Source organism: Paracoccus pacificus, assembly GCF_042680785.1.
Taxonomy (GTDB): Bacteria; Pseudomonadota; Alphaproteobacteria; order Rhodobacterales; family Rhodobacteraceae; genus Paracoccus; species Paracoccus pacificus.
On the sequence record NZ_JBHUEN010000043.1, the window covers coordinates 55300 to 111007 of the forward strand.

The 55708-nt window shown below is 65.9% G+C and carries 56 protein-coding genes (2 of these 56 running past the window's edge); 35 read left to right on the plus strand and 21 right to left on the minus strand.

All coding sequences use genetic code 11. The features are described 5' to 3' along the window. The 3 genes from ACFSCT_RS12720 to ACFSCT_RS12730 all read left to right on the plus strand — a co-directional run. Positions 1-781 carry the 3' portion of a FliI/YscN family ATPase gene (locus tag ACFSCT_RS12720; RefSeq protein WP_379143295.1) on the plus strand. It extends 572 nt beyond the left edge of the window, so the window shows 781 of its 1353 coding nt (coding positions 573-1353); its start codon lies off the left edge, out of view; its stop codon occupies positions 779-781. Positions 782-870: 89 nt separating this feature from the next. Further along, complete coding sequence (locus ACFSCT_RS12725) at positions 871-1398, plus strand: hypothetical protein (protein ID WP_379143296.1); 528 nt, start codon at positions 871-873, stop codon at positions 1396-1398. Positions 1399-1527: 129 nt separating this feature from the next. Beyond that, positions 1528-2313 carry a Crp/Fnr family transcriptional regulator gene (locus tag ACFSCT_RS12730; RefSeq protein WP_379143297.1) on the plus strand — a complete coding sequence of 262 codons (786 nt, stop codon included), beginning with the start codon at positions 1528-1530 and terminating at the stop codon, positions 2311-2313. Between the two features lie 13 nt (positions 2314-2326). Here the strand turns inward: ACFSCT_RS12730 and ACFSCT_RS12735 are convergent, their stop codons facing one another. From ACFSCT_RS12735 to ACFSCT_RS12745, 3 genes are all read right to left on the minus strand, one after another. After that, positions 2327-3130 carry an extensin-like domain-containing protein gene (locus tag ACFSCT_RS12735; protein WP_379143299.1) on the minus strand — a complete coding sequence of 268 codons (804 nt, stop codon included), beginning with the start codon at positions 3128-3130 and terminating at the stop codon, positions 2327-2329. Between the two features lie 289 nt (positions 3131-3419). Beyond that, complete coding sequence (locus ACFSCT_RS12740; protein ID WP_379143301.1) at positions 3420-4883, minus strand: L,D-transpeptidase family protein; 1464 nt, start codon at positions 4881-4883, stop codon at positions 3420-3422. A 189-nt stretch (positions 4884-5072) separates the two neighbouring features. After that, positions 5073-5819 (minus strand): GntR family transcriptional regulator, encoded by a 747-nt coding sequence (locus tag ACFSCT_RS12745; protein ID WP_379143302.1) that lies wholly within the window; start codon positions 5817-5819, stop codon positions 5073-5075. Between the two features lie 262 nt (positions 5820-6081). Here ACFSCT_RS12745 and ACFSCT_RS12750 point away from each other — a divergent pair, with 262 nt between their 5' ends. The 6 genes from ACFSCT_RS12750 (at position 6082) to ACFSCT_RS12775 (ending at position 11612) form a co-directional block, all read left to right on the plus strand. After that, the gene (locus ACFSCT_RS12750; protein WP_379143303.1) at positions 6082-7206 is read left to right on the plus strand and encodes an MFS transporter; all 1125 of its coding nucleotides are present in this window, start codon (positions 6082-6084) and stop codon (positions 7204-7206) included. 55 nt (positions 7207-7261) lie between these two features. Further along, positions 7262-7807: a type 1 glutamine amidotransferase domain-containing protein gene (locus ACFSCT_RS12755; RefSeq protein WP_379143304.1), complete on the plus strand. Its 546-nt coding sequence runs from the start codon at positions 7262-7264 to the stop codon at positions 7805-7807. A 112-nt stretch (positions 7808-7919) separates the two neighbouring features. Beyond that, positions 7920-9326 (plus strand): allantoinase PuuE, encoded by a 1407-nt coding sequence (gene puuE / locus ACFSCT_RS12760; protein WP_379143306.1) that lies wholly within the window; start codon positions 7920-7922, stop codon positions 9324-9326. Continuing rightward, positions 9323-10240: a bifunctional allantoicase/(S)-ureidoglycine aminohydrolase gene (locus tag ACFSCT_RS12765; RefSeq protein ID WP_379143307.1), complete on the plus strand. Its 918-nt coding sequence runs from the start codon at positions 9323-9325 to the stop codon at positions 10238-10240. Before puuE ends, ACFSCT_RS12765 begins: the two co-directional genes overlap by 4 nt. Positions 10241-10292: 52 nt before the next feature. Continuing rightward, entirely contained in the window at positions 10293-10772 is a 480-nt protein-coding gene (locus ACFSCT_RS12770; protein WP_379143309.1) for an ureidoglycolate lyase, read from the plus strand. A 3-nt stretch (positions 10773-10775) separates the two neighbouring features. Then, positions 10776-11612 carry a glucosamine kinase nucleotide-binding domain-containing protein gene (locus ACFSCT_RS12775; protein WP_379143311.1) on the plus strand — a complete coding sequence of 279 codons (837 nt, stop codon included), beginning with the start codon at positions 10776-10778 and terminating at the stop codon, positions 11610-11612. A gap of 3 nt (positions 11613-11615) precedes the next feature. Here the strand turns inward: ACFSCT_RS12775 and ACFSCT_RS12780 are convergent, their stop codons facing one another. From ACFSCT_RS12780 to ACFSCT_RS12795, 4 genes are all read right to left on the minus strand, one after another. Continuing rightward, positions 11616-12311: a CbiX/SirB N-terminal domain-containing protein gene (locus ACFSCT_RS12780; protein ID WP_379143312.1), complete on the minus strand. Its 696-nt coding sequence runs from the start codon at positions 12309-12311 to the stop codon at positions 11616-11618. Beyond that, a complete protein-coding gene (gene cobA / locus ACFSCT_RS12785) occupies positions 12308-13045 on the minus strand; it encodes a uroporphyrinogen-III C-methyltransferase (RefSeq protein ID WP_379144369.1) in 738 nt (245 codons plus the stop codon). Before cobA ends, ACFSCT_RS12780 begins: the two co-directional genes overlap by 4 nt. Positions 13046-13150: 105 nt before the next feature. Beyond that, complete coding sequence (locus tag ACFSCT_RS12790; RefSeq protein WP_379143313.1) at positions 13151-13711, minus strand: DUF4202 domain-containing protein; 561 nt, start codon at positions 13709-13711, stop codon at positions 13151-13153. Positions 13712-13804: 93 nt separating this feature from the next. Then, positions 13805-14842 (minus strand): NAD(P)/FAD-dependent oxidoreductase, encoded by a 1038-nt coding sequence (locus ACFSCT_RS12795; protein WP_379143315.1) that lies wholly within the window; start codon positions 14840-14842, stop codon positions 13805-13807. Between the two features lie 31 nt (positions 14843-14873). Here ACFSCT_RS12795 and mnmC2 point away from each other — a divergent pair, with 31 nt between their 5' ends. After that, a complete protein-coding gene (gene mnmC2 / locus ACFSCT_RS12800) occupies positions 14874-15593 on the plus strand; it encodes a tRNA (5-methylaminomethyl-2-thiouridine)(34)-methyltransferase MnmC2 (protein ID WP_379143316.1) in 720 nt (239 codons plus the stop codon). Next, complete coding sequence (locus ACFSCT_RS12805; RefSeq protein ID WP_379143318.1) at positions 15590-16543, plus strand: DMT family transporter; 954 nt, start codon at positions 15590-15592, stop codon at positions 16541-16543. Before mnmC2 ends, ACFSCT_RS12805 begins: the two co-directional genes overlap by 4 nt. Here ACFSCT_RS12805 and ACFSCT_RS12810 read toward each other — a convergent pair. Next, on the minus strand, positions 16503-18812 hold the full coding sequence (locus tag ACFSCT_RS12810; protein ID WP_379143320.1) for a lytic transglycosylase domain-containing protein: 2310 nt from the start codon (positions 18810-18812) through the stop codon (positions 16503-16505). The two genes, ACFSCT_RS12805 and ACFSCT_RS12810, sit on opposite strands and share 41 nt — an antisense overlap. 132 nt (positions 18813-18944) lie before the next feature. On the opposite strand from ACFSCT_RS12810, the gene dapA reads away from it, so the two are divergent. Further along, on the plus strand, positions 18945-19820 hold the full coding sequence (gene dapA / locus ACFSCT_RS12815) for a 4-hydroxy-tetrahydrodipicolinate synthase (RefSeq protein WP_379143322.1): 876 nt from the start codon (positions 18945-18947) through the stop codon (positions 19818-19820). Between the two features lie 121 nt (positions 19821-19941). Here dapA and ACFSCT_RS12820 read toward each other — a convergent pair whose 3' ends face one another. The 7 genes from ACFSCT_RS12820 to ACFSCT_RS12850 all read right to left on the minus strand — a co-directional run bounded on the left by ACFSCT_RS12820 (position 19942) and on the right by ACFSCT_RS12850 (position 26781). Continuing rightward, complete coding sequence (locus ACFSCT_RS12820) at positions 19942-20352, minus strand: Na+/H+ antiporter subunit G (RefSeq protein WP_379143323.1); 411 nt, start codon at positions 20350-20352, stop codon at positions 19942-19944. Beyond that, positions 20353-20622, minus strand: a complete 270-nt coding sequence (locus tag ACFSCT_RS12825) for a K+/H+ antiporter subunit F (protein ID WP_379143325.1) — start codon at positions 20620-20622, stop codon at positions 20353-20355. Then, positions 20619-21110 carry a Na+/H+ antiporter subunit E gene (locus ACFSCT_RS12830; RefSeq protein WP_379143326.1) on the minus strand — a complete coding sequence of 164 codons (492 nt, stop codon included), beginning with the start codon at positions 21108-21110 and terminating at the stop codon, positions 20619-20621. Before ACFSCT_RS12830 ends, ACFSCT_RS12825 begins: the two co-directional genes overlap by 4 nt. Further along, a complete protein-coding gene (locus tag ACFSCT_RS12835) occupies positions 21107-22705 on the minus strand; it encodes a monovalent cation/H+ antiporter subunit D (protein ID WP_379143328.1) in 1599 nt (532 codons plus the stop codon). The genes ACFSCT_RS12830 and ACFSCT_RS12835 overlap by 4 nt, the downstream gene beginning before the upstream one ends. Beyond that, complete coding sequence (locus ACFSCT_RS12840) at positions 22702-23088, minus strand: Na+/H+ antiporter subunit C (protein ID WP_379143329.1); 387 nt, start codon at positions 23086-23088, stop codon at positions 22702-22704. The genes ACFSCT_RS12835 and ACFSCT_RS12840 overlap by 4 nt, the downstream gene beginning before the upstream one ends. Continuing rightward, entirely contained in the window at positions 23088-25943 is a 2856-nt protein-coding gene (locus tag ACFSCT_RS12845) for a monovalent cation/H+ antiporter subunit A (RefSeq protein WP_379143331.1), read from the minus strand. The genes ACFSCT_RS12840 and ACFSCT_RS12845 overlap by 1 nt, the downstream gene beginning before the upstream one ends. A gap of 100 nt (positions 25944-26043) precedes the next feature. Then, positions 26044-26781, minus strand: coding sequence for a 16S rRNA (uracil(1498)-N(3))-methyltransferase (locus ACFSCT_RS12850; protein WP_379143332.1), 738 nt, complete (start codon positions 26779-26781; stop codon positions 26044-26046). 21 nt (positions 26782-26802) lie between these two features. Between ACFSCT_RS12850 and ubiA the strand changes: the two genes are divergently transcribed. The 11 genes from ubiA (at position 26803) to ACFSCT_RS12905 (ending at position 38585) form a co-directional block, all read left to right on the plus strand. Further along, positions 26803-27759, plus strand: a complete 957-nt coding sequence (ubiA, locus tag ACFSCT_RS12855; protein ID WP_379143334.1) for a 4-hydroxybenzoate octaprenyltransferase — start codon at positions 26803-26805, stop codon at positions 27757-27759. A 62-nt stretch (positions 27760-27821) separates the two neighbouring features. Then, the gene (locus ACFSCT_RS12860; protein ID WP_379143336.1) at positions 27822-30047 is read left to right on the plus strand and encodes an OmpA family protein; all 2226 of its coding nucleotides are present in this window, start codon (positions 27822-27824) and stop codon (positions 30045-30047) included. Positions 30048-30064: 17 nt separating this feature from the next. Continuing rightward, positions 30065-30415, plus strand: a complete 351-nt coding sequence (locus ACFSCT_RS12865) for a hypothetical protein (protein ID WP_379143338.1) — start codon at positions 30065-30067, stop codon at positions 30413-30415. 105 nt (positions 30416-30520) lie between these two features. Next, positions 30521-31393 carry a LysR family transcriptional regulator gene (locus ACFSCT_RS12870; protein WP_379143339.1) on the plus strand — a complete coding sequence of 291 codons (873 nt, stop codon included), beginning with the start codon at positions 30521-30523 and terminating at the stop codon, positions 31391-31393. Positions 31394-31538: 145 nt separating this feature from the next. Further along, complete coding sequence (locus tag ACFSCT_RS12875) at positions 31539-32009, plus strand: formate dehydrogenase subunit gamma (RefSeq protein ID WP_379144371.1); 471 nt, start codon at positions 31539-31541, stop codon at positions 32007-32009. Next, positions 32009-33547 (plus strand): NADH-ubiquinone oxidoreductase-F iron-sulfur binding region domain-containing protein, encoded by a 1539-nt coding sequence (locus ACFSCT_RS12880; RefSeq protein ID WP_379143341.1) that lies wholly within the window; start codon positions 32009-32011, stop codon positions 33545-33547. The genes ACFSCT_RS12875 and ACFSCT_RS12880 overlap by 1 nt, the downstream gene beginning before the upstream one ends. Then, positions 33544-36420 carry a formate dehydrogenase subunit alpha gene (fdhF, locus tag ACFSCT_RS12885; protein WP_379143342.1) on the plus strand — a complete coding sequence of 959 codons (2877 nt, stop codon included), beginning with the start codon at positions 33544-33546 and terminating at the stop codon, positions 36418-36420. Before ACFSCT_RS12880 ends, fdhF begins: the two co-directional genes overlap by 4 nt. 45 nt (positions 36421-36465) lie before the next feature. Then, the gene (fdhD, locus tag ACFSCT_RS12890) at positions 36466-37281 is read left to right on the plus strand and encodes a formate dehydrogenase accessory sulfurtransferase FdhD (RefSeq protein WP_379143344.1); all 816 of its coding nucleotides are present in this window, start codon (positions 36466-36468) and stop codon (positions 37279-37281) included. An 11-nt stretch (positions 37282-37292) separates the two neighbouring features. Continuing rightward, a complete protein-coding gene (locus tag ACFSCT_RS12895; RefSeq protein ID WP_379143346.1) occupies positions 37293-37574 on the plus strand; it encodes a formate dehydrogenase subunit delta in 282 nt (93 codons plus the stop codon). Between the two features lie 46 nt (positions 37575-37620). Further along, positions 37621-38424 (plus strand): S49 family peptidase, encoded by an 804-nt coding sequence (locus ACFSCT_RS12900; RefSeq protein ID WP_379143348.1) that lies wholly within the window; start codon positions 37621-37623, stop codon positions 38422-38424. Next, positions 38424-38585, plus strand: a complete 162-nt coding sequence (locus tag ACFSCT_RS12905; protein WP_379143350.1) for a hypothetical protein — start codon at positions 38424-38426, stop codon at positions 38583-38585. Before ACFSCT_RS12900 ends, ACFSCT_RS12905 begins: the two co-directional genes overlap by 1 nt. Before the next feature lie 314 nt (positions 38586-38899). Here the strand turns inward: ACFSCT_RS12905 and ACFSCT_RS12910 are convergent, their stop codons facing one another. Continuing rightward, a complete protein-coding gene (locus ACFSCT_RS12910) occupies positions 38900-39229 on the minus strand; it encodes a hypothetical protein (protein WP_379144415.1) in 330 nt (109 codons plus the stop codon). Between ACFSCT_RS12910 and uvrC the strand changes: the two genes are divergently transcribed. Beyond that, on the plus strand, positions 39131-40990 hold the full coding sequence (gene uvrC, locus ACFSCT_RS12915) for an excinuclease ABC subunit UvrC (protein WP_379143352.1): 1860 nt from the start codon (positions 39131-39133) through the stop codon (positions 40988-40990). The genes ACFSCT_RS12910 and uvrC overlap by 99 nt on opposite strands. A 92-nt stretch (positions 40991-41082) precedes the next feature. Here the strand turns inward: uvrC and dprA are convergent, their stop codons facing one another. Both dprA and tldD read right to left on the minus strand, forming a co-directional pair. Continuing rightward, positions 41083-42222 carry a DNA-processing protein DprA gene (gene dprA, locus ACFSCT_RS12920; protein WP_379143353.1) on the minus strand — a complete coding sequence of 380 codons (1140 nt, stop codon included), beginning with the start codon at positions 42220-42222 and terminating at the stop codon, positions 41083-41085. A 93-nt stretch (positions 42223-42315) separates the two neighbouring features. After that, on the minus strand, positions 42316-43785 hold the full coding sequence (tldD, locus tag ACFSCT_RS12925) for a metalloprotease TldD (protein ID WP_379143354.1): 1470 nt from the start codon (positions 43783-43785) through the stop codon (positions 42316-42318). Between the two features lie 208 nt (positions 43786-43993). Between tldD and coxB the strand changes: the two genes are divergently transcribed. The 10 genes from coxB to ACFSCT_RS12975 all read left to right on the plus strand — a co-directional run bounded on the left by coxB (position 43994) and on the right by ACFSCT_RS12975 (position 53094). Continuing rightward, on the plus strand, positions 43994-44833 hold the full coding sequence (coxB, locus tag ACFSCT_RS12930; RefSeq protein ID WP_379144373.1) for a cytochrome c oxidase subunit II: 840 nt from the start codon (positions 43994-43996) through the stop codon (positions 44831-44833). Positions 44834-44842: 9 nt separating this feature from the next. Further along, a complete protein-coding gene (gene cyoE / locus ACFSCT_RS12935) occupies positions 44843-45781 on the plus strand; it encodes a heme o synthase (protein WP_379143356.1) in 939 nt (312 codons plus the stop codon). Further along, positions 45778-46083, plus strand: a complete 306-nt coding sequence (locus ACFSCT_RS12940) for a hypothetical protein (RefSeq protein WP_379143358.1) — start codon at positions 45778-45780, stop codon at positions 46081-46083. Before cyoE ends, ACFSCT_RS12940 begins: the two co-directional genes overlap by 4 nt. Next, on the plus strand, positions 46080-46664 hold the full coding sequence (locus tag ACFSCT_RS12945; RefSeq protein ID WP_379143360.1) for a cytochrome c oxidase assembly protein: 585 nt from the start codon (positions 46080-46082) through the stop codon (positions 46662-46664). Before ACFSCT_RS12940 ends, ACFSCT_RS12945 begins: the two co-directional genes overlap by 4 nt. 32 nt (positions 46665-46696) lie before the next feature. Then, positions 46697-47530: a cytochrome c oxidase subunit 3 gene (locus tag ACFSCT_RS12950; RefSeq protein ID WP_379143362.1), complete on the plus strand. Its 834-nt coding sequence runs from the start codon at positions 46697-46699 to the stop codon at positions 47528-47530. A 189-nt stretch (positions 47531-47719) separates the two neighbouring features. Beyond that, complete coding sequence (locus ACFSCT_RS12955; protein ID WP_379143363.1) at positions 47720-48391, plus strand: SURF1 family protein; 672 nt, start codon at positions 47720-47722, stop codon at positions 48389-48391. 9 nt (positions 48392-48400) lie between these two features. Beyond that, the gene (thrC, locus tag ACFSCT_RS12960) at positions 48401-49792 is read left to right on the plus strand and encodes a threonine synthase (protein ID WP_379143364.1); all 1392 of its coding nucleotides are present in this window, start codon (positions 48401-48403) and stop codon (positions 49790-49792) included. Continuing rightward, the gene (locus tag ACFSCT_RS12965) at positions 49789-51051 is read left to right on the plus strand and encodes a M16 family metallopeptidase (protein ID WP_379143365.1); all 1263 of its coding nucleotides are present in this window, start codon (positions 49789-49791) and stop codon (positions 51049-51051) included. The genes thrC and ACFSCT_RS12965 overlap by 4 nt, the downstream gene beginning before the upstream one ends. Further along, positions 51051-51635, plus strand: a complete 585-nt coding sequence (locus tag ACFSCT_RS12970; RefSeq protein WP_379143367.1) for a GNAT family N-acetyltransferase — start codon at positions 51051-51053, stop codon at positions 51633-51635. The genes ACFSCT_RS12965 and ACFSCT_RS12970 overlap by 1 nt, the downstream gene beginning before the upstream one ends. A 61-nt stretch (positions 51636-51696) precedes the next feature. Then, entirely contained in the window at positions 51697-53094 is a 1398-nt protein-coding gene (locus ACFSCT_RS12975; RefSeq protein ID WP_379144374.1) for an FAD-binding oxidoreductase, read from the plus strand. A gap of 42 nt (positions 53095-53136) precedes the next feature. Here ACFSCT_RS12975 and ACFSCT_RS12980 read toward each other — a convergent pair whose 3' ends face one another. The 3 genes from ACFSCT_RS12980 to ACFSCT_RS12990 form a co-directional block, all read right to left on the minus strand. Further along, positions 53137-53814, minus strand: a complete 678-nt coding sequence (locus ACFSCT_RS12980; RefSeq protein WP_379143369.1) for a DUF2270 domain-containing protein — start codon at positions 53812-53814, stop codon at positions 53137-53139. Positions 53815-53904: 90 nt separating this feature from the next. Further along, positions 53905-54441 (minus strand): adenine phosphoribosyltransferase, encoded by a 537-nt coding sequence (locus tag ACFSCT_RS12985; protein WP_379143370.1) that lies wholly within the window; start codon positions 54439-54441, stop codon positions 53905-53907. Continuing rightward, a complete protein-coding gene (locus ACFSCT_RS12990; protein ID WP_379143372.1) occupies positions 54438-55034 on the minus strand; it encodes a flavin reductase family protein in 597 nt (198 codons plus the stop codon). Before ACFSCT_RS12990 ends, ACFSCT_RS12985 begins: the two co-directional genes overlap by 4 nt. A 98-nt stretch (positions 55035-55132) precedes the next feature. Here ACFSCT_RS12990 and ACFSCT_RS12995 point away from each other — a divergent pair, with 98 nt between their 5' ends. Beyond that, positions 55133-55708 carry the 5' portion of a GNAT family N-acetyltransferase gene (locus ACFSCT_RS12995; RefSeq protein ID WP_379143373.1) on the plus strand. It continues 9 nt past the right edge of the window, so the window shows 576 of its 585 coding nt (coding positions 1-576); the start codon lies at positions 55133-55135; its stop codon lies beyond the right edge, outside the window.

Here is a 55708-nt window from a genome sequence, read left to right on the forward strand (position 1 = left end):
GATCGGTGAGCGGGGGCGCGAGCTGCGCGAGTTCATCGAGACGGTGCTCGGCCCCGAAGGCATGGCGCGGGCGGTCATCATCGCCGCGACCTCGGACCAGTCGCCCCTGATGCGCCGCCGCTGTGGCTGGGCCGGCATGGCGGTGGCCGAGCATTTCCGCGATCAGGGCAAGCATGTCCTGTTTCTGACCGATTCGATCACCCGCTTCGCCGAGGCGCATCGCGAGATCGCCCTGGCCGGCGGCGAGGCGCCCAGCTATCGCGGATTTCCGCCCTCGACCGCGAACCTGATCATGGCGCTTGCCGAACGGTCGGGGCCGGGGCTTCCGGGCGCGGGCGACATTACCGTGATATTTTCCGTCCTCGTCGCCGGATCGGACATGGAGGAGCCGGTCGCCGACATCCTGCGCGGCGTGCTTGACGGCCATGTCGTGCTGGACCGCACGATTGCCGAGCGTGGCAGGTTCCCCGCGATCGACGTCCTGCGCTCGGTCTCGCGTTCGCTGCCCCATGCGGCAAGTGACGCGGAAAACGCGCTGATCGCCCGTGCGCGCAAGACGCTTGGTGCCTATGCGGGGTCCGAGTTGATGATCAAGGCCGGGCTATATGCGCCGGGCGCGGATCCGGGCCTTGACGAGGCGGTGCGCATCTACCCGGCGCTTGATGCTTTCATCGCCGAGGCCGCACCGGAAGGCGCCGCGCAGAGTTTCCGGCTTCTCGCAAAAGCCCTTGGTCAGCCGGCCGGGCAGGATCTGGCCGCGCCGCGACTGTCGCCGGGCTGAACGGAACCATCCCGCCGCTGACGGGTTCTTCATCCAACGCACGCGCCGGAACGCGCATCTGCCGCTGTATCATCCCGGAGAATATAGGAATGGCGGAAACCGAAACTGATGCGATGAGCCGGGACATCTCGGCCCTGTTCGATTACCGGGAAGAGGCCAACCGCGCCGTTGCCGCGCTGGCCGAGGCGGGCATCGCGAATGTGGGTCTGACCGGCGACGACAACGCCGGCTACAGCGCCGATAACCGCGACTACGCGATCGACACCCGCGATCACGAGCGCGGATTTTTCGAGGCGATCGGCGATTTCTTTTTTCCCGACAAGGACCGCTATTCTTTTGCCGAGGGGCTGAATCTGGGTGCGTTTCTGGTGACCGTCCGGCAGGTACCGGCAGATCGCTATGACGAGGTTCTGAACATCCTCGACGACGCCGGCGCCGTCGACATGGATGCCCGTGTGGCCGAGTGGCGTTCGGCCGGCTGGGCCGGCCATCAGCGACCCTCCGAGGAAAGCCCGGCCGATTTCAGCACCTTTTCCGCCGATGCCCTGGTGTCGTCCGATGATGGGCCGGATACGGCCGACGGGGATGGCGCCTTGGGCAACCGCAAGAACCGATAGTGAGCACGCGGTTTTTATGCTAGGGATGGTGGGCCGGCGAGCCCGTCGCGTATACATTTATCAAGTCGCGCCGGCTTTTGTGTTTTGCGACATCTTCGACCAAAGCAAGGATCAGCAGGACATATCGTCGTGAACAAACAGACGTTGCCAAAAACTCTGGAAAAGCCGGCGGAGGATCAGCCGCGGGCGATTTCGGACTTATTGATCAAATTCCTTGAACGTCGCGACGTGGTCACCGAACGCGATCGCGAAAAGCTGAAATCGCTGCCCGTGACCCGGCAGAGTTTCGGCCCGGGCGAGGTGATCATTCCGAAAAGCCGCCACGTCACGCGCAGTTGCCTGATGGTATCGGGGATGTCGGCGCGCTGTCACACCGTGAACCGCTCCAACGAGGAAACCGTCATCACGGCGCTGCATGTGCCGGGCGATTTTGTCGATCTGCACGGTTTTCTGCTGGCCGGGCTTGAACATACGGTCCGCTCCTGCGGAAAGTCCGAGGTCGAGTTCGTCGATCACAGCGAGTTGCGCAAGGTGACGGAATCCTATCCGCATCTGACCCGGCTGTTGTGGCTTTCCACGCTGATCGACGCGGCCATTCACCGGCAATGGCTGGTGGCGGCCGCCTCGCTTCGCTCAAGCGCGCATCTGGCGCATCTGATCAGTGAGCTGCATTTGCGGTTGAAGATCGTCGGTCTGGCCGAGAACGACAAGTTTCAACTGCCGCTTCTGCAACGCGAACTGGCCGAGGTGCTGGGTTATTCGCCGATCCACATCAACCGCGCGGTCCGCGATCTGCGCGATCGCGGCATTCTGCTTTGGTCGGGTTTCGATATCACCATACTGAAGCTGGGCGCGCTGCATAATCTGGCGCAATTCAACAGCGAATATCTGGATCTGGAGTGCATCGCCCGATAAGGGCCGGCGGTCGCTATTGGCACAGGCGATAGCCGGTTTTGCGCGCCTTGATGTCCAGATGCAGATGTTGGTCGTGGGCGGCATTCGCCCCCGGCCCCAGCACGGTGGTGAAATACAGGCAGGCGGCGCTGCGGACCGTGCGCTGAAAAGCCTCGACCATGTCGCCGTCATCCTGCCTTTGCTGGATCGGGATCGTGGTTTCCCCGAACCGAAGGGCGGCGATGTCGATGGCGTTGCCGAGGGCATGTTCCGACAGGTTCGTGGTCTCGGTGCCGATGGTCGCGCGGCATTGGTATACGCTGCCCAGCACCATTCCGGTCAGTTTCGGCTTGTCCGGTAACAGGTTGGCCGCCGGCAGAACGAATTGCCGCAGCCATGTGGCGAGTTGCCGGGCCGTATCGCAGCGGACGGTCGCGCCGCCTTCAAGCGTGACCTGCGGCAGGATCTGGGTGACGGTGACCGGGCGGTCGATGCCGCAGTCCCGCTGATCAGGGTCGGTGAGGGGCGCGGGGGTCGTAAAGACCGTGCCGAACCTCTTCAACGCCGCCACGCAGGCCGAAAATTCCGCGTCGCTTTCCCGCAAGGTGCTGTGTACCGGCGGCCCCAGTGGTTTCGGTTCGGGCAGGGCCGGGGGTAGCGGGGCCGTTGCCGTGGGCGGTAGGGCGCGCGCCCCGGGGAACCGCAGATCCCCGGCCGCATGCCGGGGCAAAGGCGGCAGGCTCACCACTGTCGTCGGCGGCACATAGGGCGCCCCTATCGACCATGCGGCCGGCGCGGTATCGACCGGCACCTGACCCTCGGGCCAGGCTGACGGCATGGGCACGTTGACCGGCGGCACGTCCCCCTGCGGCACCTCACCCGGCGTCGCCGGGGCGGCCGAGGCCGCGGGGGCTGGTGCGGCGCCATCGTCCGCTGTGACCGGAGAGGTCCGCGACGGCGGTCGTGAATCAGGCGGTCGTGAATCTGACGGTCGTGAATCAGGCGGTCGAGACTCGTCGGCCGGGCGCGGCGGCCGGTCGCTGCCGGATTGCGCGTCGGCGATACCCGGCGCCCAGCCCGCAAGGATCAGCGCCAGAGCGATCCGCGCGACGGAATGCGCCACCCGCTCAGTTCCCCGTCGGGACGGAATGCACGATCGACGATGATGCACCCGGCGCCGCCTGCGGCAGGACGAACCCGGCCCCGCCGGCCGGTGCGGATGTCGGCTGGTTCGAGGGCGACGGGACCGCGATCGCCGCCGCTTCGGCGGTGCCATCCAGAACCGGGGGATAGACGCCGGGCACCTTGGCGCCGCCGGCCGCTGGCGCCGGGGATGCCGTCGGCTGCGCCCCCGGCGCCCCCGGCACCGCGCTGGCCACGGCCGCCCCGTTCTCGATGAATTCCACCGTGGTGACCTTTGGTTCGACCATCTTGGCCAATTCGCGCGCGTCCCAGTTCGTCAGCCGCACGCAGCCCGAAGACTGATTGCGGAAAAGCTGCGACGGGGTCGGCGTGCCGTGAATACCATAGGTCGGTTTGGACAGGTCGATCCAGACCGAACCGACCGGGCCGTTCGGGCCGGGCGGCAGGACCAGAGGCTCGGCGTTCTCGCCCTGTTGCTTGTTGATCCGGGGATTGTAGTGATAGGTCGGATCCAGTGCCACCGCGTCGACGAAATGCGTCCCCGATGGCGAAGGCGTCGCATCCGACCCGATCGTGGCGGGGTAATCCACCAACATCGACCCCGCCGCGTTATAGCCCGTCACGCGACTGGTCTGTTTGTTGACCAGAATGCGCGTGACCTTTCCGGTGATCGGTTTGGCGGGCGCGATGACCTTGATGGTATTGCCCGGCTCGAACGGGGTTCCCTTGTTCAGCATGACGATGAATTTCTCGTCCATGTGGAACCGCTCGCCCAGCTTTTCGGGAAGGCTGGTGAAGCCCAGCCATTTCATCTTGGCCTTTTCGGCGTAGTCGCGCGGATTCGAGTCGACCAGATCGGCGGTATCCTCTTGGGTGATCGTGTAGTTCTGAATGATCGGCTTGCCGGCATAGGTTTGCAGCAACGACCAGACCTCTTGGTCCAACAGCCCGTCCTCGGGCAGGCCCGAGCGGCGCTCGAACGCCATGATCGCGCTTTCGCTCATCCGGCCCGCCCAGCCGTCGGTGACCCCGGGTGAGATGCCCGAGCGGTCGAGCAATGCCTGTACCTTGGCGGTCAGCGCCGTCTGGCCCGAGGCAAGCGGCTGTCCGGTAAAGACGGCGTTCTCGACATCCTCGGCGGTGAAATTGCCCGCCTTTGCCGGTTGCCCTGCGGAAGAAGAAGGGGCCGGCGCGTGAACGGCCGGAGTCGTCACGGGTGCGGCAGCGGCCGGGGCAGGGGCCGTGGCAGTGGGTGCGGCCATGGGTGCGGCCGGGGTGGTCGCAGGTGCGGCCGGTGTGGTCGCAGGTGCGGCCGGTGTGGTTGCCGGGGCGGGCGCCTCGGCTGCCGGTGCCGGCGTTTCGGGGGCGGCGGCGGCGCTGTCCGGCAGGGGCGCGCTGTTGACCGGCGCCACGCTGGCCGCGCCGGGGATCACCGGCTCCTGAGGCATGAGAGCGTCCTGTGCCGACGCGACTGGCGCTGCGCCAAGCATGCCAAAGATCAAAAATCCCGAGAGGGCGGGACGGAAACGGGACATATGCTCACCTCACGGCTACGGCTTTTGTTTTTCGCCATGATGAATCCGCGTCGCGCCAAGCGCAAGCGCGTAGACAACCGGCTTACGGCAAGGTGATAAGTTTCAGAAGCTCGAGGTGATCGAATAGCCGGGGGCGAAGATCTGCCGGGCATGGCTGATCGCGACCTCTTGCGACCAAAGCGTGCGGTTGATCGTCAACATCGGCGCGCCGGTCGGCAGACCCATCGGCACCGCCTCGCTTTCGGTGGCGGCGCTGGCCGAAAGCTCGATATTGGCGCGGGTGACGGTGGTATTGCGCGACAGCCATTCATAGGCGGTGACGGATTCGAGCGCCTCTGCGGTCATGCCGCCGGCAACCGCGGGATTGACCCATTTCGTTTCATGCGAGCACGCCTCGCCATCAGCCCAGAACAGCGAGCGCACGAAGATCACCGGCGCGCCGGTGACCATATGCATGGCCGTGGCGGGCTGGGCGGGCAGTTTCGTCGAGGAAAATTCCAGCAGGTCAAAGCGGAATTCGTGGCCCGCCTCTTCGACTTCGCGGCGGATCGAGGGCAGCAGGACCGCGCAATAGGTCGGAACCTCGGCCACCCGCGTGCCAACCTTTCGGCGGCGTTCGATCACGCCGGTCTCGGCCAGTTCGCGCAGGGCGCGGTTCACGGTCGCGCGCGCGCAGCCCAATTCACTGGCCAGTTGATGTTCGGTCGAGATCAGGTCGCCGGGCTTCCATTCGCCCGAGCGGATCCGCGACAGGACGTGCAACTGGACCGATCGCCAGGTGCGGTGTCCGCGCCGGGCAGTATTGCTGTCAGAGGGTACGAGGATGGCGACGTCTGGGCTGAGTTTCATGATCTCGGGCTGGCAGTTGGCCTGCGGTCCTGTCGGTTGGTGAACGGTTCGGTTTAGTTTCTGTGTTCTTGTAACCACTCGTGCCAGAAGGCCGGCCCGATCCTTGCTTTAGTCGCGGTTGACTTTTCTTCCTGTCAGGCGTTCCTGTGACCCCGGTTCTGCTGGGGCTGGGTTTGTTGTGAGCGTTCTTGAAACCGAAACGAAGATAACGACTTCCGAACGTACTGTTTGGGCCGTTTTGGCCGCGATCAGTCTTTGCCACATGTTCAATGACATGATGCAATCACTGCTCTCGGCGATCTATCCGTTGCTGGAAAAAGAATTCAACCTCACTTTTGGACAGGTCGGTTTAATGACCTTCGCCTTTCAGGTGACGGCATCCATCCTGCAACCGCTGGTCGGGATGATCACCGACAAGCATCCGCAACCCCGGTCACTGGCCGTCGGCATGGGCTCGACCTTCTGCGGGGTGCTGATGCTGGCGATCGCGCAGGAATTCACGTTCCTGCTGGTCGGGGCGATGCTGATCGGCGTCGGATCGGCGATTTTCCACCCCGAAAGCTCGCGCGTGGCACGGGTCGCGTCGGGCGGTAAATTCGGAACGGCGCAGTCGATCTTTCAGCTTGGCGGCAATTTCGGACAGGCGCTGGGTCCCTTGATGGCGGCGTTCATCGTGGTGCCGCTGGGGCGGCCCTCGGTCGCGCTGTTTTCGATCATCGCGCTGACCGGATCGGTCATCCTGTACCGCATCGGCGTCTGGGCCGAGGGGCGGCGCAAGGCGGCGGTCAAGTCGAACGCGCCCATGGCGCCGCGCCACGGATACAGCCGCGCGCGGGTCGGCTGGACCATCGCCATTCTGGCCATGCTGGTGTTTTCAAAGAATATTTATACCGCCAGCATCACCAGCTATTACACGTTCTTCCTGATCGAACGCTTCGGTCTGACCATTCAGCAATCGCAGCTCATGCTGTTTCTGTTCATGGCCGCCATGGCCGCCGGGGTGGTGCTGGGCGGCTTGGTCGGCGACCGGATCGGGCCGTTGCGGGTGATCTGGTTCTCGATCCTCGGGGTGCTGCCGTTCACGCTGATGCTGCCTCATGTCGGTCTGGCCATGACCGGCGTTCTGACCGTGGTCATCGGGCTGATCCTGTCCTCGGCCTTTCCGGCCATCGTCGTCTATGCGCAGGAACTGGTTCCCGGGCGGGTCGGGATGATCGCCGGGCTGTTCTTCGGTTTCGCCTTCGGGATGGGCGGCATCGCCGCCGCCATTCTGGGCGAGGTCGCCGAATACAAGGGCTTGGCCTTCGTCTATCAGCTTTGTTCCTTCATGCCGGCCATCGGTCTGCTTGCCATTCTGCTGCCGCGCGGCTTCGGCCGGCGCCACTGACGGGAACCTTGGTCGGGCTTCGGGGTTCACCCGGCATCTGATACGGAGAATGGCCATGCCCGATACGCTGGAAGACCGCCGCATCCTGATCGTCGCCTCGGACGGTTTCGAGCATTCCGAATTGTTCGAACCGCTTGATCAGTTGCGCGAACTTGGCGCCACCGTCGAGATCGCCTCGCCCGAGGGCGGGGTGATCAAATCATGGCTGGACGGCGATTGGGGCGACGAGATCGAAAGCGACCTGTCGATCGGCGAGGCCGATTCGGCCGATTATGATGCGCTGATCCTGCCCGGCGGGGTGATCAACCCCGACAAGCTGCGCACCGACAATGACGCGCTTGACCTGATTCGGTCGTTCTACGGCGCCGAAAAGCCCATCGCCGCCATCTGTCACGCGCCCTGGCTGCTGATCGAGGCGGGGCTGGCCGAAGGCGTCACCATGACCGGCTACGACTCGATCCTGACCGATCTGCGCAACGCCGGGGCGAATGTGGTCGACCGGGCCGTCGCGCAGGATCAGGGGCTGATCACCAGCCGCAGCCCCCAGGATCTCGACGATTTCGTCGAAGCGATCGCGGATGCGCTTGGCGTCGAATACTGACGTCAGTTTTTGCGTTTTCAATAGAGTGCATCGCGTCACCGGGGGCTTGCGTGGCCCGGCCGGTCGGGGTTGACTTGGCAACGCCAACGCCGATCGGATCAAGGGGACGAACATGCGCTATAGCCGTGATATGCGGGGTTACGGGGAAACCACCCCGGACCCGAAATGGCCCGGTAACGCGCGGATCGCGGTCCAGATCGTGATGAATTACGAAGAGGGCGGCGAAAACAGCATCGAACACGGCGATCAGGCCAGCGAGGCTTTCCTGTCCGAGATCATCGGGGCCCAGCCTTGGCCGGGCAAGCGCCACTGGAACATGGAATCGATCTATGATTACGGCGCGCGGGCCGGCTTCTGGCGTCTTTACCGGCTGTTGAAGGATGTGCCGATCACCGTCTACGGGGTCGCGACCGCGTTGGAGCGCGCGCCCGAACAGGTGGCCGCGATGCAGCGCGCCGGGTGGGAAATCGCCACCCACGGCTATAAATGGATCGAATACAAGGACGTCCCGCCCGAGCTTGAGGCCGAGCATATCGCCCGCGCCGTCGAATTGCATACCAAAGTGACCGGCGAGCGGCCTCGCGGATTTTATCAGGGCCGCACCTCGATGAATACGGTGGCGCTTGGATCCGAGGAAGGCGGCTTTGAATATCTGGCCGACACCATCGCCGACGATCTGCCCTATTGGCACGTCCACAAGGGGCGTCCGCAGCTTATGGTGCCCTATACGATGGACGCCAATGACATGCGCTTCTCGAGCGGGCAGGGGTTTGGCACCGGGGTCGAGTTCTTCGACTATCTCCGCGACAGTTTCGACATGCTCTATGCCGAGGGTGCGGCGGGGGCGCCCAAGATGATGTCGGTCGGGCTGCATTGCCGGTTGGCGGGGCGCCCCGGGCGGGCCATGGCGGTGAAGCGGTTTCTGGACCATGCCCGCGGCCATGAAGGCGTGTGGTTCGCCACGCGGCTGGAAATTGCCCGGCACTGGGCGGCGACCCATCCCTATGCCGCGCGCTTGCGCCCGTCGGACATGGACCGCGACGCGTTTCTGGCGAAATTCGGCGGGATATACGAACACTCTCCCTTCATCGCCGAACGGGTCTGGGAGGCCGAGATGGGGCCGGTGCATGACAGCGCCGCCGGGCTGGCCGCGCGCATGGCGCAGGTGTTCCGCACCAGCTCGGATGCCGAGCGGCTGGGGGTGCTGCGCGCGCACCCCGATCTGGCCGGGAAGCTCGCGCAGGCGAAACGCCTGACCGCCGACAGTACCGCCGAGCAGTCAAGCGCCGGGCTGGATGCGCTGACCGACGCCGAGCGCGCCGAATTCACCCGGCTGAACGACGCCTATACCGCCAAGCACGGCTTTCCCTTCATCATTGCCGTGCGCGACCATGACAAGGCCGGCATTCAGCGCGCCATGTCGCGCCGTCTTGAGAACGACACCGAAACCGAGCGCGCCGAAGCCGAACGGCAGGTGATGCGCATCGCCGAACTTCGCCTGCAGGAGGCGCTGAAATGACCAAAGCCGCCAAATCATCCGACACGCCGCCGAAAGGTGCGCCGGTCGGCGATGTGCCCGTCGTATCCGAGGCCGATGCCCGCAAGATCGCCTATGCCGGCCCCGTCGCGGGGCTGCCGCCGCAGACCGGGATGACGACCGACAGCGCCGTTTTCACCGACGCCTATGCCGTCATCCCCCGCAGCGTGATGCGCGATATCGTGACCAGCTATCTGCCGGGCTGGGAAGGCATGCGCATGTGGATGCTGGCCCGGCCACTGACCGGATTCGCCGAGACCTTCAGCCAGTATGTGGTGGAACTGGCCGAGGGCGGCGGCAGCGACCAGCCCGACGACGACCCGGAGATCGAGCACGCGGTCTTTGTCACCGGCGGCGATATGCAGGTGGTCATCGACGGCACGGAACATCAGCTCCGGCCCGGCGGCTTCGCCTATATCCCGCCCGGCTCGCGCTGGAAAATCCGCAACCAGACCAAAGGCCCGGCGGGCTTTCACTGGTGGCGCAAGCGCTGGCAGCCCTGCAACGGGGTCGAGCGGCCCGATCCGATCGTCCTGCAGGAACAGGACATCGCGCCCTCGGTCATGCCGGATACCGACGGCGCATGGGCGACCACGCGCTTCATGGACCCCGCGGATCTGCGTCACGACATGCATATCACCATCGTGACCTTTAAGCCGGGCGGCAGCATCCCGTTCGCCGAAACCCATGTGATGGAACACGGGCTGTTCGTGCTGGAGGGCAAGGCGGTTTACCGCCTGAACCGCGACTGGGTCGAGGTCGGGCCGGGCGATTTCATGTGGCTGCGCGCATTTTGCCCGCAGGCGTGCTATGCCGGCGGCCCGGGTCCGTTCCGCTATTTGCTGTATAAGGACGTGAACCGGCATGCCGGGCTTTGGCCGGCGCAGCGGGGATAGGGTAAGCCGGGGCGCTGCCCCGGACCCCGGGATATTTGGACAAGGAAGACATATGAGCACGATCCGCGCGGTTCCGATCTCGGCCGAGGCCTTCGCCCCTTTCGGCGACCTTCTGGCGGTCCGCGATATGCCGACGACGCTGATCAACGCGGGCCGGTGCGAGCGGCATGATGCGCTGGCGACGGTCGAGCGCGGCGGCGGCGAGGCGATCATCTCGATCTTCCGCAGCCAGCCGGTCAGCCTGCCGTATCAATGTGCGCTGTTGGAGCGGCATCCGCTGGGCAGTCAGGCCTTCATGCCGCTGGGACCGGACCCGTGGTTGTCGATCGTGGCGCCGGATCTGGGCGGGAAGCCCGGGGCGCCGCTGGCCTTCGTCGTGCCGGCAGGCATGGGGGTGAACCTGCGGGCCGGTGTCTGGCACGGGGTGCTGACGCCACTGGAGCGGCCGGCGGATTTTCTGGTCGTGGACCGCGCCGGGACGGGGGTCAATCTTGAAGAGGTGACGATCGCGCCGGTCACCGTGACGGGCTGAGCCATGCGTTTTGCGCTGGGTCTGGATGGCGGCGGCAGCGGGTGCCGGGCGGTGCTTGCCGATCGCGACGGGGCGGTTCTTGGTCAGGGAAGCGGCGGCCCGGCCAATGTGACCAGCAATCGCGACGCCGCCGTCGGCGCGATCCGCGCGGCCATTTCCGCCGCGCTGGGCGGCCGCGACCGCGCCGATGTGGTCGCCGTTCTGGGCCTCGCCGGGGCGGATATAGCGCAAGCCGAGGATTGGTTGCCGGCGCTTCTGGGGTTTGGCCGCGCCGAAATCCTGCCGGACCATATGCTGGCGGTGGCGGGGGCATTGGGCGCGCGCGACGGTATCGTCGCGGCGATCGGCACCGGATCCATCTTTTCCCGGCGTATCGGGCCCGATGCGCTGACCGTTGGCGGGCGCGGGCCGATTCTGGGCGATGAGGGCAGCGGCAACTGGATCGGGCGGGCGATATTGGCCCGGGTCTTGCGTGCGGCGGACGGGTTGGCATTGCCGACGGATCTGACCGACCGGCTGTTCGCCGATCATGGCGGGATCTCCGGCGTGATCGAGTTCGCCCGCGATGCAAGCGGCGCGGATTTCGCCCGGCTGGCCCCGCAGGTTCTGGCGGCGGCCGATGATCCCGCCGCGCGCGAGGTTCTGATGCGGGCCGACGCGCTGATCGCCGCGGCGATTGATCGGTTGCAGCCCGACGCCGGGTCGGTGCCGGTCGCGTTCACCGGCGGCTTGGGCGCGCATTATGCGGCGCGGTTGCGCGGGCGCTGGCAGATCATTCAGCCCAAGGGCACCGCGCTTGACGGCGCCTTGGCGCAGGCGCTTGGGTTGTTGCGGGGCTGAATGTCAGCGCGGCTGGCTGAGCGCGCGGGCAATCAGCGCCGGCACCTCGGGCAGGGCGCCGAGCGGCGGTAGAAGCGGGCCGGTAAAACCCGCGCGTTCCAGCGCATCCGGGATATCCTGCCGGACATGCCCGGCGCTGAGCGCAAAGCAGGGCAGGCAGACGCCCCCGGGGCCGATCGTCGCCGCGACATCCTGAAGGCGGGGGTCTTCCTCGATGAAGCCGGTGGCCACAGTGGCGAAACCGGCGATCTCGCGCAGCCGACCGGCCATCGCTTCGGCCGCCATCGCGGGGTTGCGCGAACGGCCCGAACCATGGGCGGCAAGAAGAAGCGTCGTCGATCCGGGCGCCAGACCGGCCGCCATCGCGCCTTGGCGGGCGGCACTCGCGGCCAGCCGGGGCAGGGCCGGGTCGCTGCCGAAAGCGGGCAACTGGCGCGGGGTCGGCAGGCCCGCGACCCGCAGACGCCGGGGCAGTTCGGTGCGGGTGAACCAACCCTCGGCCATGAAGAAAGGATAGATCAGCGGGTCGGGCAATCGGGCGATCGCGGCCCCAAGCGCGCCCTTCGCGGCGAGCGTCGCCCCGCCGATCTGCCAATCGGGCAGCAGCGCGCCGACCCGGGCGGCCAGATCGCGTATCGCATCCTCTTGCGGGCCCGGGTCGCCGGGCTGCCCGTGCGAGATGATCAGCGCCCGGCTCATACGGGCGGTTCTGGCGGATAAAGCCCGGCAACGGCGCCGATGATGAACAGAACCGGCGAGGGCATCGGCGCATCGGCCATCGCTTGCCCGATGCCATCGAGCCGCGCCGTCAGCCGCTTTTCCTGCGGGGTCGTCGCCGATGAGATCGCCAGCACCGGCGTGTCGGCCGCGCGCCCGGCGCCGATCAGACCCTTGGCGATCGCGCCGATCTGCGCCGCGCCCATATATACCACCAGCGTGGTGTCGGGATCGGCCAGACCCGGCCAGTCGGGGCCATGTTCCACATCCTCGGCCCGGTGGCCGGTGACATAGCGCACCCCCGCCGCCAGCCCGCGATGGGTGAGCGGCACGCCGGTCGAGGCCGCGGCCCCCTGCGCGGCGGTGATGCCGGGGACGATCTCGACGGCGATACCATGGGCGGCGAGCGTTTCGGCCTCTTCCCCGCCGCGCCCGAATATCAGCGGATCGCCGCCCTTCAGCCGGGCCACGGTGCGGCCTTCGCGCGCCAGATCAACAAGCATCTGATTGATCCGGGGCTGCGGGACCGAGTGATGGCCGGCGGTTTTCCCGACCGGAAACACTTGCGTACCGGGCGGCACGAGGGCCAGAATGCCGGGCGAGACCAGCCGGTCGTACACGACCGCATCCACCTGTCCCAGCAGCCGCGCGGCCTTGACCGTCAAAAGATCGGGGTCGCCCGGACCCGCGCCGATCAGATAAACCTTGCCCGTCATCTTTCCCACAGCGTAACGCCTTCAGCCCGTCGCTTAGCCCAGAGCCGCGGAATTTAGAATTGTGAAAGCGGTATTCCAGTGCCGAGATCGGCGCGTGCTGCTTTTTCAGTCACGAAACGCGGCCGCCAGCGCGGGAGGCATCGGAAATTCCTGCAACGCAATGCCGCGCGCCCGGGCGGACATCTTGCGGGCGGTTTTCTCGACGATGCGCAGCAGTTCCTCGGGCGTCTGGGTCGGTCCGAAATCACCCAGATACCAGCGGATGAAGGTGAAACAGGCGACATCCTCCAGCGCCTGCACCTCGGGGTCGCGCTTGATGCCTTCCTTGCGCAGCATTTTTTCGGCGGCGGCGATATCGTCGGCGCCATAGCCGGCCTCGGTCATGATCGCGGCGACCCGGGCGGCGTGGCGGCGCCCCTGCTCCACCCGCCAGGCCAGATAGCCGGCGCGATTTTCGGGATAGTCGCTGCGCGGCAGGGCAAAGCGTTCGATATGCTGGCCACGGCAGGCGATCCGCAGCGGGTCGGATGCGTCGGGATACAGATGTTCCTGCTGGCTGGTCATGCGCAGCCCGTAAAGCAGCGCCGCCGGCACACCGTCGATCTGATCGGGATCGCGGGCATTGGCGGCGTCGATGGCGTCAAAGGCGGCTTTCAGGTCGGGCATGGCGTCCTCGCGGGCGGGAATGGCGGATGTTGCACAGTGTGACGCGCCGACGTAGGCGCGGCAAGTCCTTGATAAACCTTGGGCTGATAAAGCTCAGACAAGGCGAAAACCCTCGGGGATCGCGTCCCGGCCGTTCAGCACCAGATCGGCCATGACCTGCGCGACCTTCGGCGCCATGCCGAAGCCGATCTTGAAGCCGCCGTTTGCGACGTAATGCCCCGGCCGCCCCGGCCACGCACCCAGCAGGGGCGCGCGGCTGACGGCGCGGGGGCGGAAACCGGCCCAGCGGTCGATCACCGGCGCATCGGCAAGGGCCGGACAGACCGCGCGGGCGCGGGCGATCAGCGTCTCAAGCCCCTCGTCGGTTGCCGGATCATCCACCCCGCGTTCCGAGGTCGATCCGATCCCGGTGGTGCCATCGGCATGGGGCACGATATGGAGCCCGTCGGCATAGATCTGTGGCGCGTCCGGGGCCGAAAAACCCAGCGTCGCCGATTGTCCCTTGACCCCGTTACCGACCAGCCGTCCCAGATCCTCCGACAGCATCGCGAGCCCTTCGGCCCCGGTCGCCCAGATCACCGGCGCGCCATCATCGGGCGGCCGGTCGCCTTGCGCGATCGCGCCCCCCGCGGCCTCGATCGCCCCCGCCAGCGCGGCCAGCGCGGCCCGAGGGTCAAGCCGCGCGGTCAGCCCGTCGCTGAGGACCAGACCCGTGGGGCTAAGCGGCGAAAAGGCGTCGGTCGCCACCTCTACCCGCCACCACGCCCAGGCGGGCCAGTATTTCGCCGCACCCGCCGCCCGGGCGCGGGCCTTGGCGATGTCGGCATCGTCCTGCAAGGGCTGGATGCGACCGGTGCGGGCATATCCGGGGTCGATACCCGACAGCCCGGCGACACCGGCCCAGAAATCCGCCGCCATCAGCAGGCTTTCAATCTGAAACTGTTTTTTCGGGTTCCAGTTCTCGGGGACGTGGGGCGCCAATGCGCCGACCGTGCCGCCGCTTGACCCGGCCCCGATGCGGCGCTTTTCGATCACCGTCACGCGGGCTCCCAGCCGCTGACAGGCATAGGCGCAGGAAAGCCCGAATATTCCGCCGCCCATCACCGTGACGCGGTGTTTCCCGATTGCCATTCGCATTGCCTTTCCGCAGGATCGCCGCGCGATGCAGACCATACCCCGCCAGAGTGATCACGAAAACCCGAACGCCGCAGGGTCGGACGCCCGGTCCGGCCCCGATCTGGACTGGCGCGACGGGGTGATCCCGGTGGCCACGCGCTATGACGACCCGTATTTCAGCCTGTCGGGCGGCTTGGCCGAGACCCGGCACGTGTTTCTGGACGGCAACGACCTGCCGGCGCGGCTGCGGCCGGGCTTTCAGGTGGCCGAGCTTGGTTTCGGCACCGGGCTGAACCTGCTGGCGCTGGCTGCGATCGCGGATGTTCCGGTCGGATTCACCTCGTTCGAGGCCGAACCGATGGAGACGGCTCAGATTGCCCGCGCCCTGACCGCCTTTCCCGAACTTGGCCCCCTGATCGGCGCATATCTGGCCGCTTGGGGCAATGCCACCGGGCCGGTGCGGGAATTCACGCTGGGGCAGGTGACGGCGCGGATCGTGATCGGGGACGCGCGGCAGATGCTTCCGCAATGGCGGGGGGCGGCGGATGCGTGGTTCCTTGACGGCTTTTCGCCGGCCCGCAACCCCGAGCTTTGGGACCCGGCGCTGTTGCGGGCGGTCGCGACCCATACCACGCCCGGCGGCAGTTTCGCGACCTATACCGCGGCCGGGCACGTCCGCCGGGCGTTGCAGGGCGCGGGATTCGCGGTCACCCGCCAGCCCGGCTTCGGCAGCAAAAGACATATGACCACCGGAAGGCTGTCATGAACCGTCTGCCGCCGCAGCCCGTCGACCTGCCCACGACCCCGATACAGGTGCCGCCGCCGGCCAACCCCGGCAAGGCGCCGACCAACCCGCCCGTCGCGGCGATCCTGATGACCTGCCTCGTCGCGCTGATCTTTGCCATTCAGGACGGTATTTCGCGCCACCTCGGCGGCGCCTATTCACCGTTTCTGGTGGTCATGCTGCGCTATTGGTTCATGGCGGTTTTCGTGACCGTGATCGCCGCACGCTCAACCGGCGGGCTGAAGCACGCGATCCGGTCGAAGAAGCCCTGGACCCAGCTTCTGCGCGGGCTGCTTCTGGTGGGCGAGGTCGTCATCGTCGTCTTTGCCTTCGTCAAGCTGGGGCTGATCGAGACCCATGCGGTATTCGCCTGCTCGCCGCTTCTGGTATCGGCGCTGTCGGGGCCGATACTGGGCGAAAAGGTCGGCTGGCGGCGCTGGGCGGCGGTGGGGATCGGTTTTCTGGGCATTCTGGTGATCCTGAACCCCGGCGTGACCGTGTTCAGCCCTTGGGCGGTTCTGCCGCTGATCTCGGCCGCGATGTATGCGACCTATCTGCTGCTGACCCGCTATGTGGCGCGCTATGACACATCGGTCGTCAGCTTTTTCTGGACCGGGATTTCCGGGGCCATCGCGATCACGCTGATCGGTATCTGGTACTGGCAGCCGCTTTTGCCCGCCGACTGGATCTGGCTGTTGCTGCTGTGCGTCTGCGCGGCATCCGCGCATTGGCTGCTGATCCTTGCCTATGAGATGGCCGAGGCGTCGGCGCTGCAACCCTTTTCGTACCTGCAACTGGTGTTCATCGCCATCATCGGCTTTGGCGTGTTCAACGAGCCGCTGCGGATGAATGTCATCGTCGGCGCGGTGATCGTGGTGGCGGCGGGGCTGTTCACTCTGTTACGGGCGCGGCGGGCGGCGCATCAGGCATAAGCGGCACACCCTGGTTCCACGCCGCCGATGTCGCCAGATTGGCGCCCAACACGGTTCCCGGTTGCGGCAGAAGCAGGGGCGAGGCCCCCGCGCCGGGGGGCGTATCAGCCGCCGCCATGGTTGTGGTCTCGGGTTGGGTGGCGGGTGCGGCCTGAATCTCGGGTGGTATCTCGGGCTGTGGTTCAGACTGTGGATCAGGCTGCGACCCCGGCATGGCCGAGGGCAGGGGTTCCGGCGCGGCTTCGGGCGCTGCTTCGGGTATGGGCGGCGGGAAATTCGCCGGGCGCGGCGCCGGCGGCCGCGATGGCACGACGCCGCCGCCGCTCAGATCGGCGATGAGCGTGATCGGCACCGGCGCGCCCTTGATCCGGGCGCGATAGGCGGGCAGCGCCTCGGCCACCCGCATGACATAGTTCCGGGTCTCGTCAAAGGGGATCATCTCGACCCAATCGACCGGATCGGTGTTCGGATTTCGCGGATCGCCAAACTGGGTGATCCAGCGCGCCGGTCTGCCGGGACCGGCGTTATAGCCTGCGGCGACCAGCGCGATTGAGGGACCGAAGCGGTCGCGCAGCCCAGTCAGATAGGCCGAGCCGATGCGGGCGTTGTAATCGGCGCTTTCGGTCAGCATCGCGCGCTCATACGGAACGCCGAGCTTTTGGGCCATCATCCGCGCCGTATCCGGCATGACCTGCATCAGACCCAGCGCACCCGCCCCCGAGGCGACCGAGACGTTGAACTCGCTTTCGCGGCGGGCGATGGCCATGACCAGTTCCGGCGGCAGCCCGAGCGGATGGGTCTCAAGCCCGGTCAGCGGGAAATAGGCGGCGGGCCAGACCGCGCCCTTCGACGCCGCTGCCTTGGCCAGCCGCAGTGCGACATGGGGCTGTCGCCATTCCAGCGCCATGCGCGCCATGCGGGCGATGTCGTCGGGCGGGGCGGTTTCGGCCAGTTGCAGCAGGAAGCGCCGTGAAAGATCGCTGTCGCCCGCCGCGTTCGCCCAGACCGCCGCCTGCCAGACCGAACTGTTGCGCAAGGGCGTGCCACGCCATTGCGGCAGGGTTTCGACGGCACGGCCCGCGACCGCAAGATCGGGCGTCATGGCCTGGCCCAGACGTTCGGCCGCAAGCTGGCCATAATAGGTCGACTGATGCCCGGCCGCGCGCGCGAATTCGGCGTTGGCGGCGGCCTGATCGCCCGCCGCCTCAAGCGCGCGGCCCTGCCAATACAATGCGCGCGACAGGCTGATCGGCGCGCCGACCACGGTTTCCAGATGCCGGAAATGACCCAGTGCCCGGTCGTTGGCCCCGGCCCGCAGCGCGGCATAGCCCGCAAGCCATTCCAGATCGGAATATTCGGGGGCGCCGGGCGGCAGGAAATGGTTGCGCGCGATCTTCTCGGCCAGCGCCCAGTCACCGGCCCGCAGCGCGGCGCGCACGTAATCGGCGCGGGGGCCCGCCCATGCCTCGGGGCGGCCAAGGGCCTTGGCGCTGGTGGATCGCTCGATCAGCAGATCGCGGGCCAGATCGGTCATCTTGGCCTTGCGACGCCAGTTGAAGCGGTCGATCGCCAGCCCGGCATCCTGTCGCTGGGCGTCGGGCAGGGCCAGGATCAGCCCGTCCACCCCCTCGCGTCGCCCCGATTGCAGCGCGATGCGGGCATTGGCCAGTGGCGCGGCCGCGGGCGAGGCGCGGTCAAGCATCCGCTGCGCCGCCTGCCATTCGCCCCGGTCCAGAAGGGCGAACACTCGTTCCTCGTGCCATTGCAGCAATTCCGTCTGATGACGGTTGGCAAAGGCGTCCTCCTGCACGGGATCGAAGTCCATGGTCAGCCACGCCCGCTTGGCCTCGGCCGCGGCGCCCGCCTTGTCGCCCGCCGCGATCCGCGCGGCGATCAGCGCATCGGCGCCCGCCATGGTCAGCGGCTGCCTTTCGCTGAACCACGCCAGAACGCCGGGGGTCGCGGGCGTCATCCGCGCCTCGGCCCGGCGATACAGCAGGTCCATGCCCGGCCAGTCGGGGTAAGCGGCGGCGAAGGCCTGATATTCGGCAAAGCTGCCATTGCCCGCGCGCAGCCGCATCCAGTCGATCAGCGCCCGGGCGATGGGCCCCGACTGATCGGCGGCGGCGACGGCGGCGGGCCAGTCCTTGACCCCCGCATAGCCCATGGCGCGCCGCAGCGCGCCCGCGTCCTCGGCAACCGCCGGGGCGGCCGAAACCGTCGTCGCCAGCAATGCGGCGGCCAGAATGTGCCGGAAAGGATACATCATGGTCGCCAATTTGCGCGACCGCCCGGCGCGCGGCAACTCACAACCTTGGCAATTCCGGATGATATGGATAGGTTCCCGCCACCGCGCGGCGGACCGCCCGCGGCTGATCTGGAATCGCAACAGGAGCGTGTCATGTTCAAAGGGTCTCTTCCCGCCCTCATCACGCCGTTCACCCCGAACGGCGAGCTGGATACGGACACGCTGAAAAAGCTGATCGAATGGCACATCGCCGAGGGCAGCAAGGGCATCGTTCCGGTGGGAACGACCGGCGAAAGCCCGACCCTTACCCATGAGGAACACCGCGAGGTCATCCGCATCGTCGTCGAGACGGTGGCGGGGCGGGTGCCGGTGATCGCCGGCGCCGGGTCGAATTCGACCCGCGAAGGGGTGGGGCTGGTCCGGTTCGCGGCCGAGGTCGGCGCCGATGCCGCGCTGGTGGTGACGCCCTATTACAACAAGCCCACCCAGGCCGGATTGATCGCGCATTTCACCGAACTGCATGACGCGGCCGATATTCCGATTATCATCTACAATATTCCGCCGCGCTCGGTCATCGACATGTCGCCCGAAACCATGGGTGAGTTGGCGCGGCTGCCCCGGATCATCGGGGTCAAGGACGCCACCGGCAAGCTGGAGCGGGTCAGCCTGCAGCGGATCACCTGCGGCAAGGATTTCGTCCAGCTTTCGGGCAACGACGACACCGCGCTTGCCTTTAACGCCCACGGCGGCGTCGGCTGCATTTCGGTGACCGCGAATGTCGCGCCGCGCCTGTGCGCCGAGTTTCAGGACGCCACGCTGCGCGGCGATTTCGCCACGGCGCTGGAGTATCAGGACCGGCTGATGCCGCTGCATGTGGCGATCTTCGTGGAACCGGGGCTGGTCGGGGCCAAATACGCCATGTCGCGGCTTGGCCTGTGCGACGCGCGGGTTCGTCTGCCGCTGGTGCCGCTGTCAGAGCCGGCGCGCGCGCAGATCGACGCGGCGCTTGCCCATGCTGGTCTGATCTGAGCGCGGTCGGAACGGGCTGGGCCGGATCGCGCAGGGCCGGGCAGATCGCGCCGCGCAGGTCGAGCCGCGTGGGTCGGTCAAACCATCTGAATGGCGGCTGAAATGACGATCCGGGGGCGGTCTATTCGCCCCCGCGGTCGTCACGCGGCGGACCGCCGGTGACATCCTGCGCACCCGATTCGCCGAACGTCGCCCAATCTTCGCCACGGCCCGGGTCGGGCAGATCCGCGGGCGTCAGGTTGCGATGCATGTTCGCCTTGGCGATGAACAGGCTGGTCACCGGGGCGGTGACGGCGACAAAGATCGTGATCAGGATCTCGTGCCAGCTGAATTCACCCTGAATCCCCCAGAACCACGCCATCGACGCGATCAGCACCGCGCCGACCCCAAGCGTCGCGGTGTTTGACGGCCCGTGCAGCCGGGTCATCGGATCGGGCAGCTTCACCAGACCAAGCGAGCCGATCAGCCCGAAGGCGCCCCCGATCACCAGAGCCAGCGAGATAAAGATTTCGATCACCAGATCCATCGGCATCTACTCGATTATGTCGCAGCGCAGGATGAATTTGGCATAGGCCACCGTCGACACGAAGCCCATCATCGCAAACAGAAGCGTGACCTCAAAATACATCCGGGTTCCGAACAGCAGCCCGACCAGCGTCAGCAAGGCGATCATGTTCAGCGCCATGGTGTCCAGCGCCAGCACCCGGTCGGGCACGCCCGGAGAAAAGACCACCCGATACAGGCAACATAGCTGCGCGATGCCAAAGCAGCCAAAGGCGAACCAGAGGGCATAGGTGATCATGGAAAAATCTCCTTCAGCCGGGCTTCATAGCGCGATTTGATCTCGTCGATGACGGCCTGCGGGTCGGGGGCGTGCAGGCAATGGACCAGAAGCGCGTGCCCATCCTCGGACAGGTCGGCGGTCAGCGTTCCGGGGGTCAGCGTGATGGTGCTGGCCAGAACCGCGATCGCCTCGGGCGAGGTCAGGTCAAGCGGCACGGTGATCCATGCCGGGCGCAGGTTCCGGTTCGGCTTGAACAGGATGATCTGCCCGACCACGACATCGGCCTTGCAGATGTCCCACAACACGATCAGCACATATTCGATCATCCGCAACGGGTGCCTGATGCGCGGCCGGTCCGGCCAATAGGCGTCGGTGATCTGCGGCACGACGATGCCCAGAAGCACCGCGAACACTAGGCTCGCCCATGAAAAGCTGTTGACCAGCATCATCCACGTCAGAACGATCAAGACCGACAGAAGCGGATGCGGCAGCAGGCGCGTCATCATTTCGTCGCCCCCTGATTGGTCAGAACGGCGTTGATGTAATCAGCCGGGTTGAACAACTGCTCCGAGATCGCGGCCATCCAGTTCGTCACAGGTCCGGCGGCAACCGTCAGCGCCACCATCAGCGCCAGCAGCGTCATCACCGAGGCAAAGGCCAGCCACGGCGCCGGGCCCAGTGCCTGCACGTAAGAGGGTGTCCCGGCCGGATTGGCCTGTTCGGCTTCGACCTCGACATCGGATGCCCGGTCATAGGGCGCGGGCGGCGGGTTCTCGGGCGTCCAGCATTTCCAGAAAACCACCGAGCCCGCCCGGGTCATACCGACGATCGCCATCAGCGAGGTGATCAGTATCGCGCCCCAGACCCAGGGCGCGTCCGGCATGTCGCGCGTTGCGTTCAGGATCATCAGCTTGCCGATGAAACCGGACAGCGGCGGCATGCCGGCGACGGCGATGGCGGCGGCAAAGAACAGCGACGCGACCAGCCCGCTGCGACCGATCAGCGGTCGGGTGACATGCAGCCAGACATCGCCGTTTCGGCGCGCGGCGATCATGTCGACGACCAGAAACAGCATCGCCGCCGAGAATGTCGAATGCAGCAGATAGTAAAGCGCCGCTGTCGTGTCGTATTGATCGAATTGCGCGACGGCAAGCATCAGCGTCCCGACCGACCCGATGGCGGCAAAAGCCGCCTGCCGGGACAAGTTGCGGGCACCAAGCACCCCGATCATGCCGATGACCATGGTGATAAGCGCGGCCGGCAACAGCAGATCGGTCGCCATGTTCTCGATCGCGCCGTCCTGCGGAAACACCAGCGAAAAGAACCGGATGATCCCATAGATCCCGACCTTCGACATGATCGCGAACAGTGCCGCAACCGGACCGGGCGCGTTGGCATAGGTCGAGGGCAGCCAGAAATGCAGCGGCACCAGCGCCGCCTTGACCGCGAACACCAGCATCAGCAGCACCGCCCCGGTCCTCAGCAGCGCCGAATCCGAGGCCGGCATCTCGGCCACCCGGCCCGCCAGATCGGCCATGTTCAGCGTGCCGGTGACCGCATAAAGCACCCCCAGCGCGGCCAGAAACAGGGTCGAGCCGGCAAGGTTGTAGACCACATACTGAACCCCGGCGCGCAGCCGCAATCCGCCGCCCGCGTGGATCATCAGCCCATAGCTCGCGATCAGCAGAACCTCGAAAAACACGAAAAGGTTGAAGGCGTCGCCGGTCAGAAAGGCGCCGCACACGCCCATCAACTGGAACTGCCAAAGCGCGTGAAAATGCCAGCCGCGTTTGTCCCAGCCCGAGCCGATGGCGTAGAACTGCACGACCAGCGCCAGTATGCCGGTCAGCAGGATCATCAGCGCCGCAAGCCGGTCCAGAACCAGCACGATGCCGAAGGGCGCCGGCCAGTTCCCCAGCCGGTAGACCGTGATCTCGCCGTCCGCCGAGATCACGTTCAGCCAGACCGCGATGCCGATCAGGGCCGCGGTGCCAAGGGTCGAGAACACCCGCGCCAGAACGATGTCGTGACGCATCCACAGGATGATCAGCGGCGCCAGCAGCGCCGGCAGGATGACCGGGGCTATAATCCAGTGGTTCATTCGGTGGGTCCTGCGGGTTTGTCTTGCGGGGCCGCAGGCTTGCGCGGGCGGATCCGATCCGCGGGCGGCATGTCGATATGTTCGTCGTCTTCCTCGAGATACGAGCCAAGCGCCAGCATGACCAGAAGCGCGGTCATCCCGAACGAGATCACGATCGCCGTCAGCACCAGCGCCTGCGGGATCGGATCGGTATAGCGGGTGACACCATCGGTCAGGATCGGCGGGGCGTTCAGCACCAGTCGTCCGGTCACGAACAGAAACACGTTGATGGCATAGGACAGCATCGTCATGCCCAGCACGACGGCAAAGGTCCGTAGCCGCAGGATCAGATAGACCCCGGCGGTGGTCATCGCGCCGATGGCGGTGGCGACCAGAAACTCCATTATTGTCCCGCCTCCCTGACCGATTCCGTTGGGCCTTTGTGATAGATGTCCATCGGGTCGATATTCACCGACTGCCCCGCCCGCCGTGCGATCCGCGACAATGAGTTCAGCGCCAGCATCACCGCGCCGACGACGCACAGGAACACGCCCAGATCGAAGCCCATCGCGGTCGCCAGCTCGAATTTCTCAAGCGGGGGGATGCGGAAATAGCCATAGGTCGAGGTCAGGAACGGCAGGTCAAAGAACCATGCGCCGATCCCTGTGATCCCCGCCGCCACCACGCCCAGGCCGATCAGCACGTGATAGGGGACGCGCTGGCGGTCCTGCGTCCAGGCAAAGCCCGACGCCATGTATTGCATGACCAGCGACACCGACACGACCAGACCGGCGACAAAGCCGCCGCCCGGCTCGTTATGGCCGCGCAGGAAGATGAACAGCCCCACGACAAGCGAAATCGGCAGGATCAGCCGCGTCGCCACGACCAGAAGCAGCGGGTGCCGGTCGCCGGCGCGGGGCTGATCATAGACCCAGCCGCGCAACCGGCGCGAGGATGTGCCGACCAGCAGGGTCTCGGTCAGGGCAAAGATCGCAAGCGCGGCGATGCCAAGCACGGTGATCTCGCCGAACGTATCATAGCCCCGGAAGTCGACGAGGATCACGTTGACGACGTTATGGCCGCCGCCGCCGGTATAGCTGTTGGCCAGATGATAGTTCGCGATCGATTCAAACGACGAATCGCGCCGCATGATCGCATAGGCAAGCCCGCCGAACCCAAGACCGGCCAGCCCCGCCACGAAGGCCTGAAAGCCGCGCAGGCTGTCGCGCGTCTCAAGCAGCGTGCTTTTGGGCAGGAAGTTCAGCGCCAAGAGCAGCAGAACCACCGTGACCACCTCGACCGAGACCTGCGTCAGCGCCAGATCGGGGGCCGACAGATAGGCGAAACTGACCGAGACGATCAGCCCGACGATGCCGACCAGAACCAGCGCCAAAAGCCGGTTGCGATGGAACAGCAGCATACAGACCGTGCCCATCATCAGCATGATCCACGCGATCACGCTGATCGGGTCGGCGGGCAGCATCGGTCGCGTCTGCGGGCCGACCTGTCCGGTGAACCATGCCAGTGCCGCCGTCCCCATCACCGTCAGCACCAAGGCCGCCAGCGCGTTGGGCATCGATCCGTCGTGCAGCCGGTCGGTGATGCGGCGCGCGGCGCGCATCGCCCCCCACCACAGCGCATCGAACATGGTCTTTGCATCCGGGTGCGGCAGGGCCGCCCACAAGGCGCGCAGCGGCCGGTACATCAGCACGATCGCCACGCCGCCCGCGACCGCGATGATCGACATCCACAGCGCCGGGGTGAAGCCGTTCCACAGTCTCAGATGGTATTCCGGAAGTGCGGCGGCCATGCCCATGACATCGCGCGCCGAGACCGACACCAGCGGGCCGGCGATGGTCCGCGGCATCAGCCCGATCGCGACGACCAGAACCACCAGAACCGCCGGCGAGATCCACAGCCAGAACCCGGGATCATGCGGTTTTTGCGGGTAATCGTCGCGCTCGGGTCCCCAGAAGGTGAAGAAAATCAGCCGCAGCGAATAACCGACCGAGATCATCGCCCCCAGCGTCGCGAACACCGGGAATGCCCAGGCCGGTTCGTGGGCGGCATCCTCCAGCATCATTTCCTTGGACAGAAAGCCGTTCAGCGGAGGGATGCCCGCCATCGACAGCCCCGCCAGCACCATCAGCACGCAGGTCAGCGGCATCAGCCGCCGCAGACCGCCAAGACGGCGGATGTCGCGGGTCCCGACCTCGTGGTCGATGATGCCCGCACCCATGAACAGCGAGGCCTTGAAGGTGGCATGGTTGATGATGTGAAAGACGGCGGTGACCACCGCGATGGGCGTGGAAAAGCCCAGCAGCATGGTGATCAGCCCAAGGTGCGATACCGTGGAATAGGCCAGAATCGCCTTCAGATCGTCCTTGAACAGCGCGATATAGGCGCCCAATACCATGGTGATCAGCCCGGTGACCGAGACGATCCAGAACCATTCGGCGGTCCCCGACAGCACCGGCCAAAGCCGCGCCATCAGGAATATCCCCGCCTTCACCATGGTGGCCGAGTGCAGATAGGCGCTGACCGGCGTCGGCGCGGCCATGGCGTGCGGCAGCCAGAAATGGAACGGGAATTGCGCCGATTTGGTGAAGGCGCCCAGCAGGATCAGCAGCAGCGCCGGCAGGTAAAGCGGGCTCGCCTGAATCGCGGCGCGCTGGGTCAGCATCTCGCTGATCGAATAGGTGCCGGAGATCTGGCCAAGGATCAGCGCCCCGGCGATCATCGCAAGCCCGCCGAACCCGGTCACCGTCAGCGCCATGCGCGCGCCCTGCCGCCCCTCGGGCAGGTGCTTCCAGAACCCGATCAGCAGGAATGAGGAAAGCGAGGTGATTTCCCAGAAAATCAGCAAAAGCAGGATGTTGTCCGACAGCACGATGCCCATCATCGCGCCCTGGAACAGCATCAGATAGGTATAGAACTGACCGGCCGGGTCTTTGCGGGACAGGTAAAACCGGGCGTAGATGATGATCAGCAGCCCGATCCCAAGGATCAATGTGCCGAACAGAAGGCCCAGCCCGTCGACCCGGAAATCGGCGCTGAGCCCCAGCATCGGAACCCAGTTCAACTGGCTGACGACGGGTCTTCCGGCAATGATCTCGGGCGCATCCAGCCATAATCCGATCAGCGCGGCCAGTGTGGTCGTCCCACAGGAAATCGCTGCGGCCGAGCGTCCAGAACGGACCAGAAGGCCGGGTAACAGGGCACCGATAAACGGCAGGAGTGCGATCAAAATCGGCGGCATGAACTCTTTCACAGTCAGTTTGACCAGATGTTTCGGATCGGGGTGGGGGTGTCAAGCAAATCTGCCTGACATTGCGACCCTTTTTTGACGCGAAACCGGGTCAGGTTGTCGCAGGACGGCCGCGCCAGTCGCCCAGAGCCGCCTGCCACAGGCTGATCGCGGCGACCGCGGCGGTGTCGGCGCGCAGGATGCGCGGACCAAGGCTGACCGGATCGACAAACGGCAATTGCGCCAGCCGCGCGCGCTCGGCCGCCGAAAAGCCGCCCTCGGGGCCGATCAGGATCGCCCAGGGCCCGGCGGGCAGCCCGGCGAGCGTCTCGGCCGGTCCGGCGCGCGATTCGTCGGCCCAGAGGATCCGCCGCGCCGGGTCCCAACCGTCCAGAAGCCGGGAAAGGCTGGTCAGATCGGTGACGGCGGCCACGAAATTCCCGCCGCATTGTTCGGCCGCCCCGATGGCATGGGCCTGAAGTCGGTCCTGCCGGATGCGTTCGGAATTGGTGTGGTCGGTCTGGACGGGCAGGATTCGCGCCACGCCAAGCTCGGCCGCCTTTTCGACGATGAAATCGGTGCGCGCCTTCTTGATCGGCGCGAAGATCAGCCACAGGTCGGGCGGGTTTCGTTGCGGGGCGGATTGGCTTTGGCACAGCAATTCGCCATTGCGCTTGCCGGCTTTCTGCACGGTCGCGGACCAACTGCCGTCGCGGCCGTTGAACAGCTCGACCGACGCCCCGACCTCAAGCCGCATCACCGCGAAAAGGTAATGCGCCTGCGGCCCGTCGACCGCCACCGCTTGCATGGGGCCAAGCGGACGATCAAGATATAGTCTGACATTCGCCATGAAGTGGTCCTGTAGTCGAAGATGCAACCTGCCCGTCCCGTGGCCCCGGCGCAAGTCGCCGATGCGCCCGCCGATAATCTGGTCGATCTTTACGCGCCCGAGGCGTGGAAACCATGGCTGCGCCTGTCGCGCGCCGACCGGCCGATCGGGACATGGCTGTTGCTGCTGCCCTGCTGGTGGGGTCTGGCGCTGGCGATGATGGCGACGGGCCGGGCCGGGCTGTTCGACCTGTGGATCGCGCTGGCCTGCGGGATCGGCGCGTTGGTCATGCGGGGCGCCGGCTGTACCTGGAACGACATCACCGACCGCGACTTTGACGCGCGGGTCGCGCGCACCAGATCGCGGCCGATTCCCTCGGGTCAGGTCAGTGTCAGGGGCGCGTTCCTGTGGCTCGGGGCGCAACTGGTGACGGGCGCGGTGATCCTGCTGACGCTGGGATGGTCGGCGATCATCTGGGGGGTGGCTTCGCTCGGGCTGGTCGCGATCTATCCTTTCGCCAAGCGGTTCACTTGGTGGCCGCAGGTCTTTCTGGGCTTCGCCTTCAACTGGGGGATTTTCGTCGCATGGGCGGCGCATGGCGCGCCGTTCGGCGCGGCGCCGCTGCTTTTGTGGCTGTCGGGGATCGCGTGGACGCTGTTCTATGACACCATCTATGCCCATCAGGACATTCAGGACGACGCGCTGATCGGCGTGAAATCCACCGCCCGCCTATTCGCGGAAAAGACGCCGGGCTGGCTCGCGGTATTCGGCGGACTGTCCGTCCTGCTGATGCTGGCCGCGATTCTGGTCGTCCCGGCGGGGGGCGCGCTGGCGCGGTTGCTTTCGCTTGCCGCGCCTGTCGGTTTTAGCCTGCACCTGTTCCGGCAATGGCGCCGATTCGAGATCGGAAACGACGCCGGATTGATCACGCTGTTCCGTTCCAACCGCGACGCTGGCGTGATCGTGACCCTGTTTCTGACACTTGCGGCGTTGGCGTGATTGCGAAATCCGCTTTCCGGGCGTAGGAAACTGCCGTCATCAACAGCCGAAAGACCCGGTCCTTGACAAATCCCCCACCCCGCCGCACCCGCTCGCAACTTCCTGCCCGGCTGGCGGCCCTTGCCATGTTGGCCGGGGCCGGGGGGCTGTGCTGGCTGGGGGCGACGCAGGCCGCCGGCTATATCGAGGATATATCGAACAAGCAGGTGACGCAGGTCTTGCGCCAAGGCGGTTTCGACTGGGTTTCGGTCAAGACCGACGGCCTGCAAGTGCAGCTGACCGGCGAGGCACCGTCCGAGGCGCTGCGTTCGCGCGCGGTGGCGCAGGCCGGCAGCGCGGTCGAACAGAACCGCGTGGTTGACGACATGACCGTCAAACCGCGTGAGGCCATCGCGGCGCCGGCCTTCTCGGTCGAGTTTCTTCGCAACGACAAGGGCGTGTCCCTGATCGGGCTGGTACCGGCCGACACCGACCGCAAGTCCATCGTCGCGGCCCTGTCGCTGTCGGCCGGGCAGGGCAAGGTCGCCGATCTGCTGGAAGCCGCCGACTATCCCACGCCGCCCGGCTGGCGCGAGGCGCTTGATTTCGGGCTGGCGGCGGTAAAGGCGCTGCCGCGCACCAAGGTCTCGGTCTCGGCCGGAAAGGTCGAGATCACCGCGATCACCGACAGCGCCGAGGAAAAGGCCCGGATCGAGGCCGATCTGACCGGCAAGAAGCCGCGCTCGGTCACGCTGGTCACCGACATCAGCGCGCCGCGCCCGGTGATCGCGCCGTTCACGCTGCGTTTCGTCATCGACGACAAGGGGCCGCGTTTCGACGCCTGCGCCGCCGACACCGAAGACGCCCGGACCCGCATCCTGCGTGCGGGGACCGAGGCCGGGGTGAAGGGCGCGCCGGATTGCGTGCTGGGGCTTGGGGTGCCGACGCCAGACTGGGCCAAGGCCGCGGTGCCGGCGATTCAGGCGCTGGCGGAACTGGGACGGGGGGATGTCACGCTGTCGAATGTCGACATCACGCTGCACGCGCCCGCGTCGGTCAAGCAAGAGGATTTCGACAAGGCCATCGGGCGGCTGCAAAGCGCGCTGCCCGATGTGTTCGACCTGACCGCCAATCTGGACGCGCCCGCCGTGCAGGAACCCGACCCGGCGACATTCACCGCCCATTCGCCTGGCGACGGCACCATCACGCTGGACGGCACGATCACCGATGACCGCATGCGCGAAACGGTCGAATCGCTGGCCCGGTCGCGGTTTTCGCGGGTGAATTCGACCTTGCGCAGCGATCCTTCGGTCCCGGACGGCTGGACGATCCGTGCCATCGGCGCGCTCGAGGCGCTTGCCGATCTGGAAAGCGGCATGGTCACGGTCAGCCCGGACATGGTGCGTCTGGACGGGGTGTCGGGCAGCCGCACGGCATCCGACACGGCGGCGCGGATCCTGTCGCGGCGTCTGGGCGAGGGCGCCCGCTATGAGCTTGCCATCGGCTATGACCGCAGGCTCGACCCGATGCTGGGCCTTCCCAGCGGCACCCAATGCGTCGACCGGCTGAACAACGTCATGGCCGAAAGCGAGATCGGGTTCGAGCCCGCCAAAAGCGAGATTTCGGGCGATCCCAAGGCGACGCTGGCGCGGCTGACCGAGGCCATGGACCAATGCGACGATTTCCAGATGGAGATCGGCGGCCATACCGATTCGCAGGGCAGCGAGGATTTCAACCAGAAGCTTTCGGCCGGACGGGCCGAGGCGGTTCTGCGCGCGATGGCGGGTGCGGGCATCAATACCGCCAATCTGACCGCGCGCGGTTACGGCGAAAGCCATCCCGTTGCCACCAATGAGACCGACGCCGGGCGCGAGGCGAACCGGCGGATCGAGTTCCGGCTGCTTTCCGAAGCCCCGGTCACGGCGAGCGCGCCGAAACCTGCCCCGGTCGTGTCCGGCGTCACCATTGACCAGAAGGCCCCGACGAAACCGCCGCCCGAACTGGAGATTCTGCCGCCCCTGACCACGCCCCTTGCGCAAGAGCTGATCTCGCCGGCCGATATTCCGGCGGCGGATAGCGAGCCGGATGCGCCGCTTGACGCCGAAGGCGCCGCCAAGGCCGAGGCCGAGGCCGATGCTATCGCCGAGGAAGAGGCCAAGCGCCTGCCGGTCTGGACCCCGGGGCCGCGCACGCCGCGGCCGCAGGCAAGACCGGACGACGCGCCGGCCATGAACGACGTGAGCGATGGGGACGGCGGGAATGAAGGGACCGACGCCGGGCTGGTCGACGACACGGAAACGACGGAATAGGCAGCAAGGGATCCGGCATGAACAGAACCGAATTCATCACCGCAACGGCGATCATCCTGTTTGCGACGTTCGTTCTGGGCTGGATCGCCTCGTGGATATTTCACCGGCTGACCCGGGTGACCCGGGCCGATATGAGCCAGCTCGACAATCTGGCACGCGAATTGCATGACGCCGAGGAGGCCCGCGATCAGGCCGTCGCCGATCTGGAAGCGGCCGAGAGCCGGATCAAGGTCCGCCTGACCGAGGTCGAGGGCGAGCTTCAGGCGTCGACCGAGGCGCTGGGCGAAAGCCGCGCCGAGGTCGAGGAATTGCGCGCCTATATCGAACGGCGTCTGGCGCGGCAGCAGCCGCCCGGCGCGCGCCCCTGACCCCGGCTTTCCCGGCCCGCGTTTGTCCCGGCCCGCATCTATCACCGACCCCACTTATCACCGACTGCACTTATCCCCGACTGGCGCGGCTGATAGGCTGACGGAGTGATCGACCGGCTGAACATGTTCATGGTGCTGGCTCGGACGCGGCATTTCGGCCGCGCGGCCGAGGAACTGGGCATCACCCAGCCCACCCTTTCGACGGCCATTCGCGCGCTGGAGGATCAACTGGGCGCGCGGCTGATAAGCCGGGGCAGCCGGTTTCAGGACCTGACCCCCGAGGGCGAGCGGGTGCTGGACTGGGCGCGCCGCATCGTGGGCGATGCCCGCACCATGCAGGCCGAGCTGCGCGCCGGCCGCGAAGGGCTGACCGGGCGGCTGCGTCTGGGCGTGATCCCGACGGCGATGCCGCGTGTGGCGACGCTGACCGCGCCGTTTCTGGACCGTCACCCGGGCGCCGCCGTCTCGATCCTCTCGCGTTCCTCGGACGAGATCCGGCACGAGATCGCCGCGCTCGAACTCGACGCCGGGCTGACCTATCTGGACAGTGAGGCGCTGGGCCGGGTGCAGGTGCAGCCCCTGTATCGCGAATCCTATTGCCTGATCGACGGCGGTGACCGCGACGGCAAGTCCGGTCCGGTGACCTGGGCCGAGGCCGCCGCCCGGCCGCTGTGCCTGCTGACCCCCGACATGCAGAACCGCCGCATCGTCGACCGCCATCTGGGCGATGCCGTCACCGGGCCGCGGGTCGAAAGCAATTCCATGCTGGCGATCCTGTCGCATGTCGCCAAGGGCGATTGGGCGACGGTTCTGCCGCGCGCCGTGGCCGTGGGCATGTCGCTGCCGGCCGGGGTCAGGGCCCGCGATCTGCCCGGGCAAGGGCATCTGATCGGACTGGTCGTCGCCGATAAGGAACCGCAATCGCCCATCATCGAGGCGCTATTAAGGATCGCCCGTGAAATCGGCTCTATTGATTGAAGTTTTCAATTGAACCACGGTAAGTCGCGATTGATATGACTATCGTTGCGCCGTTACAATGCACTTCGTTCGTTAGCCCGAGAGCCAGCCAAAGATGCCGAAATTCAAGGCCGAAGACGCCGACAAGCCCAAAGCTCAGGCCGCGATGCCGCCGATCGACCCCGAGATGGCCGCGCGTCTGAATGAAATCATCGCGACCCACGCCGGGCGCGAAGGTCCGCTTTTGCCGATTCTGCACGACATTCAGGCCGAATACGGGTTCATCCCCGAGCCGGTGCAGCCGCGCATAGCGGTGGCGCTTGGCATGACCCGGGCCGAGGTTCATGGCGTCGTCACGTTCTATCACGATTTTCGCGCCGAGCCCGCCGGCGCCCATGTCCTGCGCCTGTGCCGCGCCGAGGCCTGCAAGTCCATGGGTGCCGATCAGCTTGCCGCCCAGGTCCGGAAGGCGCTGGGGATCGACTGGCATCAGACCACCGCCGACGGGCGGATCACGCTCGAGCCGGTGTTCTGCCTTGGGCTTTGCGCCTGCGCGCCCTCGGCGCAGCTGGGTGACCGGCTGATCGGACGGGCGGATGCGGCCGATCTGGTGGCCATGGCGCAGGAGGGACGCTGATGCGGATCTGGGTACCCATCGACGCAGCCGCCCGCGCCCTTGGCGCCGACGCGGTTGCTGCCGCCGTTCTGGCCGAGGCCGAGCGGCGCGGCGAAACCGTCGAAATCGTCCGCAACGGGACGCGGGGCATGATCTGGCTGGAGCCGTTGGTCGAGGTCGAGCGCGACGGCGCCCGCCATGGCTTCGGGCCGATGACGCCCGCGGATGTGGGGCAATTATGGGATGGCGGATCACTGGCTTTGGGGCCGGTCGACGACATCCCGTGGATACGCGACCAACAGCGCCTGACCTTTGCCCGTGTCGGCCTTACCGATCCGCTTTCCTTCGCGGAATATGAAGCGAACGGCGGTATGGCCGGGCTGCGGGCCGCACGCGCGGCGGGGCCGGCGGCGACGGTTCAGATGGTCACCGATTCCGGTTTGCGCGGCCGCGGCGGCGCCGGTTTTCCGACCGGGATAAAGTGGAAAACCGTGGCCGGGGCCAAGGCGGCGCGGAAATATGTCATCTGCAACGCGGATGAGGGCGACAGCGGCACATTCGCCGACCGCATGCTGATGGAGGGCGATCCCTTCTGCCTGATCGAGGGGATGGCGATCGCGGCTTTCGCCGTCGGGGCCGCGCAAGGCTATGTCTATATCCGCAGCGAATACCCCGACGCGATCCGCGCCATGGAAAGCGCCATACGCATCGCGCGGCAGAACGGGTTGCTGGACCGGTCGCCGGACGGCGATACGGCCTTTGACATGGAGGTGCGGGTCGGCGCGGGCGCCTATGTCTGCGGCGAGGAAACCAGCCTTCTAAACAGCCTTGAAGGTAGGCGCGGCGTCGTCCGCGCCAAACCGCCGCTGCCGGCATTGCAGGGTTTTCTGGGACGGCCGACGGTGGTCAACAACGTGCTGTCGCTGGCGGCGGTGCCGTGGATCATGGCCAATGGCGCCGCCGCCTATGCGGATCTGGGCATCGGCCGGTCCAAGGGCACCATGCCGATCCAGATCGCCGGGAACGTCCGCTATGCGGGGCTGTACGAGGCGCCTTTCGGCATGACGCTTGGCCAGATCGTGAACGAGATCGGCGGCGGCACGGCCAGCGGCCGCCCGGTCAAGGCGGTGCAGGTCGGCGGTCCGCTGGGCGCCTATATTCCCCCCGACCAGTTCGACACGCCCTTCGGCTATGAGGAGCTGGCCGGCAAGGAGGGGCTTCTGGGTCATGCCGGGATCGTGGTCTTTGACGACACCGCCGACATGCTGGAACTGGCCCGTTTCGCGATGGAGTTCTGTGCGGTCGAAAGCTGCGGCAAATGCACGCCCTGCCGGATCGGCAGCATCCGCGGCATCGAGACCATCGACCGGATCGCCGCCGGGGAAACCGAGGCGGTCGCGATCCTCACCGATCTTTGCAACACGATGAAATGGGGCAGTCTTTGCGCCCTCGGCGGCTTCGCGCCCTATCCGGTGATGTCCGCCCTGACCCATTTCCCGGATGATTTCACCGACCGCAGCGGCTTTGACAGACGCCGGCGGATGGAGGCAGCAGAATGAAAGATTTCATCATCCCCCCGAAAGACTGGTCCCGCGACATGGGCACACCCGCGATCCGTTCCGATCAGCACGTCACGCTGAGCGTCGACGGGCTGTCGGTAACGGTCCCGACAGGCACCTCGGTTCTGCGCGCGGCGGCCGAGGCCGGGATCACTATCCCCAAGCTGTGCGCCAGCGACAATCTTGAGGCGTTCGGGTCGTGCCGGGTCTGTGTGGTCGAGATCGAGGGCATGCGCGGCACGCCCGCCAGTTGCACCACACCCGTCGCCGAGGGCATGGTCGTCCACACCCAGACCGACGCGATCAGCCGCATCCGCCGCGGCGTGGTCGAACTGTATATGTCCGACTATCCGCGCGATGCGCTGGCATGCAATGCGCTGGCGGATTCGGAACTGCACGCGGTCGCCTCGGCCGTGGGCCTGCGCGATGTGCGCTATACCGAAGGGCGCAACCACCAGCGCTATCCCGGCAATGCCGAGGGCCTGCCGCTGGACGCATCGAACCCCTATTTCACCTTCGATCCCTCGAAATGCATCGTCTGTTCGCGCTGCGTGCGGGCCTGCGAGGAGGTGCAGGGCACGTTTGCGCTGACCATCGCCGGGCGGGGATGGGACAGCCATGTTTCGGCCGGGATGGCCAGCGATGATTTCCTGTCCTCGGATTGCGTAAGCTGCGGCGCCTGCGTGCAGGCCTGCCCGACCGACGCGCTGCTGGAAAACACCGTGATCCAGACCGGCACGCCGGAACATGTGGTCAAGACCACCTGCGCCTATTGCGGCGTGGGCTGTTCCTTCGATGCCCATATGCGTGGCGAAACCGTGGTCAAGATGGTGCCCAGCAAGGACGGCAAGGCCAATCGCGGCCATAGCTGCATCAAGGGGCGGTTCGCGTGGGGCTATGCCACCCATGCCGACCGGGTGCTGAACCCGATGATCCGCGACCGGATCGAGGATCCGTGGCGCGAAGTCGGCTGGGACGAGGCGATCAGCTTTGCCGCCGACAAGATGCGGGGCATTCAGGCCAAATATGGCCGCGATTCGGTGGGGGTCATCACCTCCAGCCGCTGCACCAACGAGGAAACCTTTCTGGTCCAGAAGCTCGCCCGCGCGGTCTTTGGCAACAACAATACCGATACCTGCGCCCGGGTCTGCCACTCGCCGACCGGGTACGGGCTTCGGACGACGTTCGGCACCTCGGCCGGGACGCATGATTTCGACAGCGTCGAGCACACCGATCTGGCGCTGATCATCGGCGCCAACCCGACCGATGGGCACCCAGTCTTTGCCAGCCGCCTGCGCCGCCGGATGCGGCAGGGCGCGAAGGTCATCGTCATTGATCCGCGCCGCATCGACATTCTGGAAAGCCCGCATATGGCGGGTGGGATGCACCTGCCGCTGCGGCCCGGCACGAACGTGGCGGTGCTGACCGCCATCGCCCATGTGATCGCGGCCGAGGGGCTTTATGACGAGGCCTTCATCCGCGCCCGCTGCGACTGGGACGAATTCGCCGCCTACCGCGCGTTCCTGCTGGACCCGCGCCATGCCCCGGAAGAGGTCGAAAAGACCTCGGGCGTGCCGGCCGATCTGATCCGGCAGGCGGCCCGGCAATATGCGGCGGCGCCCAACGGCTCGATCTATTACGGGCTGGGGGTGACCGAACATTCGCAGGGCTCGACCACGGTGATGGCGATCGCGAACCTTGCCATGATGTGCGGCAATATCGGGCGCCCGGGGACCGGGGTGAACCCGCTCCGCGGCCAGAACAACGTGCAGGGGTCGTGCGACATGGGGTCGTTCCCGCATGAATACCCCGGTTATCGCCACGTGACCGACCCGGAAACCCGGCGCATCTATGAAGCCGCATGGGGCGTGCCGCTGTCGGATGAACCGGGCCTGCGCATCCCCAACATGTTCGACGCCGCCCTTCAGGGCCGCTTCAAGGGGCTTTATTGTCAGGGCGAGGACATCCTGCAATCCGATCCCGACACGCGCCATGTCAGCAAGGCCTTGTCCAGCATGGAATGCGTCATCGTGCATGACCTGTTCCTGAACGAGACCGCGAACTATGCCCATGTCTTCCTGCCGGGGTCGAGCTTTCTGGAAAAGGACGGCACCTTCACCAATGCGGAACGGCGGATCAACATGGTGCGCCGGGTGATGTCGCCCAAGAACGGTTATGCGGACTGGGAAATCACCCAGTTGCTGGCCAATGCGCTGGGCGCCGGCTGGGACTATACCCATCCGTCCGAGATCATGGATGAGATCGCCATGACCACGCCCAGTTTCGCGGGCGTCAGCTATGACCTTCTGGATCGCGAGGGTTCGGTGCAATGGCCGTGCAACGCCAAGGCGCCCCTTGGCACGCCGATCATGCATGTGGACGGTTTCGTGCGCGGCAAGGGCCATTTCGTGCACACGGAATATGTCGCGACCGACGAACGCACCGGCCCGCGTTATCCCTTGTTGCTGACCACCGGGCGGATACTGTCGCAGTATAACGTCGGCGCCCAGACACGCCGCACCGCGAATTCGCTCTGGCACCCCGAGGACGTGCTGGAAATCCATCCGTCGGATGCCGAGAACCGGGGCCTGCGCGATGGCGATTGGGTGCAGCTTGCCAGCCGTGCGGGCGCGACCTCGCTGCGGGCGAAAATCACCGAAAGGGTGGCGCCGGGGGTGGTTTATGCCACCTTCCACCACCCCCAGACCCAGGCCAATGTCGTGACCACCGACAATTCGGACTGGGCGACGAACTGCCCGGAATACAAGGTCACCGCCGTGCAGGTCAGCGCCTCGAACGGCCCGACCGAATGGCAGTCGGAATACGCGGCCCTGACCGAACGTGCGCGGCGGGTGCTTCCCGCCGCAGAATGAGAGTGGCCTGATGAGGGGCCGAATGGGGGATCGGCGGTGAAGGACGTGGCTGGACGCGCCCCCGCACGGCGTTGGCGGGCCGGGCACTGGGTGGATGACGCCGCCCCGGACTGCCCGCGCGAATGGCCGGTCGCGATCGTCATCGACGGCGCGACACAGGCGGTCCTGATGGCAACGCCGGCCGATCTGCATGATTTCGCGCTTGGCTTCGCGCTGACCGAGGGGGTGATCGCGTCAACGGATGAGGTCACCGCCTTCGAGGAGGCCCGGCTTGATACCGATCATGGCCCCGCCGCCGAGGCGCGGCTGTGGCTGGCCCCCGGTCACGCCGCCCGTCTGGCCGAGCGGCGGCGCAGCATGGTCGGGCCGGTCGGCTGCGGTCTGTGCGGCGTCGACAGCATCAGCGCGGCTTTGCCGGAGGTGGTGCGGGTCCGTGGCGGTCTTAGCCTGTCGCCGCAGCAGATCGGACCGGCGATGCAGGCGCTTTCCGACGGGCAGGTCTTGAATGCCGAACGCCCCGGCATCCATGCGGCGGGCTGGTGGATACCCGGGCAACCGGCCTTGGTGCGCGAAGATGTGGGCCGGCATAACGCGCTGGACAAGCTCGCCGGCGCCCTTGCGCGCGATGGCGTCGGCGACGGCGTCGGCGACGGGGGCGCGGGTGCCGTGGTCATGTCCTCGCGCCTGTCGGTCGATCTGGTCCAGAAATGCGCCCGTATCGGTGCCCCGGTCCTGATCGGCGCAGGTGTCGCAACCGAACTGGCGATCGCCTGGGCCGAGGCCGCCGGCATCACCCTGATCGCCCGCGCCAGACGCGGCGATTTTGAGCTTTTCACCCATCCGCAACGGATCAAGGAATAACGGATCAAGGAATGACGATGCAGAACGACAAGCTGATCCGCATGGCGAACCAGATGGCCGATTTCTTCCGCAGCCAGCCCGGTAGCGACGCGGCCAAAGGCGTGGCGGCGCATATCAACGATTACTGGACCTATCAGATGCGCCGGGATTTTCTGGATCTGCTGAGCCGGGGCGCAGAAGGCGCCGATCCGCTGGTCGTGCAGGCCGGCGCCTATATCGACATACCCGATTCCGGTGCCCCCGGCGCGGCGCGGGATGAGGGCGCGGCGCGGGGCGACGGCGCAGATTCCTGATCGCTGTCGCTTGCGCGATTCGGGGCTGCGTCCTATGTGCAAAGACATGCGCATCCCGTTTTTGAATCGTCACCCGACCGTATCCGTCATTCGCCTGCAAGGCACCATCGGCATTCCGGGCAGGGGCGGTTCCGCCGCGCTGTCCGACGCCACGCTCGCCCCGGTGCTCGAGCGTGCCTTCCGCCGCAAAAAGCCGGTGGCTGTGGCGATCGCGCTGAACTCGCCCGGCGGATCGCCCGTGCAGTCCAGCCTGATCGCCGCCCGCATCCGGTGCCTGTCCGAAGAGCGTGGCGTTCCCGTGCATGCCTTTGTCGAGGATGTGGCGGCTTCGGGCGGCTATTGGCTGGCCACCGCAGCCGATCATATCTGGGCCGACGAAAGCTCGGTCCTAGGGTCCATCGGCGTGATCTCGGCCGGGTTCGGCCTGTCCGACTTCATCACCCGCCACGGCATCCAGCGCCGCGTCCACACCGCCGGCCGGTCCAAGTCGATGCTGGACCCGTTTCGCCCCGAAAAGCCCGAGGATGTCGCGCGGCTGCAAGCGATCCTTAACCCGATCCACGATGCGTTCAAGGCGCAGGTCCAGTCGCGGCGCGGCGGCAAACTCGCCACCGATCGCGACCTGTTCACCGGCGATATCTGGACCGGGCGGCAGGCGATTGATCTCGGCCTGGCCGACGGCATTGCGCATCTGGTGCCGAAAATGAAAGAATTGCACGGCAAAGATGTGAATTTCGCGGTATACGGGATGCGGCGTCCACTTCTGGGGCGTCTGGGCCTGTCGGCCGAATCTCTGCTGGATGCGGCAGAGGACCGGGCGGTCTGGCAACGGACAGGGGTGGGAAGCTGATGCTTAAGATCGTGATCGTATTTCTTTTGGTGATGGTGGGGATTGCGGTTGTCGCCGGACCCGGTTTCCGCCGCCTGATCGCGCGCTGGCTGGGTCTGCCGGTGCCGCCGCTGCCGTCGGCGCGGATCAGCCGGATCAGCCGCAGGCGCGACAACCGCTAAGGGTATGGCGCCGGTCGTGGGGCCGCTTATCGGATTCGGCCCGCCCGCCTTTCCATGATATTCGCCGCCGACGTCCCGGGGATTGCGGTTCGCGCGGCCTTGCTGATACGGAACGCGCGGTGCTGCTCGGTTCCCGCAGCGCGAGGCCCGCGGGGCGTGGCCCCGGTCCGTTCGGGCGCTGGCGAAGCGATTGATCCGTGTGGATGCCGGCCACCTTCCGCGCCAGCCGATAGCCGATCCCGCGGTGCGGAATGACGCGGTGCAGCAAGGAAAGCCCGCACTTGTCCACCAGAGCCCGCAGTTTAACAAACCCGTCATGAATCTTCGTTGAGATTCAGGCCGTTGTCTGTATCAGAAAATTTTTCGTTTAGAATCAATGGGCTTAACAGTTGCACAAAAAACAGGCAATTTAACGGCGCGCGAGGATTTCTTAAGGATTCCGCATCAGGATTCGGCTTATCCGCAAACTTATCCACAGATTCCGTGGACAGGATTCGGGTTGCGCCGGCTTGCAGAAGATTGCAGCGATCACCAGAATCACCGTTATGACAGAATCTCCCCCCCTCACCGGTACCGCGCTGATCCAAAGCCAGTTGCGCGGCCTTGACTCGAGCCCCGGCGTTTATCGGATGCTGAACGCGCAAGGGGCGGTCCTTTACGTCGGCAAGGCGCGTAACCTGCGGGCGCGGGTGTCGAACTATGCCCGCCCGACCGGGCATTCGGGGCGGATCGCACGGATGATCCGCGAAACCGCCAGCATGATGTTCCTGACCACGCGCACCGAGACCGAGGCGCTGCTTCTGGAACAGAACCTGATCAAGCAGCTGAAACCGCGCTACAACGTGCTGCTGCGCGATGACAAATCCTTTCCGAACATCCTTGTCGCCAAGTCGCATCCCTTCGCGCAGATCAAGAAACACCGCGGCGCGAAAACCGAGGTTGGCGATTACTACGGACCTTTCGCCAGTGCCGGCGCGGTCAACCGCACGCTGAACCAGCTACAGCGGGTGTTTCTTCTGCGTTCCTGCACGGATGCGACCTTTGCTTCGCGCACCCGGCCTTGCCTGCTTTACCAGATCAAGCGGTGCAGCGCGCCCTGCGTCGGCCGGATCGATCTGGAGGATTACCGGGCGTTGGTGGAGGATGCCGAGCAGTTCCTGAAAGGCCGGACCACCCGCATTCAGGCCGATCTGGCGCGCGAGATGGCGCAGGCCGCCGAGGCGATGGAATATGAGCGCGCGGCCGCGCTGCGCGACCGGATCAAGGCGCTGACCGCCGTGCAAAGCAGTCAGGGCATCAACCCCCAGACGGTGCCCGAGGCCGATGTCGTCGCGCTGTACATGGACGGCGGTCAGGCCTGCGTTCAGGTGTTCTTCATTCGCGGCAACCAAAGCTGGGGCAACCGCGACTTTTATCCCCGGCTGGGCGGGACGGAATCACCCGCCGAGGTGATGGAGGCGTTTCTGGCGCAGTTCTATGACGACAAGGTGCCGCCGCGGCTGATCCTGTTGTCCGACGCGCCCGAGGATGCCGATCTGGTCGGCAATCTGCTGAGCGAACGGGCCGGGCGCAAGGTGACGCTCGGCGTGCCGCGTCGCGGCGAAAAGGCGGAACTGGTCGAGAATGCCCGCCGGAACGCCCGCGAAAGCCTTGCGCGGCGGATGTCGGAAAGCGCGACCCAGCAACGCCTGCTGGCCGGTCTGGCCGAGGCCTTCGATCTGCCGGGGCCGCCGCAGCGGATCGAGATTTACGATAACAGCCATATTCAGGGCACGAACGCCGTCGGCGGCATGGTCGTCGCGGGCCCCGAGGGCTGGATCAAAAGCCAGTATCGCAAATTCAACATCAAGGGCACCGAGATAACCCCCGGCGACGATTTCGGGATGATGAAAGAGGTGCTGACGCGGCGGTTTTCGCGGCTGTTGAAGGAAGATCCCGACCGACAGGGCGATACCTGGCCCGACCTGCTGCTGATCGACGGCGGCGCCGGTCAGGTCGGCGCCGTGTCTGAAATCATGGCCGATCTGGGGGTCGAGGATATCCCGGTCATCGGCGTGGCCAAGGGTCAGGACCGGGATCACGGCAAGGAAGAATTCTACCGCCCCGGCAAACGCCCGTTCGCGCTGCCGATGAATGATCCGGTGCTGTATTTCATCCAGCGGCTGCGGGACGAGGCGCATCGCTGGGCGATCGGCACCCACCGCGCCAAGCGCGCCAAATCGGTCATGGCCTCGCCATTGGACGAGATCCCGGGCGTGGGCGCTTCGCGAAAACGCGCGCTTTTGGCGCATTTCGGCTCGGCCAAGGCGGTCAGCCGGGCGGGACTGGCCGATTTGCAGGCGGCGCCCGGGATTTCCGAGGCGATGGCGCGGACCATCCACGATTATTTCAACGACCGGGGATAGGCGTCGGGTCGGGCACGACTCCGGGGGTTTCACACCCCCGGACCCCCGTGGGATATTGGTTCAAGGAAGATGCCACGATGTCGGGTAAGGCGCTAGATTCTGATCAACCGGGCGCCGGGCAAGCGTTCGATCAGTCCCTGAAGCTCGAGATTGAGCAGAGCCTGCGCGAGTTCCGCCGGCGTCAGGCCGAGGTCGCGCAGGATCATCGATTCCTCGGTCGGGGCGGCGCCGAGCCGTTCGAGGATTTTTTCGGGTGAGGTTTCGGCCGCGGCGACGGATCCGGGCTGTTCCGGGGCCAGTGTCCGTGGTTCCTCGGCCATCGGGGCCGTGGCGGTCGGCGGCGCGGCGTGTCCCAAGGCCTCGATCACGTCGGCGGCGTTTCTGACAAGCCGCGCGCCGTCACGGATCAGGGCGTTTGTGCCGGCGGAACGGGCATCCATGGGGTGACCGGGCACGGCCATCACCTCGCGCCCGTGATCCAGCGCATGGCGGGCGGTGATCAGGCTGCCTGATCGGTGCGCGGCCTCGATCACCACTGTGCCGCAGGCGACGCCGGCGATGATGCGGTTGCGCAGAGGGAAATGCCGGGCCTGCGGTTCGGTGCCCGGCGGCTGTTCGGTCACCAGCGCCCCGGTTTCGCAGATCGCATCGGCAAGCGCCCGGTTCTCGGGCGGATAGATGACGTCGATGCCCCCGGCCATGACCGCAATGGTTCCGTGATCCGTCGTGGCGCGGTGGGCGGCGGTGTCGATGCCGCGCGCAAGACCGGCGACGACACATATTTCCGCCCGCGCAAGACCACCCGCCAGCCCCGCCGCCATCCGCAGCCCAAGCGACGAGGCATTGCGCGCCCCCACCACGGCGACCATGGGACGCCCCAGCGCCTCGATCCGGCCGCGCACCCACAGCACCGGAGGCGCATCGGGCAATTCGCGCAGCAGTTCGGGATAATCCGGGCTATCCCAGCGGATCAGGGTCGCGCCCGCCTGCCGTCCGGCGCGCAATTCTGCCGCCGCCACGCCTTCGGGGCAGGGGGTGTAATCGCTCATGCCGGCGGCGCGTGCCATTTCGGGCAAAGCTTCGAACGCCGCCGGCGCCGAGCCGTTCTGTGCCATCAGCTTGTGGAAGGTGGCCGGTCCGACCCGACGGGATCGGATGAGCCGAAGCCAAAGCAGATCATCGCCCGCCGTCCCCAAGTCGGGGGTTTGGGACTTGAAGGAAAGCAGTCGCATCTGATCCGTCCCGGCCCATCCGTCCTGAACCGAGACTAACCACCGAAACCTTAATAAACGGTTAGCGCGGGCCGATCCCTATGCCGCCGATCCCTAGGCCGCCGAGCCGCCGACCGTCAGCCCGCCGATCATCAGCGTCGGCTGACCGACCCCGACCGGCACCCATTGACCCTGCTTGCCGCAGTTGCCGATGCCGGGATCAAGCCGCATGTCGTTCCCCACCGCCCGCACATGCTGAAGCGCGGTCGGCCCGTCGCCGATCAATGTGGCGCCCCGGATCGGGTCGCCGACCTTGCCGTTTTTGACCCGGTAAGCCTCGGTGCAGGAAAACACGAACTTGCCGTTGGTGATATCGACCTGACCGCCGCCGAAGCCGACCGCATAGATCCCGTCCTTGAGATCGGCCAGAATCGCGGCGGGATCAGCGTCGCCGCCGGGCATATAGGTGTTGGTCATCCGCGGCATCGGCGCGTGGGCGAAACTTTCGCGGCGGCCGTTCCCGGTCGCGGGCACGCCCATCAGCCGGGCGTTCAGCCGGTCCTGCATATAGCCGACCAGAATCCCGTCCTCGATCAGCACGTTGCGGCCGGGCGCCATGCCCTCGTCATCGACGTTGATCGAGCCCCGCCGGTCCGCGATCGTGCCGTCATCGACCACCGTGACACCGGGCGCGGCGACGCGCTGACCGACCAGCCCCGCGAAGGCCGAGGTCTTCTTGCGGTTGAAATCGCCTTCAAGCCCGTGGCCCACGGCCTCATGCAGCAGGATGCCGGGCCAGCCGGGGCCAAGCACCACATCCATCACCCCCGCCGGGGCCGGGACCGAGCGCAGGTTGACCAGCGCGATGCGCAGCGCCTCATCCACCAGAGGTTTCCAGTGCTCGGCCGAAATCAGCCCGTCCAGCGCGATCCGGCCGCCGCCGCCGGCATTGCCCGATTCGCGGCGCGAATTGCCCTCGACGATGACCGAGACGTTGATGCGCGACATCGGGCGGCTGTCCGAGGTCAGCACGTCCTCGGGGCGCAGGATGGCGATTTCCTGAAGCGCCGTGGCGATCGAGGCAGAGACCTGCACCACGCGCGGATCGAGCGCGCGGGCGTAGGCGTCGATTTCTCGCAGGCATTCGATCCGGGCCGGGAAACTGACCGTCTGGGCCGGGTCGGCATCGGCATAAAGCCGCATCGGATCGCCGCGATCCGGGGCCGCAGCCAACTGACCGCCGCCATTGCCGACGGCGAGCCGTGCGGTTTCGGCGGCGCGTTGCAGCGCGGGCACACTGATCTCGGTCGCATGCGCATATCCCGTTACCTCGCCCGCGACGGCGCGCAGCCCAAAGCCCTGACCGGCGTTGTAGCCGGCCGATTTGAGCCGCCCATCGTCAAACACCAGCGTTTCGTTCAGACTCCGCTCCAGAAACAACTCTCCGTCGTCGGCACCGGCCAGCGCCGCACGCAAAATCGCAAGCGCCTCGGCCCGATCGAGATGGTCGTCAAAGGGCGAAAAACGGTTACGGGGTGTTATCTGTGTCACGGCGAGCACCTGAATTGGGGTCAAATCGGTCATGGCGACGTCGCTATCACTTGTCGCCTGCGCTCTAATGTGGTTGTAAAATGCCCCATGGCAATGGGAAAGGGGCGGGGCCTCGGGCGCGCGCCTGGGCGGCACCGCATGACTGGCACCACGACCAAGGGGCAAACGGAATAGAATGATGGCATTTACAACAATGCGCCGCACGTTGACGGCAGGGGCAGCTTTCTTCGCAACCACCGTCATGGCGACGACGGTTTACGCACAAAGCGCCACAAAGGATGTGCTGAGCGGACTGCCCGTCATCGGCAAGCCCAAGGACGGCGGCACCGGTTTTCAGCCGGCCTCGACAAGTCTGGCGCAGGACCAGCAATGGCTGGATCACATGACGCTGATCATCATCAGTGCCATCACGCTTCTTGTCGTGGCGCTGTTGCTGATCGTCATCCTGCGCTTCAACGCCCGGTCTAACCCGGTTCCGGCCCGGTTCACCCATAACACGCCGCTGGAAATCGCCTGGACGCTGATCCCCGTGGTGATCCTGATCGTCATCGGTGTGTTCTCGCTGCCGATCCTGTTCAAATCGCAGGAAATGCCGAACGATCCCGATGTCGTCATCAAGGTCACCGGCCATCAGTGGTACTGGTCCTATGAGTATCCCGAAGACGGCATCGCCTTTGATGCGCTGCTGCTGGGCGAGGATGAGCTTGCCGCCGCCGGCTATTCCGAGGACGAGCATCTTCTGGCCGCCGACAACCCGATGGTCGTGCCGGTGGGCAAAAAGGTCCTTCTGCAGATCACCGGCGCCGACGTGATCCATTCGTGGACGATCCCGGCCTTCGCGATCAAGCAGGACGCGGTGCCGGGCCGCATCGCGCAGGCCTGGTTCGCGGTCGACAAGGAAGGCGTCTATTTCGGCCAGTGTTCGGAACTCTGCGGCAAGGACCACGCCTTCATGCCCATCGTGGTCAAGGCCGTCAGCCAAGAGAAATACGACGCGTGGCTGCAGGCGGCCAAGACCGAGTTCGCGGCCGATGCTTCGGATTATCTGCCGAAGCAGCCCGTACAGCTTGCGCAGAACTAAGGACCTGACATGACCGACCTGACGGCATTCGACGACAAGGCGCAACAGGGCGAGGCCGGATTCGGCGATTACGTCGCCCTGCTGAAGCCGCGCGTGATGTCGCTGGTCGTGTTCACGGCGATGGCGGGGATGTGGGTCGCGCCGGTCCATCTGCATCCCTTCGTGGCGTTTTGCGCGATCCTGTTCATCGCGCTTGGCGGCGGTGCCTCGGGCGCGCTGAACATGTGGTACGACGCGGATATCGACGCGCTGATGCGACGGACACGGGGGCGCCCGGTGCCCGCGGGTCGGATCGCGCCGGGCGAGGCGCTTGGCCTAGGGCTGGGTCTGTCGCTGATCTCGGTGGTGATGCTGGGCCTTGCCGCGAACTGGTTCGCAGCCGGCTTTCTGGCCTTCACCATCTTCTTCTACGCCGTCGTCTATACGATCCTGCTGAAACGCTGGACGCCGCAGAATATCGTCATCGGCGGCGCGGCGGGGGCATTTCCGCCGATGATCGGCTGGGCCTGCGCCACCGGCGGGATCAGCATCGAATCGCTTTTGATGTTCGCGGTGATCTTCTTCTGGACGCCACCGCATTTCTGGGCGCTGGCGCTGTTCACCAAGGCGGATTATTCCAACGCCGGCGTGCCGATGCTGACCGTCACCCACGGCCGGCGCGTCACCCGTATCCATATCTTCGTCTATACGCTGGTGCTGGCGGTGTTCGCCGCGGCGCTTGGCCTGACCTCGGTCGGCGGGCCGGTCTATTGGGCGGTGGCGGCCGTCCTGAACGCGATGTTCATTTTCGGCGGCTGGCGAATCCTGCGCCGGACCGACGCCGAATCCGAAGCCGACCGCCACAAGGTCGAAAAATCCTTCTTCACGCTGTCGCTGGTCTATCTGTTCGCGCTTTTCGCCGCGTTGATGGTGCAGCACAGCCTTGGCGCATATGGGCTGTTGTCATGAGCATGGCGTTCAATCGCGAACACGAGCTTCACCGCCGCCGCTTTGGCCGCAACATGGGGCTGCTGGTCGTGCTGCTGGCGTTCGTGGCGCTGGTTTTCGGTCTGACCGTGGTCAAGATCAGCGGCGGCGACAAGATGGAAGGGTTCGACCACCGGGCCGAAACCGAAGGCGGGCCCAAGCTGATGCGTATGGACGGATTGCCGCCGCCGAAGAATGCGGCACCCGGCGCCGTGGCACCCGGGGCTGCCACACAGACACCGCCAGCTTCAGGGGCTCCGCAAGCATCGGGGACGCCGCAATGAGCGCTGACAACGCCCGAAACCGGCGGACCGTGGTCTGGCTTTTGGCCGTCGTCGTGCTGATGGGCGCGGGGGCCTGGGCGGCGGTGCCGTTCTATAACTGGTTCTGCAAGGTCACCGGCTTTGCCGGGACACCGCAGCGGGTCGATACCGCATCCGACAAGATCCTGGACGAATATGTGACGGTGCGGTTCGACGCCAATATCGACGGCGATCTGCGCTGGACCTTCCGCCCGATGCAGCAGTCGATGAAGGTCCGGATCGGTGAAACCGGGCTGGCCTTTTACGAGGCCGTCAATCTGACTGACGAGCCGCTGACCGGCCGGGCGTCCTATAATGTCGCGCCGGATCAGGCCGGCGGATATTTCGACAAGATCGACTGTTTCTGCTTTACCGAGCAGACGCTGAAGCCGCGTCAGCGCGTGGACATGCCGGTCAGCTTCTTCGTCGATCCTGAAATCGTCAACGATGCGGATGCGCGCGGCATTCGCGACATCACCTTGTCTTATACATTCCATCTGTTTGAAAAGCCGGCCAGCAGCCAAGCCGCGCTGGACGTCAAGCCGACAGCAACCTACAACTAAGACCAGCCAGGAACATACAGCCGGGGACAGACATGGCGCATACCAAAAATCACGATTATCACATCCTGCACCCCTCGGTTTGGCCCTTTGTCGGGGCGGTTTCGGCCTTTGTGATGCTGTCCGGCGCCGTCGCCTGGATGAAAACCGACGGCATCAGCTTTCTGGGCTTCATACCCGCCTCGGGGCCGTGGCTGTTTCTGGTCGGCCTGCTGGGCGTTCTGTTCACCATGTTCGCGTGGTGGAGCGATGTCGTCCACGAAGGCGAGGTCGGCGATCACACCCCGGTCGTCCGCATCGGTCTGCGCTACGGCATGCTGCTGTTCATCATCTCCGAGGTGATGTTCTTCGCCGCATGGTTCTGGCTGTTCTTCAAGAACGCGATGTACCCGATGGGGCCGGAAAGCCCGCTCAAGGACGGCATCTGGCCGCCGGCGGGCACGGTTCCGTTCGACCCGTGGAACCTGCCGATCATCAACACGCTGGTGCTGCTGCTTTCGGGTGTGGCGGTGACCTGGGCGCATTATGCGCTGGTCCACGACAATGACCGCAAGACCTTTATCCGTGGTCTGGCCGTGGCGGTCGTGCTTGGCATGTTCTTCACCGCGCTTCAGGCTTACGAATACAGCCACGCGCCGGGCGGCTTCGGGACCAACCTTTACTGGGACGTCTTTTTCATGGCGACCGGGTTCCACGGTCTGCACGTGATCATCGGGACGATCTTTCTGATCGTCTGTCTGCTGCGCGGCATGAACGGCCAGATGACCCCGAAAGAACATGTCGGGTTCGAGGCGGCGGCCTGGTACTGGCACTTTGTCGACGTGGTCTGGCTGTTCCTGTTCGCCGTGGTCTATATCTGGGGCAGCTGATCCCCGGCCTGCCGGAAAATTCGGACGCGCGGGGCGTCGCAGCCTCGCGCGTTTTCATTTTGAACGGGAATGACGTGATGCTGCTGACTGGGTGCCAAAACCGCCGGGCCTTCGACCGGGACCCCGCCGCAAGAACCGCTGCGATGGTTGCGCGCCGCGCGGCCAATCAGATGGCTGCGACGGTCTGAGATGCGGCGAATCTGGGCTCCTCTGATATTCGGTATCGTCGGCTGCGCCATTCTGATCGGTCTGGGCGTCTGGCAGATCAAGCGGCTGGCGTGGAAGGAATCCATGCTGGCCGAGATGCAGTCCCGCATCGACGCCGCCCCGGTGCCGCTTCCCGCGCAGGTCGATCCGTCGATGAAATATGATCCGGTCTGGGTCAACGGCACCACCTCGGGCCCCGAGATCATGGTGGTCAGCGGCAGCCGCGAAACCGGCGGCGGCTATCAGGTCATCACCGCCTTCGATACCGATGACGGGCCGCGCATCCTTCTTGACCGCGGCTTCCTGCCCGAGGATCACCGCCGCGAAAAGCGGCCGCCGGTGGCGCTGACGGTGGTCGGCAATCTGCATTGGCCGGCCGAAAAATCCTCGACCACGCCCGATCCCAATCTGGATGAGAATATCTGGTTCGCGCGCGACGTCCCGGCGATGGCGCGGGCGCTGGGAACCGAACCGATCATGGTCGTCGCGGCCGAGATTCGCGGTGACACACAGGGCATCACCCCCGTGCCGCTGGGCGTTGAGGGGATTCCCAACAATCATCTGGAATATGCCGTCACATGGTTCATGCTTGCCGCCGTCTGGGCGGGGATGACAGTCGGGTTGATCTGGCGTATCAGGCGCAAACAATACTAGGGATCTTCGATGCAGTATATCTCGACCCGTGGCGCCGCCCCTGTTCTCGATTTCGAACAGGCGATGATGACGGGGCTGGCACGGGATGGCGGCTTGTATCTGCCGCAAGAGGTCCCGGTGCTGACGGCCGACCAGATCCGTGACCTGAACGGCCTTTCCTATGAACAGGCCGCGCTGCGGATCATCCGTCCCTTCATCGGCGACAGTTTTTCCGAGACCGAACTTCAGTCGGCGATCGGAAACGCCTATCGCGACTTTGGCCATGTGGCCCGCGCGCCGCTGACCCAGCTTCAGCCGGGGCATTTCCTGCTTGAGCTGTTCCACGGCCCGACGCTGGCGTTCAAGGATTTCGCGATGCAACTGATCGGCCAGTTGTTCCGCATTGCGCTGACCCGCAGCGGCCAGCGCATCACCATCGTCGGCGCGACCTCGGGCGATACCGGCTCGGCCGCGATCGAGGCGTTTCGGGGTTTGCCGAACGTCGATGTGTTCATCCTTTACCCGCATGGCCGGGTCAGCGAGGTGCAGCGCCGCCAGATGACCACGCCCGATGATACCAATGTGCATGCGCTGGCACTGACCGGTGATTTCGACGATTGTCAGGCGCGGCTGAAGGATCTGTTCAACGACCATGATTTCCGCGACCGGGTCGGGCTTGCGGGGGTGAATTCGATCAACTGGGCGCGGGTGCTGGCGCAGGTGGTCTATTATTTCACCAGCGCGGTCAGCCTTGGCGCGCCCGATCGTGAGGTCGATTTCACCGTGCCCACCGGCAATTTCGGCGACATCTTCGCGGGCGAGATCGCGCGCCGGATGGGGCTGCCGATCCGGCGGCTGGTGGTGGCGACCAATCAGAACGACATCCTGCACCGCGCGCTGGAAACCGGCGAATACCGCATGACCGGGGTCCAGCCCTCGATCAGCCCGTCGATGGATATTCAGGTCAGCTCCAACTTTGAACGGGCGCTGTATCTGGCTTATGGTGGCGATCCCGCGCCTGTCCGTCAGGTGATGGACGAGCTGAGGACCACCGGCGGCTTCACGATCAGTCAGGGGGCGCTTCAGGCGCTGCGCGAGACCTTCGCCTCGGGCCGTGCCTCCGAGGCCGAGACCGAGGCGACCATTCGCGCCACATTCGCCGAAACCGGCGAGGTCGTCTGCCCGCATAGCGCCGTCGCGATCAAGGTCGCGGCCGAACATCTGGACCCCGCCGTTCCGATGATCACGCTGGCCACCGCCCATCCGGCGAAATTCCCCGACGCGGTCGAAGCCGCGATGGGCCGCCGCCCCGATCTGCCGCCGCATATGAAGGCCCTGTTCGACCAGCCCGAGCGTATCACCCGGGTTGAAAACGACGCCGCCGCGCTTAAGTCGCTGATTCTTGAACGGAGAGCAGCATGAGCGTCGAACTGACCACCCTGTCCAATGGCCTGCGCATCGTCACCCGGCGGATGGACGGCCTTCACTCGGTTTCCATCGGGCTGTGGGTTTCGGCGGGCGGCCGGGATGAGCGGCTGGAACAGAACGGCATCGCGCATTTTCTGGAACATATGGCCTTCAAAGGCACCAAACGCCGCAGCGCCCTGCAAATCGCCGAGGCGATCGAGGATGTGGGCGGCTATCTGAACGCCTATACCTCACGCGATGTGACGGCCTATTACGCGCGGGTCCTGTCGGGCGATGTGGCGCTGGCGCTGGATGTGCTGGGCGATATCGTGCTGAACCCGACCTTCGAGATGCGCGAGATCGAAATCGAACGCGGCGTGATCCTGTCCGAAATCGGCCAGTCGCTGGACACCCCGGACGATGTGATCTTTGACTGGCTGCAAGAGGCCGCCTATCCCGATCAGGCGCTTGGCCGGACGATCCTTGGCCCGGCTGAACGGGTCTCGGCCTTCGGGCGCGAGGATCTGGTGCGGTTCGTCAGCGAACATTACGGCCCCGAGCACATCATCCTTTCGGCTGCCGGCGCCGTCGATCACGACGCTATCGTCCGCCACGCCGAACAGATTTTCGGCCATCTGACCCCTCTCGGCACCACGCCGCGGCAACCGGCCCGCTGGAAAGGCACCGAGCAGCGGCGCCAGAAAAAGCTGGAACAGGCTCATTTCGCGCTGGCTTTCGAGGGGCCCGGCTATAATGACCCCGAGTTCTATATCACGCAGGTCTGGACCTCGGCCCTGGGCGGGGGCATGTCCTCGCGTCTGTTCCAGAAAATGCGCGAAGAGCGGGGGCTGTGCTATTCGATCTTTGCGCAGTCGGGGTTCCACGACGATACCGGCATGGTCACCATCTATGCCGGCACCGGCGAAACCGATGTCGCCGAACTGGCCGCGCTGACCATTGACGAGATCCGCCGCTCGGCCGAGGACATGACCGCCGCCGAGGTCGAACGGGCCCGCACCCAGATCCGCGCCGGTCTGTTGATGGGGCTGGAAAGCCCGTCCGCGCAGGCGGAACGGATGGCGCGCGCCTTGGCAATCTGGGGCCGGGTGCCCGATCTGGCCGAGGTTGCGGCGCGGATCGAGGCGGTGGACGTCGCGGCGGTTCAGGATCACGCCCGCCGCCTGATCCAGCGCGCCCGCCCCGCGCTGGCGCTTTACGGCCCGATCCGGCGCGCGCCTTCGCGCGATGCGCTGGCGGAACGGCTTGCCGCCTGATGTTCTTCAGCCGTCGCCGTCCCGTCCGACTTGAAACCGAACGGATGGTGCTGCGCCTGCCGGAGCATTCGGATTTCAACGCCTGGACCGAGCTTCGGGCGCTTAGCCGGGGCTTTCTTGGCCCTTGGGAACCGGTCTGGGCCGCCGATCACCTGACCCGCAAATCCTTTACCCACCGGGTTTACTGGGCCGCCCGCGCCAGCCGGGCGGGCAACGCGCTGCCGTTGTTTCTGGTGCGCCGCGATGGCACGCTTCTGGGGGGGATCACGCTGGACAACATCCGCCGCGGCCCGGCGCAGTCGGGTACGCTGGGCTACTGGATCGGCCAGCCCCATGCGCGACAGGGCTATATGCGCGAAGCGATCGGGGCGCTGGCCGTCCACGCGTTTTCACAGATGGACCTCAGTCGGCTGGAGGCCGCCTGCCTGCCGGAAAACGCGGCCTCGCGCGGCGTGCTGGAACGGTCGGGTTTCAAATACGAGGGCGTTGCGCAAAGCTATCTTCAGATCAACGGGCGCTGGCGCAACCACGTTCTTTACGCCAATCTGCGCACTGACCGCCGTGGCCGCACCGACGTGCGCTGACACGCTGAACCCGACCCCGCCGCTTGTAACCCCCGCCGCTTTTAACCAAGGACCGTCCGTGATGCTGAACCCCGCCGATGAAGCCTTTGGTGCGCGCCTGCCGCAAGGCGTGCTGCGGCCGGTGACCGAGGCCTATCTGGAAGAGCCGCGCGGGCGGCTGCACGGCAAGGCGGGGCTGATCGCGGCGCCGCGTGATCTGGATGAGACCGCCGCGATCGTCCGTGCCTGCGCCGAGGCGCGGGTGCCGGTGGTCCCGCGCGGGGGCGGTACCGGGCTGGTCGGCGGTCAGGTGATGTGGGACGGCCCCGCACCCCTGATCCTGTCGCTTGAGCGGATGACCGCGATCCGCAACCTGCGCCCGACCGAGGATTCGCTGGTGGCCGAAGCCGGGGCGACGCTGCAATCGGTGCATGACGCGGCGGCCAAGGCCGGGCGGATGTTCCCGCTGTCTCTGGCCTCGCAGGGATCGGCGCAGGTTGGCGGCATACTCGGCACCAACGCGGGCGGCGTAAACGTGCTGCGTTACGGCAATGCGCGCGCGCAATGTCTGGGCATCGAGGCGGTTCTGCCCGACGGCAGCATCCTGCGCGATCTCAAGCGGTTGCGCAAAGACAACACCGGCTATGACCTGCGTGATCTGCTGATCGGCGCCGAGGGCACGCTCGGCATCATCACCGCCGCCAGCCTGCGCATGGTGGCCCAGCCCGCGGGCGTCGGGGTGGCGATGCTGGTGGTCGACAGCCCGGCCGCCGCGCTTGATCTGCTGGCCTTGGCGGGCGAGCGCATGGCCGGCTGCATCTCGGCATTCGAGTTGATCAGCGGGCAGGGCCTCGGCTTTGTGGCCGAGCATTTCCCCGATCTGCGTCAGCCGTGGTCCGAGCCGCCCAGATGGTCGGTGCTGATCGAAATCGGCCTGCCTTCGGGGCTGAACCCCTCGGACGCGCTCGAGGGGCTTTTCGCCGCCGCCGCCGACAAGGATCTGGTCAGCGACGGCGTCATCGCAGGCTCACTTGCCCAGTCGCAGGCGCTTTGGGACCTGCGCGAGCGGATCCCGGACGGCAACCGGCTTGTCGGCGCGGTCGCGAGCCATGACATATCCTTGCCGCTGGATGAGCTTGCCCGGTTCATCACCGATGCCGACGCGATGCTGGCCGGCATGGCCGATGTGCGGATCAACTGCTTCGGCCATCTGGGCGACGGCAACCTGCATTACAACCTGTTCCCCGCCAAGGGCAAAAGCCGGGATGCCTATGACGATCAGCGCGGCCGGCTTTCCGATGCGGTCTATGATCTGGTGATGGCGCGTGGCGGCTCGTTCTCGGCCGAACACGGTATCGGCCGTCTGAAAGTCGCGGAGCTGGAACGTTGGGGCGACCCGGGCCGGCTGGCGGCGATGCGCGCGATCAAATCCGCGCTCGATCCTTTCGGCATCATGAACCCGGGCGCGGTGCTGGCCTGAATCGGCTCGGGCGGCGCGCCCCGGCTTGATCCATCCCCGGGCCTAACCCATCCCCAGCGAATCGCGCCGGGTTTTGGCCCGGGCGGCGTCCGACCGCGCGCTCCAGATCGCGATGATGCCCCAGCCAAGACAGTAAAGCGCGCCGAGCAACAGCACGAACCAGCCCGGAATTGGACCGATGGCGGCGCGGTCAAACAGTTCCCCGAGTGTCGTCGCGGCGGTGGGGTGCACCATGAGTTTGCCGATATAGGCGGCCGTCTGTATCAGCAGGATCCAGAAATAATTGCGCCGGATACGTCGCCCGATTGCGGTCCACATGTCGACGTGATACCGCGGATGCAGGTAATCATTGGCCAGCCGGTCCTGCCAATGCTCTTCCAGATGCAGGTCGCCTTCGCGCAGCATCGGGGCGACGAAATGCAGCTCCAGCCAGCGGCAGCGCGCCCGCCAGACATTGAAATACCGATACCGCCGGGCTTCCAGCATCAGGAAGAAAACGATCAGGATCCCGACAAGGACAAGCGGGAGGGGCGAGGCCTGAGGTGAGGAAAAGGTGATCGACAGGGCGACGCCCAAGGTCACCACCGACCAGTTCGTGGTCGTGTCAAGCCGCGTGCGCCAGATGGTCGAGCGATAGACCTCGGCCCGGTAAAGATGGGCGATCACGCCCATTTCTGCCGGATCAAGCTTTTTGCGCCCATTCCCCAACAGCTTGTCCATCGGGTTTCCTCCCACCCCTCGGACCAGCTTGCCCCCTTGATGGGCCTTGCGCAAGTTTCGCGAAGATATTCCGGTGCTTGGCGCGGTCGCCTAATCCCCTTCAAAGGCGCATAGCACATGCACCTCGTGACCCGCGTCTTCCAGCAGCTTGCGGCCGCCAAGGTCGGGCAGGTCGATGACGAAAGCGCAGCCGACCACCTGCGCGCCCAGCCTTTCGCACAGCCGGATTCCGGCCAGCGCGGTGCCCCCGGTGGCCAGCAGATCATCGACGATCAGCACCCGCTCGCCCGGTTTCAGGGCATCGTCATGGATCTCCATCACCGCCTCGCCGTATTCCAGCGCATAGGTCTGCTCGATGGTGCGGCCGGGCAGTTTGCCTTTTTTGCGGATCGGGACGAAGCCGGTGGTCAGTTGATGGGCAACCGCGCCCCCAAGGATGAAACCGCGCGCCTCGAGCCCGACGACCTTGTCGATCTCTTCCCCGGCATAGGGATGCAGAAGCTGGTCCACGCACATGCGAAACCCGCGCGCATCGCCGAAAAGCGTGGTTACATCGCGAAACAGGATGCCGGGTTTCGGGAAATCCGGGATGGTGCGGATGTAATCCTTGACGGTTTTCTTCTTCATGGTCGCTCCATCTGGAACAGGTCGGTGACGATGGCATAGTCCTTATAGCCCATCCGGGCCAGCCAGCCCTCGGGGCGCAGGTCGAACATGCCGTCCCGCACCAGATCGTCGCGCAGATGAATGCCGCTGACGACGCCCAGGACCATGTAATTCGCCGCACCGGCAAGGCGTATGATGCGCGTCGCCCGGCATTCAAGCGCGGCAGCCGCGCCTTCGACCCGGGGGCAGTCGATGGTTTCGCACGGGATGGCGCGCAGGCCCGCGACCTCGAATTCGTTCACCCCCGCCGGCAGCGCGGCCGAGCTGGCATTCATCACGTCCTTCATCGCGCCGCCGGCGATATTGACGCAAAACACGTTGCTTTCAGATATTTGCGCCACGCTGTCCTTGGTGCCCGGCCGGTCCGGCTTGGCGTTGGTCGACGCGAACATCACCTGTGGCGGGACATAGGCGGTGGCGTTAAAAAACGAGTAGGGCGCAAGATTGTCGCCAAGCCGGCCGCGGGTCGATATCCAGCCGATCGGCCGGGGGGCGATTATTGCGTTGAATGGATTATGGGCCAATCCATGGCCGTTTTCGGGTCGATAGAACATGGCATCCCTCTGCAACCATCGTGGCGCCCGGACGTTCTGTCGTTCCCCGGTACCGACCGGCATGGTAGGCCGCTGGAATGAAAAGCGAAAGGTCGTGAATGTATCAGCTTTGCCCTGAAGAGCCGCGGGATTGGCACGAGGTCGAGGCGTTGATGGATTTGTGCTTCGCACCGGGGCGCACGGCGCTGTCGTCCTATCGGCTGCGCGATGGCGTGCCCCCGGTCGGAGAGCTGTGCCTGTGCCTGCGCAATGGCGAGGGCACGCTGACCGCCGCGATCCGCTATTGGCCGGTGCGGGTCGGCGGCCGGCCGGTTCTGCTGCTGGGGCCGGTCGCCGTGCACCCGACCGCGCAGGGCGAGGGGCTGGGGGCGCTTCTGATGCGCGAAAGCCTGGATCGCGCGATCGGCATGGGCTGGGCGAGGGTCATGCTGGTCGGTGACGCGCCCTATTACAGCCGCTTTGGTTTCGCGCGTCTGGACGATGTGGAAATGCCGCCCCCGACCAATCCCGACCGGGTTCTGGGGCTGGAACTGCAAGCGGGGGCGTGGCTGGGCGTGACCGGCGAGGTCTGCCGCGAAACCTCGCCCGAGACCTTGGCCGGTCTGGCGGAAATCAACAACGATCCCCATATGCATGCCGAATGCGTCGAAATCGAGGCGCCTTTGAAAGGAATA

Coding starts and splice junctions, on each gene's coding strand:
- ACFSCT_RS12780 (WP_379143312.1), bottom strand. CDS start 12,311: ATGAGCCGGGCGCTGATCATCTCGCACGGGCAGCCCGGCGACCCGGGC.
- coxB (WP_379144373.1), top strand. CDS start 43,994: ATGGCGACGACGGTTTACGCACAAAGCGCCACAAAGGATGTGCTGAGC.
- ACFSCT_RS12985 (WP_379143370.1), bottom strand. CDS start 54,441: ATGAAGAAGAAAACCGTCAAGGATTACATCCGCACCATCCCGGATTTC.
- ACFSCT_RS12770 (WP_379143309.1), top strand. CDS start 10,293: ATGAGCACGATCCGCGCGGTTCCGATCTCGGCCGAGGCCTTCGCCCCT.
- ACFSCT_RS12900 (WP_379143348.1), top strand. CDS start 37,621: ATGCGCATCCCGTTTTTGAATCGTCACCCGACCGTATCCGTCATTCGC.
- ACFSCT_RS12895 (WP_379143346.1), top strand. CDS start 37,293: ATGACGATGCAGAACGACAAGCTGATCCGCATGGCGAACCAGATGGCC.
- ACFSCT_RS12725 (WP_379143296.1), top strand. CDS start 871: ATGGCGGAAACCGAAACTGATGCGATGAGCCGGGACATCTCGGCCCTG.
- ubiA (WP_379143334.1), top strand. CDS start 26,803: ATGCAACCTGCCCGTCCCGTGGCCCCGGCGCAAGTCGCCGATGCGCCC.
- ACFSCT_RS12850 (WP_379143332.1), bottom strand. CDS start 26,781: ATGGCGAATGTCAGACTATATCTTGATCGTCCGCTTGGCCCCATGCAA.
- ACFSCT_RS12990 (WP_379143372.1), bottom strand. CDS start 55,034: ATGTTCTATCGACCCGAAAACGGCCATGGATTGGCCCATAATCCATTC.
- ACFSCT_RS12795 (WP_379143315.1), bottom strand. CDS start 14,842: ATGGCAATCGGGAAACACCGCGTCACGGTGATGGGCGGCGGAATATTC.
- ACFSCT_RS12830 (WP_379143326.1), bottom strand. CDS start 21,110: ATGATGACGCGCCTGCTGCCGCATCCGCTTCTGTCGGTCTTGATCGTT.
- ACFSCT_RS12840 (WP_379143329.1), bottom strand. CDS start 23,088: ATGGAGTTTCTGGTCGCCACCGCCATCGGCGCGATGACCACCGCCGGG.
- ACFSCT_RS12905 (WP_379143350.1), top strand. CDS start 38,424: ATGCTTAAGATCGTGATCGTATTTCTTTTGGTGATGGTGGGGATTGCG.
- cobA (WP_379144369.1), bottom strand. CDS start 13,045: ATGACGGGCAAGGTTTATCTGATCGGCGCGGGTCCGGGCGACCCCGAT.
- ACFSCT_RS12955 (WP_379143363.1), top strand. CDS start 47,720: ATGCGGCGAATCTGGGCTCCTCTGATATTCGGTATCGTCGGCTGCGCC.
- thrC (WP_379143364.1), top strand. CDS start 48,401: ATGCAGTATATCTCGACCCGTGGCGCCGCCCCTGTTCTCGATTTCGAA.
- ACFSCT_RS12845 (WP_379143331.1), bottom strand. CDS start 25,943: ATGCCGCCGATTTTGATCGCACTCCTGCCGTTTATCGGTGCCCTGTTA.
- ACFSCT_RS12790 (WP_379143313.1), bottom strand. CDS start 13,711: ATGCCCGACCTGAAAGCCGCCTTTGACGCCATCGACGCCGCCAATGCC.
- ACFSCT_RS12775 (WP_379143311.1), top strand. CDS start 10,776: ATGCGTTTTGCGCTGGGTCTGGATGGCGGCGGCAGCGGGTGCCGGGCG.
- ACFSCT_RS12865 (WP_379143338.1), top strand. CDS start 30,065: ATGAACAGAACCGAATTCATCACCGCAACGGCGATCATCCTGTTTGCG.
- ACFSCT_RS12945 (WP_379143360.1), top strand. CDS start 46,080: ATGAGCGCTGACAACGCCCGAAACCGGCGGACCGTGGTCTGGCTTTTG.
- ACFSCT_RS12825 (WP_379143325.1), bottom strand. CDS start 20,622: ATGATCACCTATGCCCTCTGGTTCGCCTTTGGCTGCTTTGGCATCGCG.
- ACFSCT_RS12980 (WP_379143369.1), bottom strand. CDS start 53,814: ATGGACAAGCTGTTGGGGAATGGGCGCAAAAAGCTTGATCCGGCAGAA.
- puuE (WP_379143306.1), top strand. CDS start 7,920: ATGCGCTATAGCCGTGATATGCGGGGTTACGGGGAAACCACCCCGGAC.
- ACFSCT_RS12765 (WP_379143307.1), top strand. CDS start 9,323: ATGACCAAAGCCGCCAAATCATCCGACACGCCGCCGAAAGGTGCGCCG.
- uvrC (WP_379143352.1), top strand. CDS start 39,131: ATGACAGAATCTCCCCCCCTCACCGGTACCGCGCTGATCCAAAGCCAG.
- ACFSCT_RS12975 (WP_379144374.1), top strand. CDS start 51,697: ATGCTGAACCCCGCCGATGAAGCCTTTGGTGCGCGCCTGCCGCAAGGC.
- ACFSCT_RS12750 (WP_379143303.1), top strand. CDS start 6,082: ATGTTCAATGACATGATGCAATCACTGCTCTCGGCGATCTATCCGTTG.
- tldD (WP_379143354.1), bottom strand. CDS start 43,785: ATGACCGATTTGACCCCAATTCAGGTGCTCGCCGTGACACAGATAACA.
- ACFSCT_RS12810 (WP_379143320.1), bottom strand. CDS start 18,812: ATGATGTATCCTTTCCGGCACATTCTGGCCGCCGCATTGCTGGCGACG.
- ACFSCT_RS12805 (WP_379143318.1), top strand. CDS start 15,590: ATGAACCGTCTGCCGCCGCAGCCCGTCGACCTGCCCACGACCCCGATA.
- ACFSCT_RS12835 (WP_379143328.1), bottom strand. CDS start 22,705: ATGAACCACTGGATTATAGCCCCGGTCATCCTGCCGGCGCTGCTGGCG.
- ACFSCT_RS12950 (WP_379143362.1), top strand. CDS start 46,697: ATGGCGCATACCAAAAATCACGATTATCACATCCTGCACCCCTCGGTT.
- ACFSCT_RS12880 (WP_379143341.1), top strand. CDS start 32,009: ATGCGGATCTGGGTACCCATCGACGCAGCCGCCCGCGCCCTTGGCGCC.
- ACFSCT_RS12745 (WP_379143302.1), bottom strand. CDS start 5,819: ATGAAACTCAGCCCAGACGTCGCCATCCTCGTACCCTCTGACAGCAAT.
- ACFSCT_RS12965 (WP_379143365.1), top strand. CDS start 49,789: ATGAGCGTCGAACTGACCACCCTGTCCAATGGCCTGCGCATCGTCACC.
- dapA (WP_379143322.1), top strand. CDS start 18,945: ATGTTCAAAGGGTCTCTTCCCGCCCTCATCACGCCGTTCACCCCGAAC.
- ACFSCT_RS12940 (WP_379143358.1), top strand. CDS start 45,778: ATGAGCATGGCGTTCAATCGCGAACACGAGCTTCACCGCCGCCGCTTT.
- ACFSCT_RS12820 (WP_379143323.1), bottom strand. CDS start 20,352: ATGCCGATGGATCTGGTGATCGAAATCTTTATCTCGCTGGCTCTGGTG.
- dprA (WP_379143353.1), bottom strand. CDS start 42,222: ATGCGACTGCTTTCCTTCAAGTCCCAAACCCCCGACTTGGGGACGGCG.
- ACFSCT_RS12735 (WP_379143299.1), bottom strand. CDS start 3,130: ATGCCGTCAGCCTGGCCCGAGGGTCAGGTGCCGGTCGATACCGCGCCG.
- ACFSCT_RS12875 (WP_379144371.1), top strand. CDS start 31,539: ATGCCGCCGATCGACCCCGAGATGGCCGCGCGTCTGAATGAAATCATC.
- ACFSCT_RS12970 (WP_379143367.1), top strand. CDS start 51,051: ATGTTCTTCAGCCGTCGCCGTCCCGTCCGACTTGAAACCGAACGGATG.
- mnmC2 (WP_379143316.1), top strand. CDS start 14,874: ATGCAGACCATACCCCGCCAGAGTGATCACGAAAACCCGAACGCCGCA.
- ACFSCT_RS12740 (WP_379143301.1), bottom strand. CDS start 4,883: ATGCCTCAGGAGCCGGTGATCCCCGGCGCGGCCAGCGTGGCGCCGGTC.
- fdhF (WP_379143342.1), top strand. CDS start 33,544: ATGAAAGATTTCATCATCCCCCCGAAAGACTGGTCCCGCGACATGGGC.
- ACFSCT_RS12755 (WP_379143304.1), top strand. CDS start 7,262: ATGCCCGATACGCTGGAAGACCGCCGCATCCTGATCGTCGCCTCGGAC.
- cyoE (WP_379143356.1), top strand. CDS start 44,843: ATGACCGACCTGACGGCATTCGACGACAAGGCGCAACAGGGCGAGGCC.